This window comes from Arsukibacterium tuosuense, from assembly GCF_900215315.1.
Classification (GTDB): Bacteria; Pseudomonadota; Gammaproteobacteria; order Enterobacterales; family Alteromonadaceae; genus Alishewanella; species Alishewanella tuosuense.
In genome coordinates this window covers 113,759-170,001 of record NZ_OBEB01000009.1, presented here as the reverse complement: position 1 = coordinate 170,001, position 56,243 = coordinate 113,759, and the positions used below count along the sequence as shown (strand labels likewise).

Annotated in this window: 48 protein-coding genes and 2 rRNA genes (1 of these 50 cut by a window edge); 24 read left to right on the top strand and 26 right to left on the bottom strand. The window is 52.1% G+C overall.

Translation table 11 applies throughout. The features are described 5' to 3' along the window. Nucleotides 1–142 (top strand): 23S ribosomal RNA (locus tag CRO03_RS17160); the annotation flags it as partial. A 177-nt stretch (nt 143–319) separates the two neighbouring features. Further along, nucleotides 320–434, top strand: a 5S ribosomal RNA gene (gene rrf, locus CRO03_RS17155). Nucleotides 435–879: 445 nt separating this feature from the next. Here rrf and CRO03_RS17150 read toward each other — a convergent pair. The 10 genes from CRO03_RS17150 to lptM all read right to left on the bottom strand — a co-directional run bounded on the left by CRO03_RS17150 (nt 880) and on the right by lptM (nt 12,751). Continuing rightward, nucleotides 880–1,644 (bottom strand): hypothetical protein, encoded by a 765-nt coding sequence (locus CRO03_RS17150; protein ID WP_141397765.1) that lies wholly within the window; start codon nt 1,642–1,644, stop codon nt 880–882. 119 nt (nt 1,645–1,763) lie between these two features. After that, nucleotides 1,764–3,830 carry a tRNA(Met) cytidine acetyltransferase TmcA domain-containing protein gene (locus CRO03_RS17145; RefSeq protein ID WP_097112889.1) on the bottom strand — a complete coding sequence of 689 codons (2,067 nt, stop codon included), beginning with the start codon at nt 3,828–3,830 and terminating at the stop codon, nt 1,764–1,766. Next, nucleotides 3,831–6,002: a DNA helicase II gene (gene uvrD / locus CRO03_RS17140; RefSeq protein ID WP_097112888.1), complete on the bottom strand. Its 2,172-nt coding sequence runs from the start codon at nt 6,000–6,002 to the stop codon at nt 3,831–3,833. 93 nt (nt 6,003–6,095) lie between these two features. Continuing rightward, complete coding sequence (locus CRO03_RS17135) at nt 6,096–6,806, bottom strand: HAD-IA family hydrolase (protein WP_097112887.1); 711 nt, start codon at nt 6,804–6,806, stop codon at nt 6,096–6,098. Continuing rightward, on the bottom strand, nt 6,793–8,865 hold the full coding sequence (locus CRO03_RS17130; protein WP_097112886.1) for a M14 family zinc carboxypeptidase: 2,073 nt from the start codon (nt 8,863–8,865) through the stop codon (nt 6,793–6,795). The genes CRO03_RS17135 and CRO03_RS17130 overlap by 14 nt, the downstream gene beginning before the upstream one ends. Further along, nucleotides 8,865–9,812 carry a tyrosine recombinase XerC gene (locus CRO03_RS17125; protein ID WP_097112885.1) on the bottom strand — a complete coding sequence of 316 codons (948 nt, stop codon included), beginning with the start codon at nt 9,810–9,812 and terminating at the stop codon, nt 8,865–8,867. The genes CRO03_RS17130 and CRO03_RS17125 overlap by 1 nt, the downstream gene beginning before the upstream one ends. Continuing rightward, entirely contained in the window at nt 9,799–10,455 is a 657-nt protein-coding gene (locus CRO03_RS17120; RefSeq protein ID WP_097112884.1) for a DUF484 family protein, read from the bottom strand. Before CRO03_RS17120 ends, CRO03_RS17125 begins: the two co-directional genes overlap by 14 nt. Further along, entirely contained in the window at nt 10,452–11,282 is an 831-nt protein-coding gene (gene dapF, locus CRO03_RS17115) for a diaminopimelate epimerase (RefSeq protein ID WP_097112883.1), read from the bottom strand. Before dapF ends, CRO03_RS17120 begins: the two co-directional genes overlap by 4 nt. Nucleotides 11,283–11,292: 10 nt before the next feature. Further along, on the bottom strand, nt 11,293–12,552 hold the full coding sequence (gene lysA / locus CRO03_RS17110; protein ID WP_097112882.1) for a diaminopimelate decarboxylase: 1,260 nt from the start codon (nt 12,550–12,552) through the stop codon (nt 11,293–11,295). Next, nucleotides 12,539–12,751, bottom strand: coding sequence for an LPS translocon maturation chaperone LptM (lptM, locus tag CRO03_RS17105; RefSeq protein WP_097112881.1), 213 nt, complete (start codon nt 12,749–12,751; stop codon nt 12,539–12,541). The genes lysA and lptM overlap by 14 nt, the downstream gene beginning before the upstream one ends. 72 nt (nt 12,752–12,823) lie before the next feature. Here lptM and cyaY point away from each other — a divergent pair, with 72 nt between their 5' ends. The 10 genes from cyaY (at nt 12,824) to CRO03_RS17055 (ending at nt 21,961) form a co-directional block, all read left to right on the top strand. Further along, the gene (gene cyaY, locus CRO03_RS17100) at nt 12,824–13,159 is read left to right on the top strand and encodes an iron donor protein CyaY (RefSeq protein WP_097112880.1); all 336 of its coding nucleotides are present in this window, start codon (nt 12,824–12,826) and stop codon (nt 13,157–13,159) included. Beyond that, the gene (locus CRO03_RS17095) at nt 13,159–13,839 is read left to right on the top strand and encodes an alpha/beta hydrolase (protein WP_097112879.1); all 681 of its coding nucleotides are present in this window, start codon (nt 13,159–13,161) and stop codon (nt 13,837–13,839) included. Before cyaY ends, CRO03_RS17095 begins: the two co-directional genes overlap by 1 nt. A gap of 1 nt (nt 13,840) precedes the next feature. After that, the gene (gene hemC / locus CRO03_RS17090) at nt 13,841–14,773 is read left to right on the top strand and encodes a hydroxymethylbilane synthase (protein WP_097112878.1); all 933 of its coding nucleotides are present in this window, start codon (nt 13,841–13,843) and stop codon (nt 14,771–14,773) included. After that, nucleotides 14,770–15,522, top strand: a complete 753-nt coding sequence (locus tag CRO03_RS17085) for a uroporphyrinogen-III synthase (protein WP_097112877.1) — start codon at nt 14,770–14,772, stop codon at nt 15,520–15,522. The genes hemC and CRO03_RS17085 overlap by 4 nt, the downstream gene beginning before the upstream one ends. Beyond that, the gene (locus CRO03_RS17080) at nt 15,519–16,649 is read left to right on the top strand and encodes a uroporphyrinogen-III C-methyltransferase (protein WP_097112876.1); all 1,131 of its coding nucleotides are present in this window, start codon (nt 15,519–15,521) and stop codon (nt 16,647–16,649) included. Before CRO03_RS17085 ends, CRO03_RS17080 begins: the two co-directional genes overlap by 4 nt. Then, on the top strand, nt 16,646–17,725 hold the full coding sequence (locus CRO03_RS17075) for a heme biosynthesis HemY N-terminal domain-containing protein (protein WP_097112875.1): 1,080 nt from the start codon (nt 16,646–16,648) through the stop codon (nt 17,723–17,725). The genes CRO03_RS17080 and CRO03_RS17075 overlap by 4 nt, the downstream gene beginning before the upstream one ends. After that, nucleotides 17,725–18,237 (top strand): DNA-deoxyinosine glycosylase, encoded by a 513-nt coding sequence (locus CRO03_RS17070; RefSeq protein WP_097112874.1) that lies wholly within the window; start codon nt 17,725–17,727, stop codon nt 18,235–18,237. Before CRO03_RS17075 ends, CRO03_RS17070 begins: the two co-directional genes overlap by 1 nt. Before the next feature lie 386 nt (nt 18,238–18,623). Next, on the top strand, nt 18,624–20,021 hold the full coding sequence (locus CRO03_RS17065) for a Type 1 glutamine amidotransferase-like domain-containing protein (RefSeq protein WP_097112873.1): 1,398 nt from the start codon (nt 18,624–18,626) through the stop codon (nt 20,019–20,021). Nucleotides 20,022–20,089: 68 nt separating this feature from the next. Further along, nucleotides 20,090–21,148: a cyanophycinase gene (locus tag CRO03_RS17060; protein WP_097112872.1), complete on the top strand. Its 1,059-nt coding sequence runs from the start codon at nt 20,090–20,092 to the stop codon at nt 21,146–21,148. A 42-nt stretch (nt 21,149–21,190) separates the two neighbouring features. Next, nucleotides 21,191–21,961 carry a hypothetical protein gene (locus CRO03_RS17055; RefSeq protein WP_097112871.1) on the top strand — a complete coding sequence of 257 codons (771 nt, stop codon included), beginning with the start codon at nt 21,191–21,193 and terminating at the stop codon, nt 21,959–21,961. On the opposite strand, the gene CRO03_RS17050 is transcribed toward CRO03_RS17055, so the two are convergent. After that, nucleotides 21,962–22,372 (bottom strand): acyl-CoA thioesterase, encoded by a 411-nt coding sequence (locus CRO03_RS17050; RefSeq protein WP_097112870.1) that lies wholly within the window; start codon nt 22,370–22,372, stop codon nt 21,962–21,964. Nucleotides 22,373–22,528: 156 nt separating this feature from the next. On the opposite strand from CRO03_RS17050, the gene CRO03_RS17045 reads away from it, so the two are divergent. Continuing rightward, nucleotides 22,529–23,863, top strand: a complete 1,335-nt coding sequence (locus CRO03_RS17045; protein ID WP_097112869.1) for a TonB family protein — start codon at nt 22,529–22,531, stop codon at nt 23,861–23,863. 77 nt (nt 23,864–23,940) lie between these two features. Here CRO03_RS17045 and fre read toward each other — a convergent pair whose 3' ends face one another. The 3 genes from fre to ubiD are packed head-to-tail and all read right to left on the bottom strand — an operon-like array spanning nt 23,941 to nt 26,485. Beyond that, nucleotides 23,941–24,666, bottom strand: coding sequence for an NAD(P)H-flavin reductase (fre, locus tag CRO03_RS17040; RefSeq protein ID WP_097112868.1), 726 nt, complete (start codon nt 24,664–24,666; stop codon nt 23,941–23,943). 53 nt (nt 24,667–24,719) lie between these two features. Next, entirely contained in the window at nt 24,720–24,998 is a 279-nt protein-coding gene (locus CRO03_RS17035; RefSeq protein ID WP_097112867.1) for a 2Fe-2S iron-sulfur cluster-binding protein, read from the bottom strand. Further along, entirely contained in the window at nt 24,995–26,485 is a 1,491-nt protein-coding gene (gene ubiD / locus CRO03_RS17030) for a 4-hydroxy-3-polyprenylbenzoate decarboxylase (protein ID WP_097112903.1), read from the bottom strand. The genes CRO03_RS17035 and ubiD overlap by 4 nt, the downstream gene beginning before the upstream one ends. Before the next feature lie 139 nt (nt 26,486–26,624). Between ubiD and CRO03_RS17025 the strand changes: the two genes are divergently transcribed. Together CRO03_RS17025 and CRO03_RS17020 are read left to right on the top strand one after the other, a co-directional pair. After that, nucleotides 26,625–27,266, top strand: a complete 642-nt coding sequence (locus CRO03_RS17025; RefSeq protein WP_097112866.1) for a class II aldolase/adducin family protein — start codon at nt 26,625–26,627, stop codon at nt 27,264–27,266. A gap of 85 nt (nt 27,267–27,351) precedes the next feature. Continuing rightward, entirely contained in the window at nt 27,352–28,122 is a 771-nt protein-coding gene (locus CRO03_RS17020) for an EAL domain-containing protein (RefSeq protein ID WP_097112865.1), read from the top strand. Nucleotides 28,123–28,161: 39 nt separating this feature from the next. On the opposite strand, the gene CRO03_RS17015 is transcribed toward CRO03_RS17020, so the two are convergent. Next, nucleotides 28,162–30,663, bottom strand: coding sequence for a TonB-dependent receptor plug domain-containing protein (locus CRO03_RS17015; protein ID WP_097112864.1), 2,502 nt, complete (start codon nt 30,661–30,663; stop codon nt 28,162–28,164). Nucleotides 30,664–30,879: 216 nt separating this feature from the next. Between CRO03_RS17015 and CRO03_RS17010 the strand changes: the two genes are divergently transcribed. The 3 genes from CRO03_RS17010 (at nt 30,880) to CRO03_RS17000 (ending at nt 33,843) form a co-directional block, all read left to right on the top strand. Continuing rightward, nucleotides 30,880–32,052 carry a cystathionine beta-lyase gene (locus tag CRO03_RS17010; RefSeq protein ID WP_097112863.1) on the top strand — a complete coding sequence of 391 codons (1,173 nt, stop codon included), beginning with the start codon at nt 30,880–30,882 and terminating at the stop codon, nt 32,050–32,052. 306 nt (nt 32,053–32,358) lie between these two features. Further along, nucleotides 32,359–32,859, top strand: coding sequence for a hypothetical protein (locus CRO03_RS17005; RefSeq protein ID WP_212682447.1), 501 nt, complete (start codon nt 32,359–32,361; stop codon nt 32,857–32,859). A 147-nt stretch (nt 32,860–33,006) separates the two neighbouring features. Beyond that, on the top strand, nt 33,007–33,843 hold the full coding sequence (locus CRO03_RS17000; protein WP_097112861.1) for an ion transporter: 837 nt from the start codon (nt 33,007–33,009) through the stop codon (nt 33,841–33,843). On the opposite strand, the gene CRO03_RS16995 is transcribed toward CRO03_RS17000, so the two are convergent. Continuing rightward, nucleotides 33,830–34,546 carry a VC0807 family protein gene (locus CRO03_RS16995; RefSeq protein ID WP_097112860.1) on the bottom strand — a complete coding sequence of 239 codons (717 nt, stop codon included), beginning with the start codon at nt 34,544–34,546 and terminating at the stop codon, nt 33,830–33,832. The two genes, CRO03_RS17000 and CRO03_RS16995, sit on opposite strands and share 14 nt — an antisense overlap. Before the next feature lie 255 nt (nt 34,547–34,801). Between CRO03_RS16995 and ppc the strand changes: the two genes are divergently transcribed. Both ppc and CRO03_RS16985 read left to right on the top strand, forming a co-directional pair. Then, the gene (gene ppc, locus CRO03_RS16990) at nt 34,802–37,432 is read left to right on the top strand and encodes a phosphoenolpyruvate carboxylase (protein WP_097112859.1); all 2,631 of its coding nucleotides are present in this window, start codon (nt 34,802–34,804) and stop codon (nt 37,430–37,432) included. 90 nt (nt 37,433–37,522) lie between these two features. Continuing rightward, entirely contained in the window at nt 37,523–38,884 is a 1,362-nt protein-coding gene (locus CRO03_RS16985) for a mechanosensitive ion channel family protein (RefSeq protein WP_097112858.1), read from the top strand. 2 nt (nt 38,885–38,886) lie between these two features. On the opposite strand, the gene msrA is transcribed toward CRO03_RS16985, so the two are convergent. The 3 genes from msrA to CRO03_RS16970 form a co-directional block, all read right to left on the bottom strand. Beyond that, a complete protein-coding gene (msrA, locus tag CRO03_RS16980; RefSeq protein ID WP_097112857.1) occupies nt 38,887–40,179 on the bottom strand; it encodes a peptide-methionine (S)-S-oxide reductase MsrA in 1,293 nt (430 codons plus the stop codon). Nucleotides 40,180–40,281: 102 nt separating this feature from the next. Next, a complete protein-coding gene (gene ltaE / locus CRO03_RS16975) occupies nt 40,282–41,364 on the bottom strand; it encodes a low-specificity L-threonine aldolase (RefSeq protein WP_097112856.1) in 1,083 nt (360 codons plus the stop codon). 177 nt (nt 41,365–41,541) lie between these two features. Further along, on the bottom strand, nt 41,542–43,764 hold the full coding sequence (locus CRO03_RS16970; protein ID WP_245861711.1) for a TonB-dependent receptor: 2,223 nt from the start codon (nt 43,762–43,764) through the stop codon (nt 41,542–41,544). Nucleotides 43,765–43,980: 216 nt separating this feature from the next. Here CRO03_RS16970 and CRO03_RS16965 point away from each other — a divergent pair, with 216 nt between their 5' ends. Together CRO03_RS16965 and CRO03_RS16960 are read left to right on the top strand one after the other, a co-directional pair. Then, nucleotides 43,981–46,104: a protein-disulfide reductase DsbD family protein gene (locus CRO03_RS16965; RefSeq protein ID WP_097112854.1), complete on the top strand. Its 2,124-nt coding sequence runs from the start codon at nt 43,981–43,983 to the stop codon at nt 46,102–46,104. Nucleotides 46,105–46,152: 48 nt separating this feature from the next. Continuing rightward, nucleotides 46,153–46,752, top strand: a complete 600-nt coding sequence (locus CRO03_RS16960; protein WP_097112853.1) for a redoxin domain-containing protein — start codon at nt 46,153–46,155, stop codon at nt 46,750–46,752. A 69-nt stretch (nt 46,753–46,821) separates the two neighbouring features. Here the strand turns inward: CRO03_RS16960 and CRO03_RS16955 are convergent, their stop codons facing one another. The 7 genes from CRO03_RS16955 to mtnK form a co-directional block, all read right to left on the bottom strand. Beyond that, the gene (locus tag CRO03_RS16955) at nt 46,822–47,736 is read right to left on the bottom strand and encodes a sialidase family protein (RefSeq protein WP_097112852.1); all 915 of its coding nucleotides are present in this window, start codon (nt 47,734–47,736) and stop codon (nt 46,822–46,824) included. A gap of 59 nt (nt 47,737–47,795) precedes the next feature. Next, nucleotides 47,796–49,031, bottom strand: a complete 1,236-nt coding sequence (locus CRO03_RS16950) for an ABC transporter permease (protein WP_097112851.1) — start codon at nt 49,029–49,031, stop codon at nt 47,796–47,798. Nucleotides 49,032–49,035: 4 nt separating this feature from the next. After that, a complete protein-coding gene (locus CRO03_RS16945) occupies nt 49,036–50,241 on the bottom strand; it encodes an efflux RND transporter periplasmic adaptor subunit (protein ID WP_170949047.1) in 1,206 nt (401 codons plus the stop codon). Then, nucleotides 50,231–51,262, bottom strand: a complete 1,032-nt coding sequence (locus tag CRO03_RS16940; RefSeq protein ID WP_097112850.1) for an HlyD family secretion protein — start codon at nt 51,260–51,262, stop codon at nt 50,231–50,233. The genes CRO03_RS16945 and CRO03_RS16940 overlap by 11 nt, the downstream gene beginning before the upstream one ends. After that, the gene (locus tag CRO03_RS16935) at nt 51,259–52,242 is read right to left on the bottom strand and encodes an HlyD family secretion protein (RefSeq protein ID WP_170949046.1); all 984 of its coding nucleotides are present in this window, start codon (nt 52,240–52,242) and stop codon (nt 51,259–51,261) included. Before CRO03_RS16935 ends, CRO03_RS16940 begins: the two co-directional genes overlap by 4 nt. Next, the gene (locus CRO03_RS16930; protein ID WP_212682446.1) at nt 52,218–52,952 is read right to left on the bottom strand and encodes an ABC transporter ATP-binding protein; all 735 of its coding nucleotides are present in this window, start codon (nt 52,950–52,952) and stop codon (nt 52,218–52,220) included. The genes CRO03_RS16935 and CRO03_RS16930 overlap by 25 nt, the downstream gene beginning before the upstream one ends. 105 nt (nt 52,953–53,057) lie before the next feature. Next, on the bottom strand, nt 53,058–54,260 hold the full coding sequence (mtnK, locus tag CRO03_RS16925) for an S-methyl-5-thioribose kinase (protein ID WP_097112849.1): 1,203 nt from the start codon (nt 54,258–54,260) through the stop codon (nt 53,058–53,060). A gap of 114 nt (nt 54,261–54,374) precedes the next feature. Here mtnK and mtnA point away from each other — a divergent pair, with 114 nt between their 5' ends. Continuing rightward, on the top strand, nt 54,375–55,397 hold the full coding sequence (mtnA, locus tag CRO03_RS16920) for an S-methyl-5-thioribose-1-phosphate isomerase (RefSeq protein ID WP_097112848.1): 1,023 nt from the start codon (nt 54,375–54,377) through the stop codon (nt 55,395–55,397). Nucleotides 55,398–55,509: 112 nt separating this feature from the next. Further along, nucleotides 55,510–56,243 carry the 5' end (the start) of a S41 family peptidase gene (locus tag CRO03_RS16915; RefSeq protein WP_097112847.1) on the top strand. Its footprint extends 1,633 nt past the window's final position, so the window shows 734 of its 2,367 coding nt (coding positions 1–734); it begins with the start codon at nt 55,510–55,512; its stop codon lies beyond the right edge, outside the window.

Here is a 56,243-nt window from a genome sequence, read left to right as displayed (position 1 = left end):
GAAGCCGGCCACAAGATGAGTCATCCCTTAGACTTCGAGTCTACTAAAGGGTCGTTGGAGACCACAACGTTGATAGGTGAGGTGTGGAAGCGTGGCGACACGTTAAGCTAACTCATACTAATTGCCCGAGAGGCTTAACCATACAACGCCCAAGATGTTTTACGCACTCTAATAAAGAGTAGCGAGAAGAAAGTATAGTTGTGAGAAACTAACATCAGCCTGCTAAGTAATGGTAATGGTTTTTATAAATTCCTATCCTGGAATTTACCCTAACGGGCCGCACTGAAGTGCGTTAAAAACTGTTCCCGACAGTTTTTTGCCTGGTGGCAATAGCGCTGTGGACCCACCTGATCCCATTCCGAACTCAGAAGTGAAACGCAGCTGCGACGATGGTAGTGTGGCATTCGCCATGCGAGAGTAGTACACCGCCAGGCTCCCAATTCAAGCAAAAGGCCTACCCTAACGGGTGGGCCTTTTTGCATTGAAGCGCCTGCGGCGCACTACACTCCCACGCCGGCCACAGCACTTTGCTTGTGGCATTGCGAAACACTTCCCTGTGTTTCGCCCTTCGGGCCTGCCTGCGGCAGTCCAAAACTGCTCCCGGCAGTTTTGTCGCCATGCTATTTTCTAGCTCCGAACTTGTTAATAAGTTTATATCGCTACGCTACCTTTGAGGTCGCTAAATAAATATCGTGCAGTCCACAAAGCGGCAGGAAAGCCGTTTTGCACTACCACGCTGCCGTAGGTGAGCGACAAGGATGTTTCGAGTGAAAACGCTCCTGACGAATTTGTCGCCATGCTACTACTGCGCGTTGAATAACCTCCCCCTTTGTAAAAAGGGGATTGAGGGGGATTCGGGGATTTGGAGATGGAGGAGTTTTATCTACGCTGCAGGTTGCCCTGGTTATCAAAATGCCATTCCGGTTTACCTAACAGGTTCAGGTAAACTCTTGCCTCTGCTTCATCGAATACTTTGAGAAACTGATTATGCTGGTCCAGTAATAGCAGCCAGCTTTTGGGGCCTTTGCCATACTGTTGCTCGGTCAGATAACTTTGCATGCCCATATATCTGGAGGGAATGTTGCGCCAGCCCTGGTCAACTCTGTAAATATAACGGCCTTTATATTCGGGATGTAAAAAGTTACTTTGTTCCAGCGTACTAAGACTATTGCGGTCGATAATGCTGACTATTGCCACGGCTTTACTTCGCGCTAATAGCTCTGTTGCACTTTTGATTGCCAATTGCTGCTGTTGCTTACGATGGCTTGCCGCATCCTGCTTACTTACCTTAACCGGTGTGGCAATTTCCAGGGCAAACAGTTCAAGTTCATACCGGTCTAACACTTTCTGATAAGCAGCATGATCATTGCAATCAGTCAGCGAAATATCATCAGGCGCGCGTTGGCGTAACTTCGGGTTAGTGGCGACACTGCTGACGAATTGGTTTATCTCAAGTTGTAACTGTTGCTGTAGCAAGTTGTGAAAGCGAGTGTTATCTGGCTTTTTAACCATATACTGTTCTGGGTCGAGCTGAAGACAATTCTGGTAAAATTGCTCCAGAGCATTGCTGTAAGCATAACTATTTACCGCATACTGCAAAGTACGCAATTCACTCTGGCTGTAGCCGGCTGTGCTTATGGCCAAGCTTAATAGAAGAGGCGCTATCATTGTCATAGAGGTTGTGGTCAGTAAGATTCAAATAAAAACGCCGCACAGTAGCACTTTTCCAGTGTTTTAAACAGCATTTCTGCCGGCAGTTTCGTTCAGCAGCGGCTAATTTGCTGCTGGATCACTTTAATACAGGCGGCTTTCCCCGCCAGCTGAAAACGCTGGCTTATTGTCTGCCAGCTTTGTTTTTGCCATAACCGGGCCGCTATAACTGAAGCAGCAAAAGGCTCAAGCTGAAGATAGTGAAAATTAAACCAGTTCAGTAGCTGGTGAGCGACAAGCTGATAAGGTCGTTTCCCCTCTGCGAATAATTGCAGCTGTTCGATATCTGCTGCAGTTAGCGTTACTGTTGGTGGCCGGACCAATTTACGGATTACATCGAAACTCAGATTGGCCGGATATTCTTGCAGGCAATGGTACAGTTCATTAGCTAATTGCTGATTAAGCTGCTGCACTAATTCCTTACTGCCATTAATTGGCTTAAGCATTAGTACTGACGGCTCACTACTGGCATTGTCGGCAAAGTGGCTAAGCCGCACCGGAATATATCCAGCCGCTTGCCAGAATGCCAGTAGCGCCGGACTGACACCGAAACTTGTGCCTAACCAGTCAATATTTTGTTGTTGAAGCAAGTTATTGAGCTCAGTCAGTAAATGACTGCCCAGGCCTTGCCGTTGCAAAGGCTGGGCAACAGCAACCCGCATTACCCTTACCAGGCGCTGGCTTGCCAGTTGTGGCTCTGCCAGGTGAAATGCCAAACTTTGCGCCAGTAAATGGCCTTGTACCCGGCGCTTACCCTGATAAATTTGCTGGCAGAGTTCAGGCGCCAGCTCGCCTTCATAACTTAATAATGCACAAGCTAGTAGCTGATCCTGCTGATACAAGGCAATAACACTAAGCTGCGGGTTATCCAGCAGTGCGACGAGATCTTTCACCTGAGTCTGATAATGCGCCAGACTAAGTAAGTGAAATACAGCACTAAGTTGCTCCGGTGCAGCCAGCCAGTCCTTGTGCTGATGCTGGCGCAGCTGCATGGGTTGGCCGGGCTGGTATACTGGCTCAATTTCAGGTTGCTGCAGTAAGAAGCTATTAAAGATTAGCTGCTCTAAAGGGTCATGCTGCTGATAGCGCACCGGCTGTTTAATTTGCAGCCGCTTCCAGCCACTTTGGGTTTGTTCCAAATAGCGTTGAAAGCGCAGCTGAAAACCGCGACCTGTACCCTCATAACCATGTTCCGTAGTAGCAAAGACAATCCGGCTGTAGCGATCAGCCAGTTGCTTTAGTACCGTTGTTGGCAGGGCAGCGGCTTCATCAATTAATAATAAATCCAGCTCTGGTTGTTCCAGCAGTAGCTGGTCAACTGCGATAAAGCGCAGGCCCGGGGTATCTGACAATTGCTGTTGATAATGATTAATAGCGGTGGCCGCTGCATTAGGGCTGGCTGCGGTGATGATCAGATGTTTTTTACCCTGTTGCACTAACAATGCCGCTGCTAAGCCTAACGCAGCAGATTTACCACGACCGCGATCAGCCACCAGAACCAGCGGCCGTTTCCGATGGCCTGATACCACTTTTAAAATGGCTGCTACCGCTTGCTGTTGCTCAGCGCTGGCATAAGGGGGTGCTACAGTTGCAGGCGACTGATATTCCGGCAGGGTGAGTGTTCGGTTAATAGTGAGCTGATTATTGTTCAAGGTAAGCTTTAGCAGCTTACTCTCCGCTAGCCGGCTTAACCAGAAGCGAATAAACTGGCCCTGATGCTGTTGAGGATCCAGCGGATAGGGTAACAATGCACTATGCGCCGGGTTTGGCTGCTGGCACCAATGTTCATCGGATGGCGCCAGCAGCAGCCACACGCCGCCGGCCTTTAAACACCCGGCACTGGCAGCGACTAAATCGGCATTAAAACCAGAGAAGGCATTAACCACCAGCATATCGCATTCGCTACCCAGTAGCTGGTAGTTGTTGCCGGGTTTGAGCTGAGTGCTGGCGGCAGGCGCTTGTTCACCCAGCCAGTACAAGCTTTGTGGCTTAACGGTGGCAATCAGCTGCTGGCACTGGAGCAGCAGCTCAGCTTGCTGGCCTTGCAACAGCACCGGTAAACGGATCTGGCGCGCGGCGGCTTCTGCCAGCAGCGGTTGCAGGCAGGCTGTTAGCGGCATTTAGCCAGCGGCCTGCAGCCTGGCGTAGGCTGTCATCAGCCATTTGCTGCCAAGCTGGTCAAAGTTAACCTGAATGCGTGATTGCGGCCCTACGCCCTCGTAATTCAGCACGGTGCCTTCGCCAAATTTGTCATGCAGCACTCGCTGGCCTAGCTTAAAGCCGGTATTTTCGAAAGCGACATGGCTTGCAGCACTGCCGAAACGGCCAGCCTGAGAGGGGCGGCTCACCTGCGTAGTTAAACGAATTTCTTCCAGGTATTCTGCCGGGATCTCCCGAATAAAACGCGAAGCTTTATGATATTGCTCCTGGCCATATAAGCGGCGGCTTTCAGCATGGCATAAATACAGTTTCTGCATGGCGCGGGTCATGCCGACGTAACACAGCCGGCGTTCTTCCTCCAACCGGGTCGGGTCGTCGCCGCTTTGCTGGCTGGGAAACATGCCCTCCTCCAGGCCACAAATAAAGACCAGCGGAAACTCCAGGCCTTTAGCGCTGTGCAGGGTCATCAGCTGCACTGCATCAGAATGCTCTTCGGCCTGATAATCACCAGCCTCCAGTGCGGCCTGCGATAAAAATGCTGCCAGTGGCGTCATATCTTCAACGGTGCTGCTATTAAAGTTCTGACAGGCTGTGACCAGCTCGTTTAAGTTTTCAATCCGGGTCTGGGCTTTCTCGCCCTTTTCTGCCTGATACATCGCATATAAGCCCGACTGTTTAATTATATGCTCAGCTTGTTCAAACAACGGTAAATCGGTCAGCTCCTGCTCCAGAGTGTCAATTAACTGCATAAACTGCTCAATGGCATTGGCAGCACGGCCACTCAGTTGTTTTTGCTGTAACATCTGCTGCAGCGCCTGCCACAGTGTCTGTTGCTCGCTGCGGGCGTGTACACGCACCTTATTCATGGTGGTATCGCCAATACCGCGGGCCGGCGTATTAATAATCCGCTCCATTGCCGCATCATCCTGGCGATTACTGATCAGTCTTAAGTAAGCCAGGGCGTCTTTAATCTCCTGCCGCTCATAAAAGCGCAAGCCGCCATAAATGCGATAGTGCAGGCCTTCCTGAATAAGTGCTTCTTCCAATACACGTGACTGGGCATTGTTACGATACAAAATGGCACTTTCGGTCAGGCTGCCGCCCTGGTTATGCCAGCTGCGAATACGCGATACGATAAAGCGCGCTTCATCCAGCTCGTTGAAAGCGGTATACAGCGAAATGGTTTCGCCGTCGCTGCCGTCAGTCCATAAATCCTTACCCAGCCGGCCACTGTTATTGGCAATCACGGCATTGGCTGCTTTTAGAATAGTGGCAGTAGAGCGGTAGTTTTGCTCCAGCCGAATGGTCTCAGCGCCATCAAAATCACGCAGAAACTGCTGAATATTTTCAACCCGGGCACCGCGCCAGCCGTAAATTGACTGATCGTCATCACCAACAATCATCACCTTGGCCGCAGTGCCGGCCAGTAACCTCAGCCAGTTATATTGAATAGCATTGGTATCCTGAAACTCGTCTACCAGAATATGGCGGAACCGTTGCTGGTAATGGCCACGTACATCGGCATGGTTTTTTAACAACTCAAAGCTGCGTAGCAGAATTTCAGCGAAATCGACTAAACCCGCCCGGTCACACATTTCCTGATAGGCAGCATAAATTTTTACCATCTGCTGCAGGCTGAAATCGCCGCCGGCGTCAATCATGCCCGGGCGCTGACCGTCGTCTTTGCGGCCATTAATAAACCACTGAATTTGCTTAGCCGGCCAGTGTTTTTCATCCAGATTCAGCGCCTTAAGTACCCGCTTGACCAAACGGTACTGATCATCAGAATCAATGATCTGAAAGCCTTGTGGCAAGCCGGCCTGCTGATAATGGGCCCGCAGCATCCGGTGCGATAAACCATGAAAGGTACCCATCCACAGGTTATTTAAGCTGACGCCAATAGTGCTTTCTATCCGGCTGCGCATTTCCTGTGCCGCTTTATTGGTAAAAGTCACCGCCAGTAAGCTATAGGGCGCGACGGTTTCCACCTGCATTAACCAGGCTAAACGATGCACCAGAACCCGGGTTTTACCACTGCCAGCACCAGCTAAAATCAGCATATGCTGCGCCGGTGCTGCCACCGCGTCACGTTGTTTATCGTTTAAGCCATCCAGCAGGTTGGATACATCCATCAGCACATCTCAGTAAACCATTTGCGGCCATTATAACAGCCCTGCCGTAAGCGCCAAGTAAAGCAACAGAATTTAGTGGATAAATAACCAGTATCAGCTGGTTGGCAGCAGTAAAGCGTTTAACTGCTGCACGTCCGTTAGCCGGATATGTGGCAAAGTACTTACCTGTTGCTGATGATGATCCAGCCAGGCGGCCTGGCAGCCAGCTGCTAAGGCACCCATTACATCGGCGCGGTGGCTATCGCCTATATGCAGAATTTGCGCAGGATTAAGCTGCAGCCGCTCTGCCGCCAGCTGAAACATATCCGGGTAAGGTTTCATTTTGCCGTCGGGCCCGGCTTGCAGGCTGAACTCAAACAACCCGCCTATGCCCATCTTCTGAATACAGGCATTGCCATTGGTTATGGCAATTAACCGGTACTGTTTGGCCAGTTTGGTTAACAGGCCGGTGATCTCAGGGGTAACACTAATCCGGGTGCGGGCGTCGAGAAAAGCATCATACCCCTGCTGCGCTACTTTTTTAGCTTCTGCTTGCGCTATGCCAAGCTCAAGCAGCCCAGCCTCAATACCTAACAGACGCCAGCGGCCAATATCGTGGCGAATTTCCGGCGTTACTTTTGCCAGTTTCAAACGGTGTTGCCACCAGAAGTCACTGTCGGTCTGGTTACTCTGTGGTGCATGCTCTGCCAGCGCACTCAGCATAGCCTGTTCTGCGGCAGCAATAACCGGTGAGTTGTCGTATAAAGTGTCATCTAAATCAAATGACAATGCTTGCAATGGCGCCAGGGCTTTATAAATTTGCATTGGTTTTCTCAAAAAAACGACGGACAAACAGCAGCAATAGCAAGCCGCTATAAACGTACACACTGCTGCTGCCACCACTGCCTTCTGCCGCGGCAGGCGGTGGTGGCGGAGTGGGTGGGGCACTGACGGTAACGGTTTTTCTGGTGCTGGCGCTTAACTCATCGCTGTCGGTAATGGTTAGCGTCACCTGATAACTGGCCGCACTGGCAAACTGATGGTTTACTGTGGCACCGCTGAAGCTGCTGCCATCAGACAGCTGCCACTGGTAAGCGGTTATGGCTGAATCTGCGCTGCTGGCACTGGCGTCAAAGGTGCAGCTAAGTGCAGTACACTGGCCGCTGAAATCAGCGACCGGGCTGCGTAAATCACCAACAGTAACAAAAACTGCGCTGACAGCGCCGACGTTGCCATCGCTGTCTTCAGCCTGCACATACAATAGCTGCCTGCCCGCTGGCCAGTCACTGCTCAGCAGCTGAGCCCGCATATTGGCCACTGTGCCATTATCATTGCTATTAAAGATGTCAGCGGTGCCGAGTTCGACGCTGCTATTGTGCCAGGGCGGTGCATCCTGGTAAATCCTGGCGGCGACAACGGTTTGAGCCGGCTCACGGCCATTGCTTTGACTAAAGCGCTGGTCGTCGGCGGTAAGGCTTAGGGTTACCTCGTCCCCGGCCTGAATATAAGCATGGCTGGCACCGTTAACGTTAACAGAGCTAATGTCGGGCCCGGCGGGCAGCTGGTAGGGCGCCTTGCTGATTTTAGCGGCATAATTCAGCAGCGGTAAGTTGGCCGGTAACAGTGAGTTGCTAAAAAACGGACAGCCCTGAAAAAAACCGGTACCCAGTTCCAGGGTAATGGCCGCCACACCGAGTTCACCGTAACTGACACTGTCACTGGTACCGTCGGTCGGGTATAAACCGATGCTCTGACTGGGGTAGTAATTATTAAACCAGGCCAGTTTGCGGCCCAGCGTTTGCAGCTGGCTGGCATTCGGTGCCGGGGCAGTAGTATGGCCCCAGGGCCAGAGCACCAGCTCGCCGGCACTATGCAAGTCGAGATGCAAACCCGCGGTGTCGGCTGGCGCCGGATCCTGAAAACTGCTGCCACGGCGATCGCTATATAATTGGCGAATGTAGTTCTCGACAGCCTGGGTTTCTGGCTCAGAGCCTGCCTGCGGGCCGCGGTAGACGGTAGAGCAGGCATCGGAGCTGGAACCATTGCTGCTGATATTCCAGCTGTAGCTGAAGTTGCGGTTTAAATCGACCCCGGGTTCATCCTGCGGACAATGGTTAAGGTTGGCATTTTTGCGCCACAACTGCCCTTGTTCGGCATATTTGCGGCCATCGGGGTTCATCTGAAACAGTAAATGAATCTCGGTAAAATTCAGCAACCAATGGGCATCGGCTTGCTGCTGATAATTCTGCAGCAATTGCCGGGCAAATTGCAGGTTCAGCTCAGCAGTAACATATTCGCGGGCATGCATGGCGCTTTGCACAAATAAGATGGGCCTTTCATCGGCCGGGTTGGCGACCGGTTCGCGCCGGCCCAGTCGCAATACCATCAGCGGGTAACCGCCTTCGCCCTGCAGCTGCTGCCAGGAGCTGCCAATACTGGACCACTGGGCAATTTCGGGGTAATCGGCAGCCAGTTGTGCTGCCTGCTGATAGGTGCCCTCTACTGTGTGGTAACAAGGGTAGCCGGCTATGGTGTCAGCAGCGGTATCAAAAGTTGTCTCGCTGGCTGCAGCGGTTTGGCGTGCGGCATCCAGATTAGGGTAGGCATTAGCGGGCAGTGGCTGCCAGCTGATACCAAAGTCTGCGAGTGCTGTCAGTTCAGCGGCGGGTAGCCGCACATCTAAGGTTAACGCCGTGCGGTCGGTTGCCAGAATATAAGGGTGCAGGCTAATGCTGGCCTGAGCATATTGCGCCATATCGGTGGCCTGCAGCCGCACCTGCTGATAAGTCGTTGCTGATGCTGTTGGTGTTGTCAGTTCAGCTGCATCGGCACCGCTTAGCGGCAACACTAACATAAGCAACATGAAACGTACTGGCATTGGCATTAGGTTTTTTTCCGGGCCCTCGGGTGGGCATTGTCGTACACCGCAGCTAGATGCTGAAAATCGAGGTGGGTGTAAACCTGGGTAGTACTAAGATTAGCATGGCCCAGTAAGTCCTGCACCGCGCGCAAGTCACCGCTGGATTGCAGCACGTGGCTGGCAAAAGAGTGGCGCAGCATATGCGGATGCAGCTGCTGGCCCAGGCCCTGCACTTTAGCCCAGTGTTCAACCCGTTGCCGTACCTGGCGCGCCGAAATCCGCTGCTGTTGTTTACTTAAAAACAGCGCGTTTTGATCCGCCTCCGGGGTGGCGTCGCCCAATAACAGATGGCGCTGACTGAGCCAGTGCTGCAGCGCTTTTAATGCCACTGAGCCTATTGGTATTTGCCGCTCTTTACTGCCCTTGCCGCGCACCCGGATTAACTGTTCGCGCCAGTCGATATCATTGATATTGCAGCCCACCAGCTCTGCCAGGCGCAAGCCGGACGAGTAAAATAACTCCAGCATGGCTTTATCCCGGCACGCCAATACATCGCTTTTGCTATCGAAGCTGAGTAAATGCTGCAGGGCATCAATATCAAGATTTTTTGGCAGTTTGGCCTTGGGTTTGGGTACTGTCAGGTATTGGGCCGGGTTGTCGCTCACCTGCTGCTGTTGCTGCAGGTAACGGTACAGGCCGCGCAATGAGGCAACCGTTAACGCCAGGCTGCGGGCACTAAGGCCGCGGCGCCGGCCATTAGCCAGATAGGTTTGCAGCGTGGTTTCTGTTTGCTGGTGCCAGCTGAATTCGGCTGGCTCTGTACCTGCCGTCTGGGCACTCTGGTTGGAGGCAAACAGGCTAAGCTGCTGGCGGTAAGTTTGTAAGGTGCGGCTGGCATAGCCACGCTCAAAGCACAGATAGCTAAGATATTGTTCTAAATCACGTTGCCAGCGCGGCTCAGCTGTCGTCATGGCCGGGCAATACCAGCAATAGCAGTTTGGCCAGGTGGCGGATAAACAGCCGGTCCATGGCCGGCTGAAAGTGATCATCCTGCTCGCTGCCAAAGGCCAGCAATGCCAAACCGGGGCCGCTGCCAATTTGCAGTAAGGCAACTGAATGAATGGACTCGCCAAATAACGGCTGCTGTTCTTCCTTGTTTAACCGGCCCAGATACACATTGTCGCTGCTTAAGCGGCGAGATAATAACAACTGGTACTGGCTGATGGCACTGCTGTCAGGTTGCAGACATACCAGCCGGCAGGCATGCACCTGCGGCATACTTTTAGCAAACTGCTGCAGCGCCTGCTCGGCATCGGCCAGCGACGGGTGTTGCAGCAAACTTAAGTGCAGGGTGTTCAGCGCATGAAAAATATGTTCGTTCTGGCGGGCAACAGACATTAAGCGGGTAATATCATCTTCCAGCGCGGCAATTTTAGTCCGTTGCATTTCCAGCTGGCGTTCGACCAGCGACACGCTACCGCGTTGTTGATGTGGCAGGCGCATATGTTGTAACAGCTGCGGATACTGCTGAAAAAACTCCGGGTGGTCCTGCAAATAATCCAGTACCACGCTGGCGGCGATTGCCTCTTTATTCTGAGCCAGGGTGTCGTTCATAACGAAAGTTGTCCATCAAATACGTGTTCAGCCGGGCCGGTCATTTTCACAACCTGGCCCGGTCCATTCCAGCGAATATGTAAGGTACCACCGGGCAAATCTACCTGCACCTGTGGCCCGAGTTTTTTCTGCAGCTGGCCTATCACTGCGGCGGCGCAGGCGCCGGTACCACAGGCCAGGGTTTCACCGGCGCCGCGCTCCCATACCCGCAGTTTAATATGCTGTGGCGACAGCACCTGCATAAAACCAATGTTGGCTTTTTGCGGAAAACGTTCATGCACTTCCAGCAGCGGGCCCAGCTCTGCCACATTGGCGCTGGCAATATCTTCAACTTCCAGCACGGCGTGTGGGTTGCCCATCGAGGCTACGCCACAAAGCACGGTATGCTCGTCGGCGCGCATAATGTAGGTAGCTTCCTGCTTCTGTGCTTTAAAAGGTACCAGTGCCGGGTCCAGCTGCGGGATGCCCATATTAACTGTTACCTGGCCGTCCTGTTCTACATACAGAGTAATTTTGCCCGACTTGGTACTAACCTGAATTTTATTTTTATTGGTCAGGCCGCGGTGCCGAACAAATTTGGCAAAACAACGGGCGCCATTGCCGCATTGTTCTACCTCACTGCCATCGGCGTTAAAAATCCGGTAGTGAAAATCCAGTTCCGGGTCATAAGGCGGCTCAACCATCAGCAACTGGTCGAAACCAATGCCGAAATTACGGTCCGCCAGCTGGCGAATTTGCTCTTTGGTCAGAAACAGATTCTGGCTGACGCTGTCGACCATTACGAAATCGTTGCCCAGGCCATGCATTTTTGAAAAGTTAATTATCATCAAAGCCTTATCACTGTTCGCTTAGCAGCTGTTCACCGCGCCATAAATCCTGCCACTGTTCGCGTGCCCGGATTAAGTGGCAGCGGTCGCCCGCTACCATCACTTCGGCTACCCGCGGCCGGCTGTTGTAATTAGAACTCATGGTAAAGCCATAAGCCCCGGCCGAACGCACGGCCAGTAAATCGTCCTGAGCAATAGCCAGCATCCGGTCTTTGCCAAGGAAATCGCCGGTTTCACACACCGGGCCTACTACATCATACAGCTGGGCAGTTGCGCTGCTTTGCTGGCTTACCGGCACAATATTCTGCCAGGCACTGTACAGCGCCGGTCGGATTAAGTCGTTCATCGCGGCATCGACAATGGCGAAGTTCTTTTCCTGACCTGGCTTCAGAAACTCCACCTTGGTCAGCAAAATACCGGCATTGGCCATAATGGCCCGGCCAGGCTCCATAATCAGTTCCAGCTCCGGATACTGTTGCAGTCGCTCAACCACCTTGCTGATATAAGCATAAGGTTCGGGCGGTGTTTCTTTATCATACGTCACCCCCAGGCCACCACCGATATCAATATGGCTAAGCTGAATGCCATCTTGTTTCAGCGCGTCAATTAATTGCAGCAGCTTTTCCAGTGCTTCTAAAAACGGCTGGGTTTCGGTGAGCTGCGAGCCAATATGGCAATCTACCCCTACCAGCTGCAGGTGGCTCATCTGGCTTGCGGCACGATAAATGTCTGGTGCCTTTAAAATATCAACACCAAACTTATTGGCTTTTAAGCCGGTAGAAATATAAGGATGGGTTTTGGCGTCAATATCGGGGTTCACCCTAAGAGATACCGGCGCCATGATATTCAGGCTGCTGGCCACCTGTTGCAGGCGTTCCAGTTCTGCCTCTGACTCGACGTTGAAACATTTAATACCCAGCTGCAGCGCAAAACGCATATCGTCGGCGGTTTTAGCCACCCCGGAAAACACCACTTTTGCCGGATCGCCACCAGCGGCTATAACCCGGCGCAGTTCACCACCTGAGACAATATCAAAACCACTGCCCAGCTTACTCAGTACATTTAACACTGCCAGATTACTGTTGGCTTTTACCGCGTAGCATACCAGGCTGTGTGGATGCGCGGCCGCCGCACTGGCAAAGGCCTGATAATGGCGCTCAATGGTTGCCTTAGAATACACATAGCAAGGGGTGCCGAATTCAGCCGCCAGTTTATGCAAGTCCACCTGTTCGGCGTGCAAAGTATTGTGCTGATAATTAAAGTGGTCCACGGCTTGGCTCCTCACTGGCGCTTGGTTGTTCTTCATTGACACCGGGCTGTGCCGGCTTTTCTTCGGCCGGCTCTGCCACTTCTGGTGTTGCTTGTGGTAAGGTAAGAGGCCCTTTTTGACCACAGGCGGCTAGCATAATGCTGCCCAGCAATAAGCAGGCAGGCAAAAGAAACTGGGATGAAATGCGCTTCGTTTGCATGGTTTCTATTTCTTTAACGGCTTGACGCTCTATAATCGCATCCTTAGCGATAAAAGCAAACAGGTGACGCAGATGAATGACTTAGAATATGACGAATTAACCGACAATACCCTGTTAGCGGTAGAAGAGGCGATTGAGCAACTTGAGCTTGATTTAGACTACGAATCGCATGGTGGCTTATTGTCGATAACCTTTCCTGATCAAAGCAAAATTATTATTAACAAACAACCGCCACTGCAACAGTTGTGGGTGGCCACTAAATTCAATGGCCATCATTTTGAATGGCGCAATCAGCAGTGGATTGATAACCGCAGCGGCAGCGAATTCTGGCAACTGCTGTCAGATGCGGCCTCAAAACAGGCTGGTAGCCCGGTGGAGTTGGCTCCGCAGCAAGCTGGAACAGAATAATGGCGTTACTCCCTTTTGTTGATGTAAAACCAAATGGCCCAATCAAGGCTGCAGTAATATGGTTACATGGCCTGGGTGATTCCGGCCATGGCTTTGCGCCAATAGTGCCGGAGTTGCGTTTACCTGCTGATGCCGGAATCCGGTTTTTGTTCCCACATGCACCCGAGCGGCCGGTGACAGTCAATGGCGGCATGCGGATGCGTGCCTGGTATGATATTAAAACCATGGATTTAGCGCACCGGGCCGACGAACCCGGTGTGCGTGAATCGGCCAGCGCAGTGCAGCAGTTGCTGGATAAACTGATTGCTGATGGTCTGAGTAGCGAGCAAATCGTGCTGGCAGGGTTCAGTCAGGGCGGAGTGATAGCGTTGCATCTACTTGCTCGCTTACCATATAAGCTGGCCGGGGTGATGGCGTTATCAACCTATATGTGCGCGCCGGAAAAACTGGCTGCAGAGGCAACATCTGCTAATAAGGCAACTCCGGTGTTTATCGGCCATGGTAGCCAGGACCCGGTAGTACCGATGGCTGCCGGCCAGCAGGCGTTTCATGCTTTAAAAAGCATCGGCTTTAATGTCAGCTGGCAGGATTACCGGATGCAACACAGCGTTTGCGCGCAGGAAGTGGCCGATATCAGCAGCTTTTTGCAACGCCGCTTAATGACCGTAAAGGAAAGCTAACATGAGCCAGATTGTACGTATTGCTACCCGCAAAAGCGCGCTGGCCTTGTGGCAGGCTGAATTTGTTAAAGCAGAGTTGCAGCGGCACCACCCGGCTTTGCAGGTAGAGCTGGTGCCGATGTCGACCCAGGGCGATAAAATTCTTGATACACCGCTGGCGAAAATTGGTGGCAAAGGCTTATTTGTGAAAGAGCTGGAAACCGCCATGCTCGATGGCCGGGCCGATATCGCTGTGCACAGTATTAAAGATGTCCCCGTAGCTTTTCCGGACGGCCTGGTGCTGCAAACCATTTGCCAGCGTGAAGATCCACGGGATGCCTTTGTGTCAAACCAGTTTCAGGATCTTTCGCAGTTGCCGCAGGGCGCCGTGGTCGGTACCTCCAGCCTGCGCCGGCAATGTCAGCTGAAAGCGTTGCGGCCAGATTTAACGGTGCGCGACTTGCGCGGCAACGTGAACACCCGGCTGGCTAAGCTCGACAACGGCGAGTTTGCCGCCATTATTCTGGCCTCGGCCGGCTTAATCAGGCTTGGTTTTGCCGCAAGGATTGCCAGTTACCTTGAGCCTGAGCAAAGCTTGCCGGCCAATGGCCAGGGCGCGGTGGGTATTGAGTGTCGCAGTGACGATAAAACCATTCAGCAATTGCTGGCGCCGCTCGAGCACCAACCAACCCGGCTATGTGTGCTGGCCGAGCGGGCGATGAACCGGCGTTTACAGGGCGGTTGTCAGGTGCCGATAGGTGCTTTTGCTACGCTTAGCGGGGATCAGCTGCAGTTACGGGGCCTGGTGGGGTCGCTTGATGGCAGCCAGATTATCCGCGCCGAGCAAACCGGCAATGCCGAGCATGCTGAGCAGATTGGTCTGGCCGTTGCCGAGCAGTTATTAGCTCAGGGCGCCGGTGCTATTTTGCAACAGGTTTATCAGGCAAACGCATGAGCATAGCCACGCCTTTTCTGATCACCCGGCCAGCCGGTAAGGCAGACAATTTGCTGGCCAGCCTGGATGAGCTGGGTGTGGCCTATAGTTATCAGCCGCTGATCACCACGCAGCAGGTGACATTGAAGGCGAAAGACATCAGCTTGCTGCAGCAGGCTGAACTGGTTATTTTTGTCAGTGTCAGTGCGGTTCATGCGCTGGAGCAGCAAATTAGCCCGCAGCAGTTGCCGGGGCATTTGTTTGCGGTCGGCAGCACTACCGCAGGGCTGTTACAACGCTGGACGAGCCGCGAAGTAATAGTACCGCAGGACCAGCGTAGCGAAGGCCTGCTGGCGTTACCACAGTTGCAACAGGTTAGTGGTAAGCAGGTGGTGGTGGTCCGCGGCAACAGTGGCCGTGAACTGATTAAGCAGCAATTAATTGCCCGTGGTGCTACCGTTAAGTATGTGCAAAGTTACAACCGGTTGCCACTGCCACTGGATGGTGCTCAGCTATGGCGGTTGTGGCAGCAACAGCAGGTACGTTGTATTGTAGCGACCAGTAACGAAATTTTGCAGCAGCTGTTTGCGTTAATGCCCGAGGCCGGTCTGGCCTGGCTACAGCAGCGGCACTGGCTGCTGGTAAGCCCGCGCATGCAGGAGCAGGCATTGGCGCTTGGTATAAGTCAGCAGCACATCAGCCTGGCAGAGAATGCCAATGATCAGGCGTTGCTGCAGCAAATTATTCAGCTTAACAAGGAAATATTATGAGTGAGCAGGCAGAGTTGACCCCGGCTGAAGAATCGGCAGCACCACTGGAGCAATTGAAACAGCAAATTGCTGAACAGGAACAACGCCCTGCCGGTGCTGGCCGCGCCATAGCTGTGCTGGCATTACTTTGCTCACTGTTGTTAGCGGCTGCGGCGGCTGCGGCAGCGTATTGGTTGTGGCCGCAATGGCAGCAAATGCAAAACCAGCAGCAACAATTGCAACAAGCCCAGCAGGACGTTAACCGGCAAAGTGCTGAGTTGCTAAGTAGCAGCCAGAGCCAGCTGCAGCAAAGTCTGAACAGCCAGCAACAGAGCCTGAGTGCCTTTGAGCAACAGTTATCCGCCGAGCAGCAGCGCCAGCAACAACAATTACAGCAGCAAATGCAGGCCGTGCGCGAGCTGGTACAGCAAAGCGATGGCGCGCCACCACGGCACTGGGCACTGGCCGAAATTCAGTTTCTGTTAAAACGGGCTGATGACAGCCTGTGGTTAAATCAGGATATCAATAGTGCGCGCCTGTTATTACAACGGGCGCAGCAGCAACTCTCAGAGCTGGATGATGCCTCGTTAATTAACGTGCGTCAGGCGATCGCCGCTGATCTAACCGCGCTGGCTGCGTTAAAAACCCCCGATCTGAGCGCAATACATATTGAACTGGCCCAGATGCGCAAAAGCAGTATGGGCTTAGCGCTGAAGCAGCAGCAATCAGAGCTCAGCGTTACCGTGGCAGAGCCGCAGGGCGAACTGAAAAACTGGCGCAGTACCTTAAAATATTACTGGGACAGCAGTTTGCAGCAGTTGTTTTCGGCCCGGGTGGCGATGCCGGAAGATTACTTCAGCCTGACTGAAGAGCAACAACTGATGGTACGGATTGCTCTGAACCAGCAGTTATTGCTGGCACAGCTGGCCGTATTATCGGCTGAGCCTACGGTGTATCGTAGCGCCTTGCAGCAAGCCAGTGATCAGCTGCAGCGTCATTTTCAGGCGACTGAGCCGGCTGTGCGGCAACTCAGTGAAAAACTACTGGCACTGGCCGCCATTGATATCAGCGAACAACAGCTGCCAGCATTGCAAAGTGGCCCGCAATTGCAGGATTATCTGCAAAGCATGGCGGAGACAGAATTATGATCAAGGCCATTCTGCTAATAGCAATACTGGCCCTGGCGATGTTATTAGGGCCGGTGTTAACTAATAACCCTGGCTATATCAAACTGGTACTGGCCGGCTACGTTATTGAAATGACGGCACTGGGTTTTGCAATTGTGCTGATAGCGGCGTTGCTGGTGCTGTATTTGCTGGTCAAAGTAGTGCGCCACTTGCTACGAATTCAACATTTTTCCCTGAATTTTTTCAATTCCCGCCGCGAGCGTAAAGCCAACCGGGCGTTTGCCAGTGGACTGCATGCCTATGCCAGGCGGCAGTGGCCGCAAGCAGCCAGTCAGTTGCAGCAGTCGCTGACGGGCGGTGATTTTCGCCATGAAAAACGTTTTCTGGCAGCGTATGCCGCGTTTTATGCCGGGGAATATGAACAAGCGAAAAGTCTGGTGGCAGAGTTAGCGGAGGACGACCCGAGTCGCCAGTATCTGGAAGCCGAGATGCTATTGCATCAGGGCCATGCCAGCCAGGCTGTGTTGATTCTGGAAGCATTATTGCAGCAACCGCCAGTGGACGCTGCGCTGGGCCAATTGTACCTGCGCGCTTTGCAGCAAGCTGGCCAATGGCAGCAGCTGTTAGTGGCGGCAGGTCGTGCGGCAACCGGGCATTGGTTTGATAAAATGAGCTGGCGGCAACAACGCTTTGCGCTCTATCCCCAGGCGATTCGTCATTTAAGCAGTGAAACCGGCTTTGATCAGCAACAGGATTACTGGCAGGCGTTACCCGCCAAAGAACGTAAATCAGCTGCTGCAGCGCTGGGCCTGGCCTGGGCTGAAGCTAATGCCGGCCAGGCAGATGCAGCAGAAAAGCGGCTGGTGGCCGCATTGTCGCTGGCTGATGTAGCGCCGGCCTGGCCACATTTGAGGCAGATCCCGCTCGGCCATTCAGTGTTAAGGCTACGGAAACAAATTCAGCACTGGCTACGTGATAACCCAAGTAATGGTTATTTGTATGCGGTGCTGGCGTATCTGGCTGAACAGGAAGGTGAGCAGCAACAGGCGCAGCAAGCCTGGCAAAAAGCCCGGCAGTACCAACCAGAGCTGCGCTAATGTTACCTTTGCTTAGTGGTCTGGCTGCGGTAGCGCAGCCAGATGCACGGTTGTTAATTCTGGGAAGTATGCCGGGTGCAAAGTCGCTGCAACAGCAACAATACTACGCCCACCCCCGTAATGCCTTCTGGCCAATAATGGCCAGCATTCTTAATTTTGATCCGACCTTAAGTTATCCCGGGCGGCTGCAGGCGTTAATGGCAAAGCAGGTAGCGCTGTGGGACGTGATTGGTTACTGCCAGCGGCAGGGTAGCCTGGATAGTGCGATAAGTGCGGAGCAGCCTAATGATTTTACCCGCTTTATGCAGCAGCATAATAAAATCACTGCTATCGCCTTTAACGGTGGCAAAGCCTGGCAAAGTTTCCGGCGACAGGTTATTGGTAAACAGCATTTACCTGACGGGTTGCAACTACTGCAACTGCCTTCCACCAGCCCGGCGCATGCCAGCCTGCGCTTTGCCGATAAGCTTCAGCATTGGCAAAAACTGGCGCCGTTGCTGCCTGGTAACTGACATTATCACTTTTCTGGTAAATTTTTCCTGCATCAGGTACCTGTCGGTTTTTTTTACAACTGCATCAGTTTTCTGCTTGACAGCATGCTTATTCAGGTCAATATTGAGTAGTAATTAAACAGTCATCAAATTATGGTACGAACCCTAACTTATGCAAAAACTGTTGTTATGCGGAGCCAGTAAATTACTGCGGTCGGTTGCCAAACCGGCTAATCTGCATAACTATTTGCATGAGTGCGCCACAGACTATCACTTGTCTGAGTGGTTCGACGAATAGCCCCCTCCCTCTGAGTTAGCTTCAAAATCTTTTGCCTGGCGTTTTGCCGTGCAAAGAAACCTGGCCTGTTGGCCATTTCCTATAACAAAACTATATGCAGGAAGTAAAAATGAAAGCACTAAGTCTGTTAGGCGTGGTTGCGCTATTGCTTTGTGGCAATGCGCAGGCCTGTTTATTACAAGAAAGCGAAAACAATAATAGCGAAAGTGGCGCCGATGGCCCGCTGTGCAGTGGGGTAGCGGTGCAAGCCAGTATTGGCAGCCGCAACGATCAGGACTGGTTCTATTTTGATACCAGCGCTACCGGCGATATTGACGTAAGCCTTAGTCATGACAACAACGATGACTTTGACTGGTTCTTATACCGTGCCAGCGGCAGTTACATTGCCTCAGGCCAGAGCAGTGCCAACCCGGAAACCGGCAGTTATGCCGCCTCGCCGGCCGGACCACATTTTATAAAAGTGACCCGTTACAGCGGCACCGGCAATTATCAGTTAACGGTAAACTTTAGCGGTGAAAGTGGTGGCGGTGGTACCGACCCTGAGCCGGAACCAGAACCAGAGAACTGTAACTATGGTAACCGGCCCTCGAAACCGGGTGGCTTAAGCGCAACGCTGCTGGGTAGCAGTAGTGATGTCTGTGTCAGCCTGGACACCCCGGCATTACTGCTGATGGGCGGTGGAGCGGATGTTGATGCAGCCTTTGCTAACCGGATCAAGCCGCATATCAAAGGGGGTAATGTGGTGGTGCTGCGCACCTCTGGCACCGCAGCATATAACGATTATTTGCAGGGTTTGACCGATGCCGCCTCGGTAGAAACCTTAATTGTAAATACCCGGACCAAGGCCAATAGTGACTACGTTGACTGGGCAATTCGCAGTGCCGAGTTCGTGTTTATTGCCGGTGGTGATCAATCTGACTATCTGAACCAATGGCAGGGTACCAGGGTACAGGACGCATTAATGCATGTTTATAACAAAGGCGGGGCGCTGGGCGGTACCTCGGCGGGTAATCATGTCTTAGGCGAATTCATCTATGATCCGGATGGGGTGCTGGGTGCTATCAGCTCGGAAGCGGTAACCGATTTCTGTCATGAAACGATTAACATCAGCAGCAACTTTCTGGGGCTGCCGCTGTTAGATGGCATTATTACCGACACCCACTTTAAACAACGCGACCGGATGGGCCGTTCGGTGGTGTTTCAGGCCAGGCTGGGCAGCAGTGGCCGGGTAGTGGCGGTATCAGAGGCAACATCATTATTTGTAACTGCAGACGGTAACGGTGTGGTAGATGGGAGCCACGAGGTTTACGTGTTGCGTGCTGATGGCCAAACCCAGTATCAGCAAACCAACTGTGGCCAGCCGGTAATCATCAACGATTTACTGCGCTATAAAGTGTTGCCAGGCCAGAGCTACAACCTACTGAACAATAGCAGCAGTGTCAGCCCATCGCGGCTAAGCATAGATGGCCGTAGTGGTAGTTTCTATAATCCGGCTAATCCCTATTAAGCCCGGTTTGGTGAGGTAAAAGTAGTCTGCCACCGCGAGGTGGCAGACTTGTTTAAGGTAAAGTGAAGATGAAATTATGTTTATTATTGCTGGTTGCGCTGCTGGCAGGTTGCAGTCAGCAGGGATTGGAGCCAGATACCAAAACTGCCTTGGATGTGCTGGCTAATGCTGAACAGTGTGGCTTCGGGCCACGGCCAATGAAACCTGGCTCTCTGCAGCGTTATGCTGTTGGTTATAACGAAGATGTTTGCGTGCCGCTGTCGCCGGAGCAAGCAGGCATTATCCTGATGGGCGGCAGTACAGATGTAGACAGCATTTTTGCCGACAAAGTGCGGCCTTATATTCAAGGCGGCAACGTGTTGGTCTTGCGGACCCAGGGTGCAGCCGGCTACAACGATTATTTACTGAATTTATTACAGGCCGCATCGGTTGAAACCTTGTTGGTTGATAGCAGGGATAAAGCAAACAGCGATTATGTCAGCTGGGCAGTACGCAGTGCCGAGTTTATCTGGTTTGCCGGGGGTGATCAGTCAACTTATATTGCAAACTGGCAAGACACGACATTGCAACAGTCATTACATGAGGCTTATCAGCGTGGCGCCATTATTGGCGGCACTTCGGCTGGCAATGCCATTCTCAGCAGTATTATTTATAATCCTGCTGGTGTGGGCAGTGCAGTGTCAAAAGAAGTGGTACAAGATTTCTGTGATACTAATATCGCTTTCAGCCCGGACTTTTTAGAAGCGCCAATGCTGGGCAATACCCTTAGCGATACCCATTTTAAACAACGCGACAGAATGGGCCGGCTTATGGTGTTTCTTGCTCACCACCAGCAACAGCAAATTACCGGTATCGGCGTATCAGAGCGCACCGCCCTATGGGTCGATCGCAGCGGTAATACCGAGGTTTTCGGCGAGCATGAAGTTTACCTGCTGCGTGCTGATCAGCAAACGACCTTCCGGCAAACGGAGTGTGGTAAGCCGGTAATTATCGATGACCTGCTGTATTACAAACTGCAGGCAGGCCAGCGCTATCATTTACTCAACCATACCAGTTCAGTACCAGCCAGCCGGTTAAGTATTAATGGTAATAACAGTAACTTCTATACCCCGACAAACCCTTACTAAACTTAAAGAGTTGTTGCTAAGTTTATGCGACAGCGGAATTAATTGCTGCGACAAGAGTCTGATGCTGATAAAACAATATCAGGCTCGGGGCAGCAAATATTGTCGGCTGTTACACACCCTCTAACGCGCTTTATCAGTGAATATGGCAATGCTGTTCTGCTGGCATTGCTGATCCACGGCCTGATATTTGCCCTGCTGCTGAGTCTGCCGGTTAGTCAGCATGCAGTGCTGCCTCCAGCTGAACCCATTGCCTCATTTTTATACCAACCACCACCGCCCAGCCCGCCAAGCGTTACTGAACAGGCACCAGAAAAGGCTATGACTGCGGGTTCAGTAGCCAGTGAGCAAAAGCTAACTGAGAATGCCGGTATGGCAACCCCACAACCTGACGTGTCCCCGGCTACACCTCCGGCAATTGATCAGGCACCACCTGCAATGGCAGTAAGTCAGACCCGGCCGGCACAGCAGAGCAACCTGGCACAACGCGCCCTAAACCGGGTTGCTGAACCTGATCAGGCAGCCATTGACCGCGCAGCAACTGCCAGCTACCAGCAATTTATCCAACAGCAGCAACAGCCAAAACTAACGGTGGATAAACAGCACTGGCCGATAAGTCAGGACCCAAAAGCACAAGTTGTGGCGCAATTAGATGATGGCCTGCAAATTATAAGGACGAAAGACGGGTGTCGTATTGGTGACCCGTCAAAAGACGGCTTTGCAGCGCTAATGGCAGCAAAGCGGGTACCCTGCGGCGATGAAATCAGCACCCGAGAGCTGTTAAAGCAGGCGCTGGATAAGCATATTAAGCGCTAATCAGCTTTCAGCAATATGCTGCTCGAGCCGGCTTTTCAGTTCTCCCTCAATCACGACGGGTTTACCAGTTTTCTGATCAAGACACACAATGGTCACTTCGGCATCAGCGGCGATAGCATCTTTGCCGGCAATCCGTACTTCCTGTTTAACCACGGCACTTTTACCGCCAATTTTGCTAAAGCGGGTAAATATTTCCAGGGTATCGCCCATAGTCGCCGCTACCCGATAGTTAATATTAATGTTCACTATAATCCAGGCCAGCTTATGTCTGGCAAACCACTCGATATCGCCGCTGTCTTCCAGATAGCCCCAGCGGGCTTCCTCCAGAAACTCCAGGTAGCGGGCATTATTGACGTGCTGATAAATATCCAGATGATAACCACGAACTTTGATCAGGGTTTTATGTTGCATAAGCCAGATTCCGTTGTTTCAAAGGCCGTAATTGTGGCACAGTTTAACTGGCCATACCAGACGGCCAATGGCTTTGCTGTTACCAAAAAAGATACTGCAACCTATGAAACCATCTGTTACTCTATATTGAAATAAAAAAATTAACAGGGAGTCGTCATGCGTTTTGTAATTTTAACATTCTTGTTGCTTTGGTCTGGTGCGGGCCTGGCTGCAAACTGGCTGGATGCAATGTTGGCTTATGATGCTAAAGACTACAAATCAGCGCGTGAAGGTTTTACTGAGCTGTTAGAAGTAGGTAATGACATGGCAGCCTATAATCTTGCTGCCATGGCGTATCACGGCGAGGGAGAAGATGTTGACCTGGTCAAAGCCGTTTCACTATTTGAATTAGCTGGCGTGCTGGGGCACCCTAGCGCCGGCCAATTGGCAAGCCAGCTCAAAGCTAAGCTGACCCCAGAGCAGAGCCAGTCGATACAACACATTCTGGCGTCATTGCAGGAGCAGGTTTTCATCCCCAAGATTGAGCCGCAAACCACAAAACATGCTGAACATGAAATGCCAACAGCGATAAAACGTGCGCATCCGCGCTACCCCAGAAACGCTGCTATTAATGGCCAGTTTGGCTATGTGAATTTAAGATTTCTGGTGGATGAGTCTGGTTCAGTGACATCAGTTGATACCCTGGATGCTTTCCCGCAAGGGGTGTTTGAAAAGTCAGCGATAAATGCGGTAAAACGCTGGAAGTATCAGCCTGGTGATAAAAAACATCTGGTTCGGGTTAAGCTCGACTACACTCTGGGTGATGGTTACATTGATGCTCCGCAACTAACCAAACTGATTAAGAAAGAAAACTTGTGGCACTATGCGGTGGCTGGAGTGCCTAACTATCAGGAAGTGCTCGGCACGCTTTTGTCACTGGCCTCATCCTACAGTCAGCATTATTTTGTAGAAGATGAAACAGCAAAGGTATCAGCAGAGTTGCCTGATCTATCTTTTTTTGCCAGTAAAAAAACACCCAACGTAAAAATTGAACAGTTTAGTGGCTGGGCTACGATCACGCTCAATGAGCGGGGAATTATTACCGAAGTGAGCAACCGCCACTTTTATCCCGATAGCCAAAATATTGACCTTCTTGGTCTGCAGGTAAGCAAAGGAGGCTCCGCCGGTGAATATCGGATTAACCGCTTGTCTGACAAATTATCAGCAGATATTAATGTAAGACACGTAATAAAGGTGGTGCCGTCACTCACCCCTTATTTCTGGTGGGAGTTGGCTGCGCGCAATGGAGACCAGCGGGCGCAGCAAATTATGGCGGCAAACGACCCTCGCTGGGAGCGCTATCTGCTATCGAAGAAAGATCCGGTGGTGATGGCGTGGGCGGGCAGCAGGATGATTTTAGAGGGTGACCGGCAGCAGGGTATGGATCTGTTAGAGCATGCTATTGCACTTCGCTACCCGCAAGCGAAAGAGCTGAAAAAACAGCTAATGTAATGAGCAGGAGTAAACTAGTGGCTTGCCAGCGGTCATATCAAACTGCTGGCACCGTTGTTTAAAGGTGTAAACTAACCTCAGATATAAGCAAACGCATCGGCAAACATATGCTCGCGGTGGGCGCCTTGTTCGGCAAAGGCTTCACGGGCTACCCCAGCCATGGCGAAGGGGCCGGCGATATAAATATCGTAGGCTTCCAGCGAAACAAAATCGGCTAACACTGCCTCGTGTACCAGCCCCGTGCGGCCTTGCCAATCTGCGCCGGGTTGCTGCACTACCGGGATAAAGCGGAACTGCTTATGCTGGCTGACCCATTGCTGTAATTCAGTTTGATAATACAACGCTTCTTCGTGGCGCACCCCCCAATATAAAAATACCGGTTGGCTGGCGTTAGCAGCGCTGAGCGCTTGTGCTATGGCATAGACATACGAAAAACCGGTGCCACCGGCCAGTAAAATCACCGGCCTTTTACTGTCCTGGCGCAGCTGCGCCTGGCCCAGGCCAATTTCTGCCATCACTGGTAAGCCAGCGCGGAATTGCTGTTCAATATGGGTTAGGGCCGCACTGGACCAGGTATCGCCGGCCGGTGTGCCAATATGCAGCTCCAGCAGCTTGCTACTGGCAATACTGGCGATGGAGAATGGGCGTTTATCGTCCGCGCTTAACACCAGTTGCAGATACTGACCGGCCTGGTAACCCGAGGCTTGCTCCGGGCTTAGTATCACTCTGCTGATCCCTGGCGTCAGCGCTTCCACAGAATTTACGTTGCAGGCAATAGCAGTGGTGTTGGCAGTGTTGGTCATAACGATGTTGTTCTCCGATGGCTCATTCGCTGGTGGTTGGTCACGGCTTGCTGTTAGCCACTGATAAAAGGGTGGTGTAATACCAGATCGCTGACCGGATACGCCAGGCAACAATAAGTAAACTGCTGTTGTTTGTCCACTTCGGTTAGTGGCTGCGGTTCGGCATAACGTACTTCACCGCTTTTAAGCTTGCAGACGCAGCTGGTACAAACGCCCTGGCTGCAACGGTTAGGGAAATCGATACCACTGCGCAGGGCGGCAGTAAGAATGGTTTCCCCGTCCTGCACCGTAAAACTGAGTTGGGCCGGGGCTATGGTAACGTTAAAGCTCAAAGCCTGGGCTCCTTCACCGGCAGTATGATACCGAGGCTGTCCCAGATAGCGTCTACCCGCTGTTTCGTCGCCTGATCCATGACGATCGGCTCGCCCCATTCGCGGCTGGTTTCGCCTGGCCATTTGTTGGTGGCGTCCATACCCATTTTCGAGCCTAGGCCCGATACCGGCGAGGCAAAATCGAGGTAATCTATCGGGGTGTTTTCAACCAGAGTAGTATCGCGCGCCGGGTCCATCCGGGTGGTAATGGCCCAGATCACATCCTGCCAGTCACGGGCATTAATATCATCATCACAGACAATCACAAATTTGGTATACATAAACTGGCGTAAATAAGACCAGACTCCCATCATTACCCGCTTGGCATGGCCCGGGTACTGTTTTTTCATGGTAACAACCGCCAGCCGATACGAACAGCCCTCCGGCGGTAGGTAAAAGTCGGTAATTTCCGGAAACTGCTTTTGCAGGATCGGCACAAATACTTCATTCAGCGCCACACCAAGAATTGCTGGTTCATCTGGTGGCCGGCCGGTATAAGTACTGTGGTAAATCGGGTCTTTGCGCATGGTAATATGGGTAACGGTAAATACCGGAAAGTTATCCACTTCGTTGTAATAACCGGTATGGTCACCGTAAGGCCCTTCCGCTGCCATTTCTCCTGGCGCAATATAGCCTTCCAGCACAATCTCGGCACTGGCCGGTACCTGTAAATCATTACTGATACATTTCACTACTTCGGTGTTATCACCGCGCAGCAAGCCGGCAAAGCCGTATTCAGATAAAGTATCCGGCACCGGGGTTACCGCACCTAATATAGTAGCCGGATCGGCACCTAACGCCACCGACACCGGGTAATTCTGGCCCGGGTTGGCTTTTTGAAACTCATAAAAATCCAGGGCACCGCCGCGGTGGGATAACCAGCGCATAATCAGTTTATTTTTACTAAGCACTTGCTGGCGGTAAATGCCCAGGTTCTGCCGCTCTTTATGCGGCCCTTTGGTGACGGTTAAACCCCAGGTAATTAAAGGGGCCGCATCGCCTGGCCAGCAGGTCATGACCGGCAGTTGCGTCAAATCAACCTGCTCATCCGTCAGCACAATTTGCTGACATGGTGCTTTTTTTACCTGCTTAGGGGACATGTTCAACACCTGCTTAAACAGCGGCAGTTTGCTAAACGCATCTTTCAGGCCTTTTGGCGGCTCGGGTTCTTTTAAAAAAGCCAGCAGCTTACCGACTTCACGCAGCGCCGATACTTCTTCCTGGCCCATGCCCAGCGCCACCCGTTGTGGCGTGCCAAACAGGTTGGCTAGCACCGGCATGTTATAGCCTTTCGGGTTTTCAAACAAAATGGCCGGGCCCCCGGCCCGCAGGGTGCGGTCGGCAATTTCGGTCATTTCCAGCACCGGGTCTACTTCTGCGGTTACCCGCACCAGCTCGCCCCGCTGTTCCAGCTGGCTGATAAAATCGCGTAGGTCTTTGTATTTCATACTTGGCATCGGGCCCTGTAAGTTATTGCGGCCATTATACAGCTCTGGCCGGTGCTTGCCAGTTTGGCCTGCTAAGCGGCTGGTCTGCGGCTTCACCGGCTCTATAATAGTCGCTGAGTATAGTTAGCAGAGTAGTACGATGGCAGAGCAGGAAGGGGTTATAAAATATCAGTTAAATTATCAGCAAAAAGCGGTATTAACTGCGACTGATATCGTGCAGCTAAATAGCTGGCGTCAGATCATGATGCAACTGGGCATGCTGGGTCAGTGCCCACAGCGTTACGACAACTACGGTTTTGGTAATATTAGCCAGCGCTATCGCAATACTAACCAGTTTATGATTAGCGGCAGTCAGACCGGTGGTATCAGCAAAATGACAGCTGCTGATTATGCTTTGGTCAGCGAATGTGTCCCTGAGCAAAACCAGATCACAGCACTGGGCCAAACCAGACCGTCCTCTGAGGCAATGACCCATGGCCAGTTGTATCAGTTAAGCGACGACATTAACTTTGTTATTCATGCTCATTGTCCGCAAATCTGGCAGCAGGCCAGCGCCCTGGGCCTGCCACAAACCCGGGCCGAGGTACCTTACGGCACCGTCGCCATGGCCGACGAAGTGGCGCGGCTATTCCGTGATACCGATGTATTGCAGCACGGCGTATTTAGCATGGCTGGCCATGAAGATGGCGTAGTAGCTGTTGGCAGCAGTGCAGCAGAGGCTGGGCAGCGCCTGATAAGCTGTTACGCTGCGGCACTTGAATGCGCTACGGCCCTTTGTTAACCAGAATTTCCGATTTATAGTTGGTAAAAGTGACTGATAATCGCTAAAGTTAAACGTGTTCTTATTTTGAAAAATATGGTTGTTGATGGATTTTCCTGCACAAATTAAACAGCAAACTTGCAGTGACTGCTTAAGCGGTAAATCTTTAGGTTTTCAGATCCGAATGGCATTTCAGCCAATAATTGACTGGAAATATCAGGTGATTTGCGGCTATGAAGCGCTGGTGCGTGGCCCCGAGGGCCAGGGGGCAGGCTGGGTGTTTGAGCATATCAACGACGACAATAAATATTATTTTGACCAGGCCTGCCGGGTTAAAGCGATAGAAACGGCAGCCAGGCTCGGCTGTAGTACCTATCTGAATATTAATTTTTTGCCCAATGCCGTCTACAACCCTGAAACCTGCATCAAAGCCACTATTGAGGCGGCCGATTTATACGGTTTTGACTTAACTAAGCTGGTGTTTGAAGTTACCGAAGGTGAGCAAATTCCGGATAAAGACCATTTAAACCGGATTTTCCGCAGCTATGCTAAGCGTGGCTTTAAAACCGCGATTGATGATTACGGCGCGGGCTATGCCACCCTCGACTGGCTAGTTGAACTAAAGCCACATATCTTAAAGCTGGATATGCAGCTGATCCGCAATATTGATACCAACCCGGCCAAGCAGTTTATTATTGAGGAAACCATTACCCAGTGTGAGCTGCAAGGCACTCTGGTATTGGCCGAGGGCGTGGAAACCAAAGCAGAGCTGGACTGCCTGTTAGGCCTGGGTATTCGTTATTATCAGGGCTATTATTTTGCCCGGCCTGAGCTGGAGCGGTTAATTACCACAGCCGAGTTAAACGGTATGTTATAAAAAAGGCGCCGAAGCGCCTTTTTTACTATTTGTTGCTGATTAGAAATCGTAACTGACTCTGCCATACACCAGGCGGCCTGAACGGCCATAGGGCGAATAGTTGGAGAACGGCGTATTGCCGGTACCATTTAAATTAATCGGAAAGGCATCCGGGTATTCATCCAGCAGGTTGTCGGCGCCAAAGGCCAGCTTCATGTTGTCGGTCAGCTGATAACGTGCCTCAATATCAATCAGGGTTGTGGCGTCCAGGGTGAAATCGTTAGCCGGGTTAGCATTGGGAGCTAACACTTCGCCGTAACGGGTAGCACGGAAGGTGGCACCAAAGCGGTCTAAACTCCAGTTAACATGGGCACCTAACTTGTTTTTCGGGTTACCTTTTTCAAAAGTCAGGACATTTACCCGGCCAAACAATTCCGGAGCCGGATCCAGCGCTGCCAGTTCAGCTGTTTCCGGCGTCCGGGTGACATCGGTGCTGTTAAAGTTAGCCACCAGTGTCAGATCGAAGCGGCCTTTATCGGCAGTGTAAACCGGATAATTGGCCACAATATCCACGCCCTGAGTTTCGGTATCAACCCCGTTGATAAAGAACCGACCGCCACCAATGCCAATTAAACCCAAAGATTCCAGGTAAGCCCGCACATTAGGCTGGGTCAGGTTTTCTGACAAAACGATTCTGTCGTCAATATCTATCCGGTAGCCATCTATGGTGAGGGTTAAATCACCGACCCGGAACACTGCGCCCAACGAGAAGTTAACGGACTCCTCTGCATCCAGAGGCGACGAGCCCAGAGCAATGGCAGCCGGATTATTGACCGGGAAGGTAGTGATATCAAACGGAATGCCGTCAATAAAGTTAGTGGAGGTACTGGTAAAATATTGTTGTTGCAGCGATGGCGCGCGGAAACCATTTTGGACGCTGCCCCGCAAACCAACTCTGTCACTGACATCATAGCGCAGCGCCAGTTTGCCGGTAACATTATTGCCAAAGTCTGAATAATCCTCTGCCCGCAGCGCGACTGAACCCAGCAGGTTGTCGGTGATATTGGCTTCCAGGTCGACATAAACCCCTACTGCCCGCCGGCTTTCATCTACCTCGTTGGCTGGCCGGAAGCCCGGGAACACCTGCGAACCCGATTGAGTGGGATTACCGTTAGGCAATAACACGCCGCCATTGCGGTAAGAGTCGGGTTCACCGGCAAAAATTGAGTACCCTTCCCGGCGCACCTCAACACCGGTTGCCAGGTTTACCGGAGAGGCGAAGCTGGCTATATCAAAAGAAGTCACAGCTGATAAATTAAATACCCACTGATCATAGTCAAAACCACCGGCATCAAATTCTGTTTTGCTGCTGGGGCCAATCGAGCGGTTAACAGTATTTTCGATGGTAAAGGCCATTTCATTCATACCATACACTACCGAGGCATCCATGCTCCAGTCGGCAATATCCCATTCGTAACCCACAGCAAAGCTGGTATCCGTTACATCAGGGGCAATAATGGGTAAAAAGCCATCCGGGTGCACTTCAATAACATTGCGGTCGTCCAGGGCCCGTCGGTAAAAGCCGCCAGAGCGGGCCGATCTATCCTGAAAGCTGGCCCAGCCATACAGCTTGCCACTGTCTAACAGCATGCCGGCATTGGCAAACAGGGTAAATTGCTGTAGTTCCGGCTCGCCATACCAGGCGTTAAAACGCTCAATGCTCTGCTCGCGTGGGTCATACTCACCGTCGACTAGCGGATATTGCTGACGATAGTCGTAACCGCCCCGTTCGGTGCGTTCAGCATCTTTAAATTCAGCGGCCAGCGTCAGATAGCCGTTACTGGGCAGGGCAAACCCTTTCCAGCCAGATAAGTTAATGGTTTCGCCATCATTAACGCTGCGCTTAATCTCGCCCGGCGCACTCCAGGTGGCATTAGCCGGTGGCGGCGTAGTTGGTACGGTATAGGCAGAATCGCGATAGCCGTAAGATAAGGTAACGTTGCCCCCTTCACTGGCATCACGCAACCGGACGTTAATTACTCCGGCTATGGCATCAGAGCCATACTGGGCTGAGGCGCCATCACGCAGTACTTCGACACTACGAATAGCTGCGGTAGGTATCGTATTTAAGTCTACTGCAGAACTGCCACGGCCAACGGTGCCATTAACATTTACCAGTGACGCGGCATGGCGCCGCTTTGAATTCACCAGTACCAAAGACTGATCCGGGCCTAAACCGCGCAAGGTAGCCGGGCGAATGGTATCAGTACCATCGGCCAGGCCCGGGCGCGGGAAGTTAAAAGATGGCAACGCCACTGATAACACCTGATTGAGCTCGGTCGAGCCTGAGCGTTCCAGGGCTTCAACGCCTATTATGTCGATCGGTACCGCCGTATCATCCACTGACCGGCCGGCAACCCGGGTACCGGTAACAATAATCTGTTCAATTTTTTGCTCATCGGCTTGTTGGTTATTATTACTTTGCGCCTGCACAACAAAAGCCGGGCTAAGCAACGCGGCACTGATCGCCAGTACCAGAGGGTGTAAAGCTGCACTGCGCATAGTAAGCTCCTTGTTGTTATCATTAAAACGTAGGCGGCCGCATCGGGCTTGTCAAACTTCAGTAATCTTTGTATCTCTAATGCAATACTGCTGTTAACTGTGGCAGGATCATTAACCTGATATTTAGTAAGGTGATCTTTCGCTAGAAACAGGTTAGCATGTTACAGACATCCAGATGGCTTATATATTCGACCAAGGTCGCAGTGGGGCATATCCATGCATAAAAATACCAAACTTATCGATGCCGGGCGGGCAAAAAAATACACGGGTTATGCGGTTAATCCACCGGTGGTGCGGGCATCTACCATCGTATTTGATACCTTTAGTGAACTGAAGCAGGCCACCTTGCAACGCGGCAACCGGGTACCATTTTACGGCCGGCGGGGTACTGACACCCATTTTGCGTTACAAGAAGCCATTTGTGAGTTAGAAGGCGGCGCCGGTTGTGCCTTGTATCCTTGCGGAGCAGCCGCAGTAAGTGGCGCCCTGCTGGCATTTTTACAAAGTGGTGATCACCTGCTGATGGTCGACAGTGTATACGAGCCTACCCGGGCTTTGTGTGACAAACTATTAAAGGGCTTTGGTATTGAAACCAGCTATTATGACCCGCAAATTGGCGCTGGTATTGCCGGATTAATTAAGGCGAATACCAGGGTTATATTTATGGAGTCGCCCGGCTCGCTGACCTTTGAAATGCAGGATATTCCGGCTATTTGCGCCGTAGCAAAGCAGCATAATATTGTCACCATACTAGATAACACCTGGGCATCGCCCATTTTATGCCAGCCGTTTGCGCTGGGGGTGGATATTTCCATTCAGGCCGCTACCAAATACATTGTCGGCCACTCAGATGTGATGCTGGGCACCGCCAGTGCTAACGAAAAACACTGGCCAGCACTTCGCGAACACAGTTATTTAATGGGTTACTGTACCTCTGCCGACGACGCCTATACTGCGTTGCGTGGTTTGCGTACCTTAGCAGTGCGGATGCAACAGCATGAACAAAGTGCGCTTACCGTTGCCAACTGGTTGCAGCAGCGGCCAGAGGTCGAAACCGTGCTGCACCCTGCATTGCCGTCTCATCCGGGCCACGCCATTTTTCAGCGTGATTTTTCTGGCAGCAATGGCTTATTATCGTTTGTGTTAAAGCAGGGTAGTCAACAGCAGGTAGCAGCCTTTATCGAAGGCATGGCACATTTTAAAATGGGCTTTTCCTGGGGCGGTTATGAAAGCCTGGTTACGGCCACGATGCAGCTGCAAAAACTGCGCACTGCCAGCAGCTGGCCATATAGCGGGCCGCTAATCCGGCTGCATATCGGCCTGGAGCATGTCGACGATTTACTAGCAGATTTAACCGCGGCTTTTGAGCGGTTTACCCAAGCAAGCTGAGGCTGCATTGTTGATCAAATAACTAAGATTATCGCCGTTATGTTGATATTCAGAGCGGTCTACTCAATACTTTTAGTGCGCAGTCCGTCGGGATAATTTCGCTATCCACCTGAGCTGGAGGTTTTTATCCGCCCTTACTATATCGCCTGGAGCATTTGTTTAATCCCCGTTATTGCCGCACACGGGGCATTTTTAGTTGGCCTTTGGGAAGGTGTGGCGCGGGAGTGTGTACCGTATATTGAAGGCTGCACATCAATCAGCCGGGCAGCCCGTGAAGGAAATGCAATATTTCTATTCCGGGGCCTTATGATGCCAACAGCGGCGTTACTGATTATTTTCTGGTATTTACAAGCTGTCTGGTTAGAAAAAATTACTCAACAATCTCAAAGAACTATTTTTATTTTAGGTGCGACAGGCGCTATTTTTTTAGTCTTATATATAGATTTTCTGGGTACCAGCGGCGACATTTACCGACTTTTACGCCGCTACGGCACCACGTTGTACTTTGGCTTAACGATTCTGGCGCAAATGTTAAGCATCCGAAGCGTTAAACTGAAAGGGAAGATACTGGATAGTAAAGTTCGCTTTTATTTAACGCTGCAATTCCTGCTAATGGTGCTTTACTGGTGCCTCGGTAATGCCAATATTGTTATTAAAGCCAGCGGCGTCAGCTGGGCTGACGCCGCGGAGAATGTTATCGAATGGCATTTTGCGCTATATATGTCGCTTTACTTTGGTTTAACCGCCATGATGTGGCAACGAACAGGTTTTAACTTGTGCTTTACGGTAGATAAAAAAAACGGCTAGTTTAATGACACCGTCAGGCCAGATTAAGCTTTCAATGCCTGGATTACTTTGTTATCAGAAAGATATTTTAACGGGATGGGCCGTCAAGCTGATTGATCTGCCAACTGGCTGACATACAATAGCGCCAGTTTAATTCTGAGGTGCAGTATGAGTAGTAACAGCTTCCCCGGCGTCAGCCCTTTGCGGCATAAAGTCGGCCATTTTCTGCAGCGTAGCAGCGTGCAACGTAGTTTACTGACTCTTATTTTAATTAATGCCGTCATACTGGGGTTGGAAACCTCAGTTGCAGTGATGCAGGCTGTTGGCCCTTCGTTGTTAATGCTTGATAAAATTATTCTGGCCATCTTCGTGGTGGAAATTTCCCTGCGAATTTATGTCCACCGGCTGGCCTTTTTTAAAGATGGCTGGAGTATTTTCGATTTTATTGTGGTGGGCATAGCCCTGGTGCCGGCCAGTGGGCCATTCGCGGTATTGCGGGCGCTGCGGGTATTGCGGGTGTTACGGGTACTGACCTTTGTACCGTCAATGCGCAAAATTGTTGGCGCATTAATTAAATCACTGAACGGCATGCTGTCGATTGCTATGGTGCTGGCGCTAATCTATTACGTCGCGGCAGTGATGGTTACTAAACTATTTGGTGAAGCTTTTCCCGACTGGTTTGGCAGCTTAGGAGCGTCGTTGTATACCCTGTTCCAGATCATGACCCTGGAAAGCTGGTCAATGGGCATAGCCCGGCCGGTTATTGCGGAGTTCCCTTACGCCTGGGCGTTCTTTGTGCCCTTTATTCTGATCGCCACCTTTACCATGCTTAATCTGTTTATTGCCGTTATTGTCAATGCCGTACAAAGCATGCACGACGAAGAACATCAGCAAGAGCACGATGCTGAGCAGGCTACCCAGCAGCAGCTGTTATTGCAAATGCAGCAATTACAACAAGAGCTGCAGATGCTTCGCAGCGAGTTAAAAAAACCTACTGCAGAATAAACTCTTCCAGCGGCTGGTTGGTCAGTTTCCCAATCTGGGCAAACATATAAATAATGGCGCCCATCAGCAGCACCATTACCGGCAACACTATTACCGGATAGCTGAGCCAGGTCATCCGGCCCAGCTCTTCGGCGTAGGCGGTGGTGCCCGGTTGGCTGACTACGATGGCTTTGGCCAGCACATAATTCAGCACGGCTGACACAAAAAACGCCGATGCGACGATATAGCCTGCGCGAGCTACCCGTTGCTCGAATAATTCGCGGTTCGCCTGCTCTGCCAGCGCCTGATACAATTTATCGGTATCCAGTAAATCAGGGTTAATCAGCAGTTTTTTCACCAGCGGAAACGGGGTGTACTGGCTTATCAGCACGATGATGCCGATTATCGCCGGGATCATCGCTTCTTTAATCGCAATATAGGCCGGGTCAAGCTGCAGCAGGCTGATGCCGCCGGTCAGCAGCACACTGATAATACCGAGAATGGAGTAAAAATTAACTTTACCCGATTGCAGCAGCTCCCACAGGCCAAACAGCAATGGAAAGGCCAGTGCGACCACCACCCCCCACACCGGGCCTAAGGTGTCTTCACCACTAAAGCGGCTGAGAATAACGGCCGGGATCACAATATTAAAAATCATATTGCTTAAAAAACCGGATTTTTTCTGTTTAACCGGACGGACCGGGGTGCTGGCTGGTGTGGACATCAGGCGATCTACCGCTAAAAAAATAATGATGAACTATAGCATGGCTGCAGCCAGTTATTTTAGTCAATACTATTGTCGATGAATAACGTTTTGTCTGAACGTGCTGATCCCAAATTTGCTAGTTTGGTAATTTGGTCTTACCAATTGTGTTGCTGCTTTTGTAACCTGTCATAGTTGAGTACCAATTGATTACAGGCTAGGGTGAGTTTATCCGCGATGTTTAGTTAAACCAGAAAATAAAACAGAGATACTGAAATGGACCATTATGCTGCACTAAAAACCAATGTTGGCCTGCTGGGTACTCAACTGGGCGAGACGATCCGGCAGCAACTGGGCGACGCCGTGCTGGAACGGGTAGAGCAAATTCGGGCGCTGGCCAAAGCGGCGCGTCAGGGCGAAGAGCTACAGGCTGATAAGTTGAAACAAGTACTGCGTGGTTTAAGCGATGATGAATTGCTGCCGGTAGCCCGCGCCTTTGCCCAGTTTCTCAACCTGGCCAATTTAGCCGAGCAACATCACACTATCAGCCGGATTGGCCACGCCAGTATTGAAAAGCCTGAACCGCTGCACGAGCTGTTTAGCCTGTTGCAGGATAAAAAGCTGGATGACAGCAAGGTCAAACAAGCGGTGGCCAATTTATCGATAGAGCTGGTACTAACAGCCCACCCGACCGAAGTATCGCGCCGCACCCTTATTCATAAGCTGACCGAAATTGCCGCCTGCCTCACTGAACTGGAACAGGACTTAACTGTCGCGCAGCAACAGAAAGTTGAACTCAGGCTCAGTGAGCTGATTGCTCAGGCCTGGCATACCAACGAAATTCGTGAGCAGCGGCCAACGCCGGTTGATGAGGCGAAATCGGGCTTTGCGGTAATTGAAAGCTCGTTGTGGCAGGCTATTCCGGATTTTCTGCGCGAGCTGGATAACAAGCTGCAAAGCGCCACCGGCAATGGCCTGGCACTCGATGCTGCGCCAGTAAAGTTTTCTTCCTGGATGGGCGGTGATCGCGATGGCAACCCTTTTGTTACGGCTAAAGTAACCCGTCAGGTGCTGCTACTGAGCCGCTGGAAGGCCGCCGACTTATTTGCTGCCGATTTAGATTTTCTGAGCAGTGAATTATCAATGTATCAGGCGAATGACGCACTGCAGGCCGCCGCAGGCGAGGCCAGCGAGCCGTACCGTTTGGTACTGAACCAGTTGCGCGCTGGTCTGCTGCGCAGCCGCGACTGGCTGACCGAAGCGCTGAAACATGAGCGGCTGCAACGGCCGCAGGATTTAGTCTGGCACAATCAGCAATTACTTGACCCTTTACTGCTGTGTTATCAGTCGCTGCTGGACTGCGGCATGACAGTCATTGCCAATGGCCGGCTGCTGGATACCATTCGCCGTGCCTATGCCTTTGGTTTAACCCTGTTAAAGCTCGATATCCGCCAGGATGCGGCGCGCCATGCCCAGGTATTTGCCGAACTAACCCAACATCTGGGCCTGGGCGATTACAGTGCCTGGGACGAGGGCGCCCGTCAGGCCTTTTTACTGGCCGAACTGGCCAATCTGCGGCCGTTATTCCCGAAAAACTGGCAGCCGTCTGACGAGGTACAGGAAGTACTGGATACCTGTGACATTGTCGCCCGCCACGGCAGCGAAGCGCTTAGCACCTATGTTATTTCAATGGCAGGTAAACCGTCGGACGTGTTAGCGGTGCAACTACTGCTTAAAGAAGCCGGCAGCAGTTTCCCGATGCCGGTGGCGCCACTGTTTGAAACCTTAAGTGACTTACAAAATGCGCCGGATTGCATGCAGCGGTTGCTGAGCATTGACTGGTACCGTGGCTATATTAACGGTAAACAGGAAGTGATGATTGGTTACTCCGATTCAGCCAAAGATGCCGGCGTATTTGCTGCAGCCTGGGCCCAGTACAGCGCGCAGGAAGCCCTGGTAGCTATTTGCCAGCAAGCCAAGGTGCAACTGACCTTGTTCCATGGCCGTGGCGGTACAATTGGCCGTGGTGGTGGCCCGGCCCATGCGGCTATTTTATCGCAGCCACCGGGCTCCCTGGCCGGCGGTTTACGGGTAACTGAGCAGGGCGAGATGATTCGCTTTAAATTTGGCCTGCCCAAATTAGCCGAGCGCAGCCTGGCACTGTATGCCAGTGCGGTACTGGAAGGTTTATTGCTACCGCCGCCGGTACCCAAGCAAAGCTGGCGCGAGCTGATGCAGCAACTGGCTGACGACTCGTGCGAGGCATATCGGGCGGTGGTACGGCACAATAAAGATTTTGTCGCTTATTTCCGGGCGGCCACTCCCGAGCAGGAGCTGGGCCAGTTACCGCTTGGCAGCCGGCCGGCCAAACGTAACCCGACCGGCGGCGTTGAAAGCCTGCGGGCAATACCCTGGATATTCGCCTGGTCGCAAAACCGCTTAATGTTACCCGCCTGGCTGGGTGCGGGTTCAGCACTGGCCAAGGCTGCCGAGCAGGATAAAGCCGCACTGCTTGACGAAATGCAGCAGCAATGGCCGTTCTTCGCCACCCGGATGTCGATGCTGGAAATGGTATTTTTAAAAGCCGACAGCGACATTGCCGCTTATTACGACAAAGTGCTGGTGCCGGATGAGTTAAAGCATTTAGGTCAAAGCCTGCGCCAGCAGCTAACAGCCGATCGTGACTTGCTACTAAAACTGATCCACAGCGATACCCTGATGGCGAAAGAAAGCTGGATTAGAGAGTCGATAATGCTGCGTAACACCTACGTCGACCCGCTGCATATTCTGCAGGCCGAGCTGTTGCACCGGGTACGCCATCAGCCCGAGCGGGTCAACCCGATGATCAGCCGCGCGCTGATGGTCAGTATCGCCGGTATTGCCGCCGGCATGCGTAACTCGGGGTAACCAAGCTGCTGTAGGAAGCTGCTATAGTTAGTTACATAAGTTAGTGACACAAGTTAGCTTACTGATAAATAGCATAAAGCCGGAGGGATAATGCGGCAATGGATACAGCTGGTACTGGCAGTGGGGGTGTTTTATTGCGCTGGCGCCTGGGCGCAGCAGGCTGGCAGTGAACAGCCTGACACTGAAATAAAGGTGGTTAATGCGCCGCAGGATCAGGCAATTGCCAGGCGGCTTACAGATATTACCGACTCTATTTCCGGCCTGGAGAATGTGGAAATCAGTGTTAATTCCGGGGTTATTACCTTGCGGGGCGAGGTGGCCAACGATCAGCTAAAAGACGACATAACCGTGATTGCCAGCCGGCTGGAAGGGGTGGTGCATGTGCAGAACCAGTTGCAGGAGCAGCTGGCGGTGCGTTCACGGTTAGCCCCTGCCACGGAGAAATTCCGGGAAATGCTCGGTACTACAATTCAAATGTTGCCGTTGTTGCTGCTGGCTGTATTGGCGGTGGTGCTGTTTTCAATGCTGGGCAGCTGGCTGGCCAGGCGCAATGCCTTATTGCGTCGGCTGGGGCTGAGCGAGCTGGCCACTAACCTCGGTATGCGGTTTGTGCGGTTGATTGTGACCAGCATTGGTATTCTGATCGCGCTGGAATTACTTGACGCTACTGCTCTGGTCAGTGCCATGCTGGGGGTGGCCGGGGTTATTGGTATTGCCCTGGGCTTTGCCTTTCGCAATATTGTCGAAAATTACCTGGCAGGGGTACTGCTGAGTACCCGTAATCCATTCGCTATTGGTGATTTTATTCAGGTTGATGATATGACGGGCAAAGTGATGCGTTTAACCTCGCGCGATACCGTGCTGATGACCTTGGATGGTAATCACTTACGGATACCGAACAGCCAGATAATTACCTCGCCGATGACCAACTTTACCCGCAATCCGTTACGGCGCTTTGAATTCAATGTCGGGGTGTCGGTAGAGCTGGATTTGGTGCGGGTGCGGGAGCTGGCAATCAGCACCTTACATAGCATGCCCGGCATTTTAGCTGAGCCCAGGCCACGGGTGCTGGTGCAGGAGCTGGGTGACAGTACGGTTACCATCAGAATATTTGCCTGGCTTGACCAGCGTGACACCGATTTTTTAAAAGCCCGCAGTGAAGCGATTCGGCTGGTGAAATCAGCCTTCGACCAGGCCGGCATTGAAATGCCAGAGCCAATCTATCGTATTCATATGGCTAACAGGGCAGAGAAGACGGATGAGCAACAGCCGTCACCGCTGCAAGCCGCGACCACGCCTCCTGAGTTCAGGGCAGCTACCGCCGACGCCGCTGCGGTCGATGTCAGTACTGACACCACTATTGAGCAGCAGCTGAATGCTGAGTTAAATCAGTCAGATGAACAGAACCTGTTGCCAGCAGCTACTGACAAAGCGGCCGGCAAAGCAGGCTGATATCAGCCTGCGGCAGGCCGTGGCACAAAGTCCAATACTGTGGCATTAATGCAGTAGCGTGGCTGGCCGTTTGGGCCATCAGGGAACACATGGCCCAGATGAATACCCGATACTTTGGCCCGAATTTCAGTACGGCGCATGCCATAACGGTTATCGGGTTTTTCGATAACCGAACCGGCAACGGCTTTGGTAAACGATAACCAACCGGTGCCGGAGTTAAAACGGTCACGGGTATCAAATAATGGCGCACCACTTAATTTATCAACGAAAATGCCGTCCGGGGTGTTTTTAAAAATCTGATATTCTTTGCAAAACCGCTGATCGGTGGCTTTATCAAACGCAACATCGAATGCTTCGCTGTCGCCCAGTTTAAATTTACCTAACAGCAAATAAAATTCGTCTGGTGCCAGATAACCTTTGAAAGCGAATACCTCGCGACCATCCTGCAGCAGGATAATGGTCGGGGTTGCTGTGGCTTCGGTTTTAATGCTCAGGCCCTGTAACTGGCGGGCAAACCGGAAATGCAGCGGAATATCGCCCTGATAACTGCTGGCCACGTCGGCTTTAAACTTTTCACAATACGGACAGTAACTTTCTGAATCAATTACCAGAATATGTTTCCCCGTTAACATTGCCCGGTTATCAACTTCTGCTGTCAGTGCTGCTTCATCACGGTTAAAGCGCACCCCGGTGGAGTGATCAGGGCAGTAGCCATTAGGGTTTTTGGCAATGTAATCCTGATGGTATTGCTCGGCCGGGAAAAATTCTGTCAGTGGTTTCAGCTGGGTCACAATCTGGCCATAACCGGCAGCGGTAAGTAAAGGCTGATATTGCTGCAATACCGCCTCAGCCCGGGCTTGTTGCTCAGGACTGTTGCTCAGAATAATTGAGCGGTACTGGGTACCAATATCATTGCCCTGGCGGTTAAGCTGGGTCGGGTCGTGGCTTTCAAAGTAGTGCTGCAACAGTGCTTCGAGGCTTATCTGCGCAGGGTCAAAGGTAACCTGCACCACCTCGGCATGATTATTCGGGTTGTTTTTATTACTGCGTTTGGTAATGGCGCGGTACGTGGGCTTCACGCCCTTGCCATCGGCGTAGCCTGATACCGCATCAATTACTCCGGGAAGTTTTTCATAGCGCATTTCTGCGCCCCAGAAGCAGCCCGAGCCCAGCACTATACTGTCCAGCTGAGTGCTGGCCGGTTTTACCGCCGGTGTTTCCTGTGCCGGGGCATTCAGAGAGGAAAACACTAGCAACGATAGTAGTAAAACGACGCTAAAACTCAGGTATTTCATGTCATAGTCCTGTGATTGCTCTGGTTAGTTAAACAGACCGCTTACTTTAAAGACCGGGCAACTGGCTGCGGGCTTTCACAGGCTTAGCTTTTTAGCACCGCCCTAATTGAGCTCCTCAGCAAACTGCCTGATTAATGCCAGGGCTTCTGTTATCTGGTTGCGGCTGATATCCAGATGACACACCCAGCGCAAGCGCATTAATGCCCCTTGTTTTGCCTGGTAGCGGCTGGCGGTGACTTTTACGCCATACTCTGCCAGATAGGGCAGTAAGCGGTCGGCCAATGCCGGACTGATATCAGTGAATACGATATTGGTCTGCGGAGCGATCACTGTCAGCGCTTGCAGCGCGGGCCACTGGCTGGCCAGCTCAGTTAAGCCCGCGGCCAGATAACTGGCATTGGCATGGTCATCGGCCAGTCGCGCTATGTTGTGCTTAAGGGCATACAGGCCGGCGGCAGTCAGCACGCCGGTCTGGCGCATACCGCCACCGAGCATTTTTCTGACGCGCTTAGCCTGTTGGATAAAATCTGCTGAGCCCAGCAATAATGAGCCGACCGGGCAGCCCAGGCCCTTGGATAAACATAAAGACACTGAATCATAGCCCTGACATAGCTCGCGCGCCATGTGCTGTGGGCTAAGCTGGTGCTCGTCAGCCAGGGCAACGGCGGCATTCATCAAACGGGCGCCGTCGATATGACACTTTAGGCCTTTGTCCTTCGCCAGCGCTGCCACATCGCGCATGTAGCGAAGTGGCAGCACTTTACCGCCGACGGTATTTTCAATCACAATCAGCCGGGTGCGGGCAAAGTGCGGGTCGTCCGGTTTTATGGCGCCGGTAATATCGCTCAGGGCCAGGGTGCCGTCACTTTGCAGCTCCAGCGGTTGCGGCTGCACCGAGCCCAGCACCGCCATGCCGCCACCCTCCCATTTGTAGGTATGCCACTGTTGGCCAACAATGGCTTCATCGCCACGCTGGCAATGGCTCATCATCGCAATCAAATTAGTCTGGGTGCCGCTGGGTGCAAATAAGGCAGCTTCAAACCCCAACAACTCAGCGGCATAGCGCTGCAACTCAAGGGTGGTGGGGTCATCGTTAAACACATCATCGCCAAGTAAGGCATTATGCATTGCCTGGCGCATGGCGGCACAGGGCTGGGTTACGGTATCACTGCGAAAATCGGCCATAGGGTTCTCTGCTGGGTCAGTTCAGACGTTTTGCTTAGTTAACTGCAGGCTAAATCGGCAGCCGGGTAAAAAGCAAGGTCGATACGGCCAATAGCATGCTGGCTGGGAAATAAAAAAAACGCCTGATTTGACCCAGGCGGTTTTTGTTACGCTAATGGCTCTTTAACGGCTGCAGCGTTAGTAGAAGTTGATCCGGAAATCGACGCCTAATACCCGTGGTTCATTGACAAAGCCGGTCAGGTTATTGAAGTCGATAGCCCCTTTCAGGTTGTCTTCATCGGTAATGTTGCGGCCAAAGAAGCCCACTTCATAGTTATGCTCGTAATTGATATAAGCCACCCGTAAGCCGGCTTCAAAGTTATTATCAGAGCTGAACTCGGCTGACTCATACAAAAACAGGTTAGTCTCTCCCTGTAACTGGTAATCAGCGTAAACATAAATTTCACCGCTTTCAATCGGGAAATCGTAGCGGCCATTTAAGGTTAAGATGGTTTCCGGTGCCTGTGGGAACGGATTGCCATCAATAAATGCCTGGCCGTCACCGTTCACAGGGTCCAGCACAGTACACATACCGGAACCACAAGGGGCAACAGTCAGGTTGTCGTCTTGTAATTCTGTGTCGTTGTAGCTAAAACCGCCGCCAAGGGTGAAGTAGGGTGTGGCGCGCCAGTCAAAGTCGATTTCAAAACCGTAACCAACACCCTTATTCGCGTTGATCAGCTGGTTGCCCTGGGTTTGACCACCAATTGCCGACAACTGAATGTCATCAATGGTGTAGTAAAACAGCGCGCCGTTTAAGCGCAGGGTGTTATCCAGTAAGTCTGATTTGGCACCCACTTCAAACGAGGTAATGGTTTCAGAGTCGGCAACAGATGGCGGCGCTTCAAATGCTACATCACGGCCCTGAATAGACTGGGCGCGGAAACCTTCGGCAGCCCGGGCAAACAGGCTGGTGGTTGCGGTCAGGCGATAGTTAGCACTTAGCTCCCAGCTGATATTGTCGTCCGATACCCGAATTGGCGCATAGTACTGCTCTTCGGCGGCACCTATTACCAGGGCAAAACCATTGACGTTTTGCTGGCCAACATAGAAGGTTTTTTCATCGTCGGTGTAACGGATGCCGGCAGTGATATCCAGCTTGTCGTCCACTTTGTAAGAACTCTGGCCAAACAGCGCCCAGCTGGTATTGCCATGGAATACTTCAGTGGCGCCAAAAAAGCCGTCAATACTGTTTACTGAGAAGCTTGAATCAAAGTAAAACGCACCGGTCTGCCAGCTCAGGGCATTGTCGGTGTCACTGGCAAGCCTGATTTCCTGCGTAACCTGCTTTAAGCCGCGCAGCTGATCTTCAGTAACCGCCTGAAAGGGCACCACGCCGGGACCAGTCTCGTTGCCGCCGTCAATATCACCAATGCCGCCGCCATCGGCTTTTTCAATGGCTGATATACTGGTTAAGGTCATATCCTGCAGCGCGAAATCCATTTTCAGCGAGCCGCCCCAGGCGTCATAGCTTTGCGGGTTATTACGACCTTCGTTATATGCCACAGTGTCGCGGTCGTAGTTTTCATTCAGCTCATTGCTGCCCGGGGTTAAAATATTGGCCCGGAATAAACTTGAGGTGCCGTCATAATTACGGGTGTGCAAGTTTAACAAGGCGTCGAAATCATTGCCCTCGTATAAAAACTGCAGCCGGCCGGCTTGCTCTTCGTAGCCACCCATTACGTCGCTTTCGCCAGAAAAACTGTTGCTTACCCAGTCGTCACGATGATTCGACATTAACGATACCCGGGCCGACAATTCATCTGTTAAGCCGCCACCAATGGCGCCTTCGACGTTACGCATGCCAAGGCTACCGGCACCAGCCTTAAAATAGCCATCGAAGTCCTGGCGGGGCTTTACACTGTCAAACTTAATAATGCCGGCGGTGGTGTTGCGGCCAAATAGCGTGCCTTGTGGGCCACGGATAACTTCAACAGCTTGCATATCAAACAATGGAAAGCTTTTTAAAATCACGTTTTCCATTACCACTTCGTCCATTACAATGGACACTGGCTGTGAGGCGGCTAAGTCAAAATCGGTATTGCCTAAACCGCGAATATAAAAGCGTGGTGCTGCCCGGCCGTTGGACGTTTCTGCATATAAACCCGGTACTTTCACTGCCAGGGCGGTAATATCATCGCCACTGGAGAAAATAGCGTTAAAGCGTTCCTGGCTGATAGTGGCTACCGAAATAGGCACTTCCTGAATACTCTGAGTACGTTTTTGGGCTGTGACTGTGATCGTTTCCAGCTTGTTTTCTTGTTGTTCGCTATCGCTTTCCTGAGTTTGCGCCGCTGCAGCAAAACTAACAGCGCCAAACAAACCGGCGCAAATCGCCAGATTCAGAGCAGACTTTTTCATGCCTTTCATTAAGTTTAACCTTCATATCATCACTGGGGTGGGTTCAGGCTAGCCGGAGTGACCACGACTAACCACAGAATAAAGCGGTGTTAATATAGCATTTTGTCGTGAATTTTGCTGTATTTGGCGTAATAAAACCGCAATTATCGCAGTTGTTTTGAACATTTTTTTCAACTGAAGTAGCTTAATAGCGTATGCAGACAACGAGGTAAAATAATGTCGCGACTAAGCAGATGGCTGACAATCCGGGTGTTGCTGTTGTTAAGCAGTTTGCTGGCAGGTTTTGCGGTGCAGGCCAGCAGCAGCGGCTGGCAGCAGGCGAAGCATATAAAAGCCGAACTGGTTAGCGAATACCGTACCGTTGCTGCAGGCCAGCAGTTTGCAGTATTGCTGCATTTTGAACCGGACCCAGGCTGGCATACTTACTGGCAAAACCCCGGCGATTCCGGCCTGGCCACTAGTATCAGCTGGCAGTTACCTGCTGGTGTGCAAACAGGAAATATAAGCTGGCCAACGCCTCAGTCTTTTCTGATCCCACCACTGGTTAATTACGGCTATGCCGGTCAAACCTTACTGTTAACTGAGCTGACAGTGCCGGCAGACTATGCTGCAGACAGCCTGACCATTAATGCCGACGTTGACTGGCTGGTGTGTGAAGAAATCTGCATTCCGGCCGATGCCAGCTTCGAATTAACCCTGAACGTTGCCGGGCAATCAGAGCCGGCCGCCAGCCAGCAACCGTTGTTTGCAAAAGCTCGGCAGGCCTTGCCGCTCGCCACCGGCGCAGTGGGTGACTACGCCATCAGTGGCGGGGCATTTTCTGCAGAACTCCATGAGCAATTACCCGAGCCACCGGTTGCGTTCTTTGTCGCCAGCACTGAACTGGTCGACCATGCTGCTGCCCAGCAACTGGTGCCGCAACAAAATGGTTGGCTATTACAACAGGCCATCAATACCTATTTCAGCAGCGCGCCGCAGCAGGTAGAAGTGGTGCTGGTTGATGCCGCAGGGCAGGGCTACAGCGTCAACTTACAATATCGTCAGCAGCCCGCTGAGCAGGGTGGCAGTACTGAAATTCTGCTAACTGGCGGTATCCTTAACAACAGCAATAACAACAGCAATTTGTGGCTTATTTTACTGATGGCCGCCGGCGGTGGCCTTATTCTGAATTTAATGCCCTGTGTGTTCCCTGTGTTGTCATTAAAGGCGCTAAGCATCGCTGGCAACAGTCAGCAGCGGCAACAGCAACGCCATGACGCCCTGTTTTATACCGCCGGAGTAGTACTGAGCTTTCTGGCACTGGCTGGCTTACTTATTGCACTGCGTGCGGCTGGTAATGCTATTGGCTGGGGCTTTCATTTGCAAAGCACGCTGTTGGTAGGCCTGCTGGCATATTTGCTGTTGGCGCTGGGCTTAAGCTTATCCGGGCTGGTGCAGTTTGGTCTGGGCTTAATGAACGCCGGTGGCGATCTGACGGTCAAAAGTGGCGGCAAAGGTTCTTTTTTTACCGGGGTGCTGGCGGTGATCGTGGCAAGTCCCTGTACCGCGCCTTTTATGGGCACGGCGCTCGGTTATGCCGTAACCCAGAGCCCCCAGGTGGCGTTGCTGGTATTTGCTGCGCTGGGCCTGGGGATGGCGTTGCCATTCTTATTACTCGCTTACATACCGGCGCTGGCCCGGTTGCTGCCTAAGCCCGGTGCCTGGATGGAGACTTTAAAACAACTGTTAGCCTGGCCATTGTATCTAAGCGCAGTCTGGCTGGTCTGGGTATTTGGCCGCCAGACCGGTATCGACGCTATGGCATTGTTGTTAGTTGGGATGGTGGCGCTCTCTGCTGCACTATGGCTGTGGGGCCGGGTGCAGCTGGGTGCCGGCTGGTTTAACCGGCTGGCGGCACTGGGGTTAGTGCTGCTGGCTGTTATTACTCTGTGGCAGGTCTCCAGCCAGCAAGCGGCGCTAAGCAGCAACCCACAGCCTGGCCAAAGCACGGCGCAGCACTGGCAAAGCTGGTCAGCGGAAAAGCTCAGCGAGCTGCGCCGGCAAGGTAAACCGGTACTGGTCAATATGACAGCTGACTGGTGTATCACCTGTCTGGTCAATGAGCAGGTGGCCCTGAATACCGAGCGCAGCAAGGCTGCGTTAACAGAATACGATGTCAGTTATTTAAAGGGAGACTGGACCCGGCGCGACAGTGCCATAACCGCTTATCTGCAGCAGTATCAGCGCGATGGCGTGCCGCTATATGTGTTGTACTGGCCGGGGCAGCCGCCACAAGTGCTGCCGCAAATTTTAACGCCTGATACCCTTAGGCAAACGTTTGAATCGTTAAGTCAGCAGTAAGCTGCCAACAATCAAGTTGTAATTAATTACGCAACAGGAGCGATACATATGAAATTAGCAAAACTCGTTGTTTCCGTTGGTGCCATGCTATTTGCAGCCACCCTTGCTGCCGCGCCCCAGGTTGGCCAGCCAGCACCGGATTTTACGGTACAGGATGCCAATGGCCAGCGCCACAGCCTGCAGGATTTTGCCGGCAAAAACGTGGTGCTGGAGTGGACTAACCACGACTGCCCGTTTGTGGTGAAGCATTACAGCGGTAATATGCAGCAACTGCAGCAAGACATGCAGGCCAAAGACGTGGTGTGGCTAAGTGTTATATCTTCTGCGTCGGGCAAGCAGGGCCATATCGATAGTGCCAAAGCGGCAGAACTGACCAGCAGCCGCAATGCCAGTCCCACGGCCATCTTATTTGATGAAAGCGGCGCCATGGGCAAAGCTTATGATGCCAAAACCACGCCGCATATGTATGTCATTGATGAAGAGGGTGTATTGCAGTATATGGGTGGTATCGACAGCATCCCGTCAGCCAAGGTGGACGATATAGCCAAAGCCACCCCGTACTTTGCCAACGCAGCTAAAGCGGTGCTGGCCGGCAATACGCCAGACCCTGCAGTAACCCGGCCGTATGGTTGTAGTGTCAAGTACTGAGGGTGCTGAAGTTTCTGAAAACACCGACAGACACCTGCTCAGCCGGTACAAACTGGCTGAGCAATATTGTTAACCGAGTAAGCTTATTTCAGTAAAATAAATGCTGGTTTTACCCTCGTGCGAGGAGTAGTAGCTGACATACAGCGTATTATCGCGCAGTACCATGCCGGCATAGCTGCAATCGCCGCTTGATGGCAGAGTTTGCCACTCGGTTAATTTGCCAGTTTGGCGGTTAATCCAGCAGAGACTGGTGCGCACTTTTTCGTCATATAACCTGACACAGGCCAGCAGCCTGCCATCGGGGAGTTGCAGCCACTGCGGCCCGCCAATCCGGCAGCCGACATCCTGCCATTGCCAATCGGTGTAGGGTGGTTTGCTTACGCCAAATAAGCCATGTTCAGGATCGCGGCGCAATAAACATAATGCTGTACCGTCGGCCTCGAATAGCAGACCGCTTTCATTGGCATAGCTGCCACTGTATAAATCGGCTAACGGTGCTAACTGCAACGGACTGTCGCCCTGATACAACCGCACCAGTTTATCCGGGCCGACCCGGTAACCCGCAGCATAACACTGGGCTGACTGCTGAGGTTGCTGCTGCCAAGCCATGCGCCACAGCCAGATATTGGGCTCACCAATTGGCGTAGCCGCTGACCAGTTGTAACCATCATCCGACTGCCAGATATAAGACTGATGGCTTTGCTCTGCGCGGTTATGCAGGGCGCCGGCGCCTAATATCAGCAGCTTACCATTGGGATCAATGCTTAGCTTGGCATCGCGTAAATCGGCGTCACTGGCACTAATCAGCGCTATATTGTGCCAACTCTGGCCCAGATCCGCCGAGCGCAGCAGCCGGAAGGCGCCATCTGGCGAGACATGCTCACTGCCTTCGCGAAACACGCACCACAATGCCTGCTTAACCCAGATAAGGTCAGTAAAGGCATTGTGCTCAGCCTGTTGCCAGATACAGCGTGCAGTTAACATCGTCGCTCCTAAGCGGCCTCTGTTTGTTATAACACCCAGATTATAGTCCGCCAGGTAAATTATTCACTTTGCAGGGCGGTTATGGGATCCAGCTCTGACGCTTTAATCGCCGGATATACGCCAAAGGCCACGCCGATTAGGGCACAAATGCTGAACGATAAACCAATGGCCAGCAGCGACCAGCTGACGGCCCAGTCCGAGTAAAAGGCGATAAGCTCTGACAGTAAAATACCGAATACAATGCCCAGTAAACCGCCAAGAATAGCAATAGCAAAGCTCTCGGCGACAAACTGAATTTTAATATCGCGCCGGGTGGCGCCGACAGCCCGCAGCAGGCCAATTTCTTTGGTGCGCTCGAGCACCGTGGCCAGCATAATATTCATAATGCCAATACCACCGACCAATAATGAAATACCGGCGACGCACGACATAACAATATTAAAGATTTGCTGGGTTTGTTTTTGCTGCGCCAGTAACGCTGCCGGCACAATGATATTGTAATCATCAATGTCGTTATGACGTTGTTTTAACAGGTAATCCAGCGCCCTGGCACTTAAGGCATTGTTGGCATCTTCACTTAGCTGCAAGCGGAACGAGGTCAGCTCGGCACTTAATGGTTCGGCTTTAAAGCGGGTTTGTGCGGTGTTCAGTGGCATAAATAACTGGTTTTGTTCGCCCCCGAGTTTAATACCCTGAAATTCGTTACTGCCGGCATAGGGCTCGGCCAGCACACCCACTACTTGCAGCCAGACATGGTTTACTTTTACCGGTTTACCTAAGGCATCGCCGTTGGGGAATAAGCTTTGCGCAACCCGGGCACCTAAAATGGCGACCTGCGCCGCGTAACGGTTTTCCTGCTCAGTGAAATTGCGGCCACTGACAAACTGCAGTTTGCTCAGTTCCATGTAGCTGGGCGAAACGCCAATTGCCACGCCATCACTTTTGCCATCGTGGCTGTATATGCCGTGGGTGTCCAGGGTACGTTCGGCGCTGTATGAGGTAACACCGGGAATAGTGGCCACTGCGGCATCAATGTCGCTCTGGTTCAGCCCCAGTGAGTGCTTGCGCTGCTCCTGCAGGGTTTTCTCATCGAACTTGCGACCTTCAACTATCAGGTTGCGCAGGCCCATGGTTTCAATGGTTTTTAACGCTTCACGCTCGGCACCTTCGCCGATATTCAGCATGGCGATAACCGCGCCCACGCCGAAAATCATCCCCAGCAGCGTTAAAAATGTACGCAGTTTATGCTGAGCCAGTTCGGCCAGGGTATCTTTAATTAAGGGCGTATGTTTCATGGGATCAGCTTTCCGGATTAATAAGAGCAATCTCATCACCGGCATTCAGGCCGGTGCTGATTTCTGCATGGCTCAGGCTTTTGCTGCCGAGGCTGACAGGCTGTTTTACAAAACCACTGCCATTACGTTTATAGACATACAATTGCTGTTGTTCGCTGAAAATGGCTTGCAGCGGTACTTTTAATATTCCGGGCTTTTCATTTACCCATAAGGTCGCAATCGCTTTAATGCCCGGCATAAAATTCGGGTCTTGTTGTTCGGGCGCGACGATAACTTCAATGTATTTGCGCGGGTCGCGCCGCTCCCGCGACTGGGCCACTGCAGCCACTGACACTATACTGCCGCTGAGCACTTTTTCAGGCCAGGCCGCCAGGTGAAAGGTGACCCGCTGGCCGGCTTTCAGCCCGATTGCTTCTTGTTCAATCACCTGTAACTTCAGGTGCTGCAGCGCGAGATCGGGAATGCTGCCAATTTTTGAACCAGGAAACACCATACCGCCCACTTCAGGCTTTTCGCCCCGCCAGTTGCTCTCGAACAATAAAATACCGGCATGCGGTGCTTTAACTTCCAGCCCGGCCAGGCCACTTTCAGCTTGTTGCAGCAAATTCTGCTGCTGGCCGCGTTGCAGTTGTAACAGCTCCAGCTCGCCGCTGCTGCGCTGGCTGAAACTTTGCTCCTGCCAGCCCAGATACTCCTTTTTTTCGCCGAGGTATTCTTTATTCTGCATTGAATCAAGAATTTCCAGCTTGGAGCGAATTTGCACATCATCAATGCTGAAACGGTCAGCAAAATTAAATTCCTGAGCAATCAGGGTTTGATCTAAGCCCAGGGCTTTTTGCTCATTTTGCTGCTCGGCCAGTTTTTGTTGCTCATCGGCCAGCACGCTGCTCAGGCTGGTATTGGCCTGGCGTTGTGACCGTTCTAACTGGGTAGCATCAAACGTAACGACCACATCACCGGGTTCTACCCGGCTGTATTCTCTGGCCAGGCTGGCAATAAAGCGCGGCCCCTGCACATTGCGTGGCGCGCTGATGGTAACCGAGTTAACGGCAAACAATTCGCCTTCGGTATGCACCTTATGCACCAGGGTGTCGGGCGCTACCTTATACACTGGAACCTGCTGCAGTGCGGGCTCAGTACAGCCGGCCAAAGTAAGCAGGCTCAGCGTGCCAGTCGCTGCCAGCAGCGAGCGAAGTAGCTTAATTTGCATGGTCCGCTCCTTGTTTGGTGTTCAGGCTGATATTCAGGCGGGCGGTCATGCCGGGCCGCATCAGTTCGGTATCCAGGTCGGTCAGGCTGACACTGGCATCTACCACCCGGCGCAGGTTGTCATTTGATTTATCCCGCACCGCATTGCCCAGGCTTTGCAGCACACCGTTAAAGCGTCGCTCCGGGTAGGCATCCAGGGTAACCTCTACGGCCAGTCCCGGCTGCAGTTGCTTTAAATCGATTTCATCAATTTCAGCTTTAACATACAAGCTGTCGAGCTGGCTGACTTCAGCCACCGGCTGACCAAACTGGGCGGTATCGCCAACCGAGAATTTCTCCCCGTCAAAACCGATGGTGTACACCATAACGCCGGCGAACGGCGCTTTTACCTGCATGCTGGCGATATTACGCTGTAACTGGCTGACTTCAGACTGCAAGCGGCTGACTTTGGCCACCAGCATCTGCTCTTCCGCCAGCCGCTGCTGCTGATGGCTGGCCAACCTCGCCTGAGCCAGCTGGTATTGGTTGTCGGCAATGGTAAAGTCAATTTGCGCTTTGCGCCGGTCATTGGCAGAGCGCGACTGATCGACAATTTCGGCTTTACGCTGCTCACGGTCGTACTCCATTTTCCGCTCAGCCAGGGTCAGTTTCAGCTCTTCAAAAGTTTGCTCGTCAGTACGTAAGCGGTTGGCCAGCTCCTGCTCGGCGCTGCGCAGTTCTATTGTTTTATTATTCAGCTCGTCCACCAGCCGCTGGCCATCAAACGCCGCCACCACAGCGCCCTCGGTTAACATACTGCTTTCCGGTGCTAACTGTTTGATATTGTACTGCCACATGTTGCTGACAGACGGTGGTGAAGCTTTAAATGAATTGGCGGCAGTCAGTTCACCGGTCGCCCGGACATGGCTGGCGACCACGCTGACAGGGCCGGAAGCCGCTTCCTGCTGACAGGCGCTGAGCAACAGGCTGCTTAAGCCTAAACTAACGCCATATAATAAGGGTTTAATTCTGTTTAAGGTCATTCGGCTGCCACCTCAATTAACATCCCCATGCCCAGCATTGGCCTGGCTACCGGTAAACTGGCCGCACTAAAGGAGGCTTTGTAATATAAGGCGGTGCCCCAGCTCTGACGCTTTTCGCCCTGCTGCGCCAGCTCGCTTAGCGCGACAGTAAAAGGCTGGTCGGGGGCGATATCAAAGCGGGCCTGCAGCGCCCTGGCTTGCTGCAGCCGCGGCAAATCGGTTTCATGCACCCAGGCTTCAATATATAAGTTTTCTTTACGGTTCAGCTCGGCAATTATCCAGCCTGGCTGGGCGGTAACACCGGCATAAATTTTGGTGCCATACCACGGATGGTTGCCATAGCTGATATTGCCATCCTGCAACGCATACACGCTCATCCGGCTTAGCAGGGTTTCGGCATCGGCCAGTTCAGCCTGAGTCTGGTCTATTTGCAGCTGTTGCTTGGTTAAGGCGGCGTCGGCCGTTATTCTGGCAACCGCCAGCTGTTCAGCAGCTTTGCTGGCTTCAGTGCGGGCGCGTTTTTGCTCCAGCTGGTATTGCTCGTAATCGTACTGGCTTAAATTGGCCAGTGGCACACCGGCATCAATGCCGGCTTTTTCCAGCAGTAACTGACGTCGGTTCAGCTCAAATTCGGCTTCCATTACAGCTTGTTTATGTTCACTTTTCAGCTGATTAAGCCGCTCCTGGTGGTTAATCAGGCTGCTTTTCAGTTGTTCTATCTGGGCCTGGGTATTTCCGGCATCAAATACGGCAATTAAGTCGCCGGTTTTAACCGGCTCGCTTTCACTATGTAACCACTGCACCTGCACCCGCCAGCTGTCGGACATCGGGGCGACAATGCTTTGCCGGTCGGCTGACTGCAGGGTGCCGGTCAGTAATAGCGGTAGTTCGCTGTCTGGCCCGGTTGTCGCCAGGGTGGCGGCACTGAAGCTCAGCTGGCTGGCAGCCAGCAACATTACGCTGAACGTGCTTTTGAACATGCACTGTCCTCCATGATCTGGCCATCACGCATCCGGATCACCCGGCCGGCGTAAGCCGCAATTTCGTCTTCGTGGGTTACCATTACTATGGTATTGCCCTGCTGGTGCAAATCGCACAGCAACTGCATAATTTCCTTAGAGGTTTTGCTATCCAGGTTGCCGGTTGGCTCATCAGCAAAAATCACTTTCGGCCGGTTTATCAGCGCCCGGGCAATGGCTACCCGCTGGCGCTGGCCGCCGGACATTTCGTGTGGTTTATGATCTTTACGATGGCCCAGCCCCACCTGATCCAGCAGCGCATTGGCCCGGGCAATAGCTTGCTCGGGGTCGGTATCGGTATAACGCAGCGGTAGCGCCACATTCTGGGCGGCGGTTAAACGGGGTAGCAGATGAAAAGACTGAAAAATAAAGCCGATATGCTGGTTGCGCATTGCCGACAGGCTGACATCGTCCAACTGACCGATAACCTGACCCGCCAACTGATACTGGCCGGCGCTTGGAGTATCGAGACAACCGAGAATATTCATCAGAGTCGATTTGCCTGAACCGGAGCTGCCCATAATGGCCACAAATTCGTTTTCAGCAATGCTCAGGCTGACATCGCGCAGCGCCTGGACCTGACTGTCACCGCTGCCAAAGTTTTTACAGAGGCCGTTTGCTGTAATCATCCGCTTAATCTGTTTGTAGTTAGAATCGCTCCAGTTTGCCATAAGCTAAACTACGCTGATAGCCAGTTTTGGCTAACCAGGTTGATTAATTGTAAGCGGATGTAATAAACGTCAGGCCAGCTTTACTTAGTTGCTAAAAGTGCCGGCTCAGTCAGTTTGTTGATAACGCACTACATTAAGTAACTGGCTGATATTATTTAAGTCATTCCGCTGCATTATCAGCTCCCGCCCCAGTTTTAACGCATTACGCTGACACTGCGCCCGTTTGCCAGCATCGCTGATGCTGTCAAAATCAGCCACATGCGCCAGACCAACAGTGCGGCGGATCAGCTCACAGCCGGCATAGCCTGCGGCATCACTGAATACCTGTCGCAAAAACCGCTGTTGATACAAGCTGTTTTCCAGCGCCGGATCCTGGGTTTCGCGGGCCATCAGTTCCGCAAAAATCTCGCTGAATTGTTGCCATAGCTGCTCGGCTTGTTCCAGTAAAAAGCTTTGCTGCTCGCTGCAATCATCAAAGTCATGCAAGCCGGGGCAGGCCAGGTAGTTCAGCAGTAAATTACCCAGTAAGCTGCCGACATCAAAACCCATCGGCCCGAAAAAGCCGAATTCAGCGTCGATAACTTTGCACGTTTCACTGTCGATAAAAATACTGCCACTGTGCAAATCGCCATGCAGTAACGCCTGTGGCTTGCTGAGAAAATCGGCCTTCAGTGCCGCCACTTCCGCTTTTAAGGCGTCGTCGTGCCACAGGGTTTTGGCTTTTTCCAGTATCGACGGCTCAATATTGTTGCGTTCGTGGTTGCAGTACGGGTCGGTAAAAAATAAATCTTCAGTGATCAGGCACAGTTCCGGGTTTAAAAAGCGCGCGACTTCGGCTTTTTTGTTTTCGCTGCTCATTATAAAGTCGCTGGTATAGAACAGGGTATTCGCCAGATATTTCGCCATTTGTGGCGCCAGATGATTAAACTTTTTACCGGCATTCAGTTCGCTGCGTAAAATTCGGAAGGCTTTTAAATCTTCCATTAATATAGCGCAGGCAACCGGGTCAAAATAGCGTACTTCTACCGTATGCTCGGGGCAGAAGCGGCGGTGCATTTTTAATACTTCAGCTTCAATCCGCGCCCGGTCGGTGGTTAACGGCCAGCTTTCGCCGACGCAGCGGGCATATGGCAGTGCCTGTTTGACAATCAGCGAGGTGCCTTTATCGTTTTCTACCCGGAACACCAGGTTAAGGTTGCCGTCGCCAAACTCTTCGGCAGTTAATTTGCTGTGGTCGCCAAACAGTTCGCTATGCTCATCAGCAAAGGCCATGGCATCGTCGGCATTAAAGGTTTTGTACTCACTCATCTTTATACTCATTCATCAAGGACACCGTTACTTGTAAAGACAAAAGCAGGGCTGCATAATCGCAAACCCGATAGCCGTCTGCAATATCCAGCAAAAGTTAAGCAGGAATAAGTTATGCAAAATTTAACTGCACTCAGCCTGAAAACCGAACAAGGTCAGTTATTTGTGCTGGACCAGACCTTATTGCCCCACCGCCAGCAGTGGCTTAGTTGCAGCACGGTAACGCAAATGGTTAGCATGATTAAAAACCTGCAGCTACGCGGCGCGCCGGCCATTGGCATTGGCGCCTGTCTGCTGCTGGCCGTGCGGGCAGAGCAGGGCGCAAGCTGCGAGCAACTGCGCCAGGACGCTGAAATACTGCGCGCCGCCAGGCCAACTGCAGTAAACCTGATGAACAATATCGACAGCATGCTTAAGGTGCTAAACGGGCCAGATTATGCCACCGCGGCGGTAGCCTGCGCCGAAGCGTTATTTGCTGAAGATGTCGCGTTGTGCCAGCAAATGGCCGCCCATGGTGCAGCACTGGTTCAACCCGACGAGCAACTGCTAACCCATTGCAATACCGGCGGCCTGGCGACAGTCGGGGTAGGTACTGCACTGGGGGTAATTAACCTGGCGCATCAGCAGGGTAAAAATATCCGGCTGTGGGTAGATGAAACCCGGCCTTTGTTGCAAGGTGGCCGCTTAACCGCCTGGGAGTGCGAGCAGCTGGCTATTCCGTATCAACTTATCTGCGACAATATGGCCGCCATGTTAATGGCCCGGGGCCAGGTCGACCGCATTTTCGTCGGCTCTGATCGTATTGCCGCCAATGGTGACTTTGCCAATAAAGTGGGCACTTACTCACTGGCCGTGCTGGCGCAGTATCATCAGGTACCTTTCTATGTGGTCGCCCCACACACCACCGTCGATTTAAACTGCGCCGATGGCAGTGTTATTCCGATAGAACAGCGCGATGGCAATGAGGTACGCGGCGTTAGCGGCGCCTTCGGCCAGACGCTATGGGCCCCGGAAACCGCCCCGGTATTTAACCCGGCGTTCGACGTTACCCCGGCCAGTTTAGTCACCGGCTGGGTATTGGATACCGGTGTTTATAGTCAGGCAGATATTGCCAAGGGTGCATTGCAGTCTAAGTAACGACTGGCGGGGTGCAATCTATTTGCTTTAAATTAGCGTTAAAATTCAATTTGTTGCAAACCTGTAAGTGGGCTGGTATGGTTGTACCTAAATGGTATTTATTGGTTAAATCATGGAAAGCAATAATAAAAATAATATTTTAAAACCTTACTTCTTATTCTTTATGGTTGGGCTATTAGTTTTGGCGCTAATTGACTTGCCGCCTCAACTTGCCGCCGCCAGTCCGGATAAGCAGCATGGCAATTCCGCTGAGAATGTCGCGGACATATCAAAAACTGATTCGCAGCAACTCGAGAATCTCCGGGCATTCGCAAAACTTTACGGTTATGTCAGATATTTTCATCCAAGTGATGAAGCAGCCGCCATCGATTGGGAGCGGTTTGCTGTGTATGGGGTTAGCCAGGTACTTAAAGCGCAAAACCGTGATGAACTGCAGCAACAGCTAACTGAACTGTTTGCGGCTATCGCCCCGACAGTTCAAATTTATCCGCAGGGCAGCAACCCACCAGCGCCAGAAGCAAGTATTCAGCCTGAGGATATTACGGGCTTAGAGTTGGTCGCCTGGCAACATCAAGGCGTGGGATTAGGCAACTCCAACATGCCGTTTTATCAGAGTGCCCGCTTAAATCGCTTAAATGATATTTCACCCGCAGCAACTGTTGCAACGACAGTACAATTTGTAGATGCCACTGCCTATCGGGGTATGGAAATAAAATTAGTCGCTGCTCTCAAGGCTGAAGGTGGTAAGGCCAACAATAATGCGCATTTATTGTTACGGGTTGACCGGCCAAATAACCAGTTTGGCGCCATGAATTATATGGCTGATCGCCCGGTTACCTCAGCGCA

What these genes read in the sequence shown, in the direction of transcription:
- CRO03_RS17145 (WP_097112889.1), bottom strand. Translation starts at nt 3,830, where the DNA reads ATGCCGCTAACAGCCTGCCTGCAACCGCTGCTGGCAGAAGCCGCCGCG.
- uvrD (WP_097112888.1), bottom strand. Translation starts at nt 6,002, where the DNA reads ATGGATGTATCCAACCTGCTGGATGGCTTAAACGATAAACAACGTGAC.
- CRO03_RS17135 (WP_097112887.1), bottom strand. Translation starts at nt 6,806, where the DNA reads ATGCAAATTTATAAAGCCCTGGCGCCATTGCAAGCATTGTCATTTGAT.
- CRO03_RS17130 (WP_097112886.1), bottom strand. Translation starts at nt 8,865, where the DNA reads ATGCCAATGCCAGTACGTTTCATGTTGCTTATGTTAGTGTTGCCGCTA.
- CRO03_RS17125 (WP_097112885.1), bottom strand. Translation starts at nt 9,812, where the DNA reads ATGACGACAGCTGAGCCGCGCTGGCAACGTGATTTAGAACAATATCTT.
- CRO03_RS17120 (WP_097112884.1), bottom strand. Translation starts at nt 10,455, where the DNA reads ATGAACGACACCCTGGCTCAGAATAAAGAGGCAATCGCCGCCAGCGTG.
- dapF (WP_097112883.1), bottom strand. Translation starts at nt 11,282, where the DNA reads ATGATAATTAACTTTTCAAAAATGCATGGCCTGGGCAACGATTTCGTA.
- lptM (WP_097112881.1), bottom strand. Translation starts at nt 12,751, where the DNA reads ATGCAAACGAAGCGCATTTCATCCCAGTTTCTTTTGCCTGCCTGCTTA.
- cyaY (WP_097112880.1), top strand. Translation starts at nt 12,824, where the DNA reads ATGAATGACTTAGAATATGACGAATTAACCGACAATACCCTGTTAGCG.
- CRO03_RS17095 (WP_097112879.1), top strand. Translation starts at nt 13,159, where the DNA reads ATGGCGTTACTCCCTTTTGTTGATGTAAAACCAAATGGCCCAATCAAG.
- hemC (WP_097112878.1), top strand. Translation starts at nt 13,841, where the DNA reads ATGAGCCAGATTGTACGTATTGCTACCCGCAAAAGCGCGCTGGCCTTG.
- CRO03_RS17085 (WP_097112877.1), top strand. Translation starts at nt 14,770, where the DNA reads ATGAGCATAGCCACGCCTTTTCTGATCACCCGGCCAGCCGGTAAGGCA.
- CRO03_RS17080 (WP_097112876.1), top strand. Translation starts at nt 15,519, where the DNA reads ATGAGTGAGCAGGCAGAGTTGACCCCGGCTGAAGAATCGGCAGCACCA.
- CRO03_RS17075 (WP_097112875.1), top strand. Translation starts at nt 16,646, where the DNA reads ATGATCAAGGCCATTCTGCTAATAGCAATACTGGCCCTGGCGATGTTA.
- CRO03_RS17070 (WP_097112874.1), top strand. Translation starts at nt 17,725, where the DNA reads ATGTTACCTTTGCTTAGTGGTCTGGCTGCGGTAGCGCAGCCAGATGCA.
- CRO03_RS17065 (WP_097112873.1), top strand. Translation starts at nt 18,624, where the DNA reads ATGAAAGCACTAAGTCTGTTAGGCGTGGTTGCGCTATTGCTTTGTGGC.
- CRO03_RS17060 (WP_097112872.1), top strand. Translation starts at nt 20,090, where the DNA reads ATGAAATTATGTTTATTATTGCTGGTTGCGCTGCTGGCAGGTTGCAGT.
- CRO03_RS17050 (WP_097112870.1), bottom strand. Translation starts at nt 22,372, where the DNA reads ATGCAACATAAAACCCTGATCAAAGTTCGTGGTTATCATCTGGATATT.
- CRO03_RS17045 (WP_097112869.1), top strand. Translation starts at nt 22,529, where the DNA reads ATGCGTTTTGTAATTTTAACATTCTTGTTGCTTTGGTCTGGTGCGGGC.
- fre (WP_097112868.1), bottom strand. Translation starts at nt 24,666, where the DNA reads ATGACCAACACTGCCAACACCACTGCTATTGCCTGCAACGTAAATTCT.
- ubiD (WP_097112903.1), bottom strand. Translation starts at nt 26,485, where the DNA reads ATGAAATACAAAGACCTACGCGATTTTATCAGCCAGCTGGAACAGCGG.
- CRO03_RS17025 (WP_097112866.1), top strand. Translation starts at nt 26,625, where the DNA reads ATGGCAGAGCAGGAAGGGGTTATAAAATATCAGTTAAATTATCAGCAA.
- CRO03_RS17020 (WP_097112865.1), top strand. Translation starts at nt 27,352, where the DNA reads ATGGATTTTCCTGCACAAATTAAACAGCAAACTTGCAGTGACTGCTTA.
- CRO03_RS17015 (WP_097112864.1), bottom strand. Translation starts at nt 30,663, where the DNA reads ATGCGCAGTGCAGCTTTACACCCTCTGGTACTGGCGATCAGTGCCGCG.
- CRO03_RS17010 (WP_097112863.1), top strand. Translation starts at nt 30,880, where the DNA reads ATGCATAAAAATACCAAACTTATCGATGCCGGGCGGGCAAAAAAATAC.
- CRO03_RS17005 (WP_212682447.1), top strand. Translation starts at nt 32,359, where the DNA reads ATGATGCCAACAGCGGCGTTACTGATTATTTTCTGGTATTTACAAGCT.
- CRO03_RS17000 (WP_097112861.1), top strand. Translation starts at nt 33,007, where the DNA reads ATGAGTAGTAACAGCTTCCCCGGCGTCAGCCCTTTGCGGCATAAAGTC.
- CRO03_RS16995 (WP_097112860.1), bottom strand. Translation starts at nt 34,546, where the DNA reads ATGTCCACACCAGCCAGCACCCCGGTCCGTCCGGTTAAACAGAAAAAA.
- ppc (WP_097112859.1), top strand. Translation starts at nt 34,802, where the DNA reads ATGGACCATTATGCTGCACTAAAAACCAATGTTGGCCTGCTGGGTACT.
- CRO03_RS16985 (WP_097112858.1), top strand. Translation starts at nt 37,523, where the DNA reads ATGCGGCAATGGATACAGCTGGTACTGGCAGTGGGGGTGTTTTATTGC.
- msrA (WP_097112857.1), bottom strand. Translation starts at nt 40,179, where the DNA reads ATGAAATACCTGAGTTTTAGCGTCGTTTTACTACTATCGTTGCTAGTG.
- ltaE (WP_097112856.1), bottom strand. Translation starts at nt 41,364, where the DNA reads ATGGCCGATTTTCGCAGTGATACCGTAACCCAGCCCTGTGCCGCCATG.
- CRO03_RS16970 (WP_245861711.1), bottom strand. Translation starts at nt 43,764, where the DNA reads ATGAAAAAGTCTGCTCTGAATCTGGCGATTTGCGCCGGTTTGTTTGGC.
- CRO03_RS16965 (WP_097112854.1), top strand. Translation starts at nt 43,981, where the DNA reads ATGTCGCGACTAAGCAGATGGCTGACAATCCGGGTGTTGCTGTTGTTA.
- CRO03_RS16960 (WP_097112853.1), top strand. Translation starts at nt 46,153, where the DNA reads ATGAAATTAGCAAAACTCGTTGTTTCCGTTGGTGCCATGCTATTTGCA.
- CRO03_RS16955 (WP_097112852.1), bottom strand. Translation starts at nt 47,736, where the DNA reads ATGTTAACTGCACGCTGTATCTGGCAACAGGCTGAGCACAATGCCTTT.
- CRO03_RS16950 (WP_097112851.1), bottom strand. Translation starts at nt 49,031, where the DNA reads ATGAAACATACGCCCTTAATTAAAGATACCCTGGCCGAACTGGCTCAG.
- CRO03_RS16945 (WP_170949047.1), bottom strand. Translation starts at nt 50,241, where the DNA reads ATGCAAATTAAGCTACTTCGCTCGCTGCTGGCAGCGACTGGCACGCTG.
- CRO03_RS16940 (WP_097112850.1), bottom strand. Translation starts at nt 51,262, where the DNA reads ATGACCTTAAACAGAATTAAACCCTTATTATATGGCGTTAGTTTAGGC.
- CRO03_RS16935 (WP_170949046.1), bottom strand. Translation starts at nt 52,242, where the DNA reads ATGTTCAAAAGCACGTTCAGCGTAATGTTGCTGGCTGCCAGCCAGCTG.
- CRO03_RS16930 (WP_212682446.1), bottom strand. Translation starts at nt 52,952, where the DNA reads ATGGCAAACTGGAGCGATTCTAACTACAAACAGATTAAGCGGATGATT.
- mtnK (WP_097112849.1), bottom strand. Translation starts at nt 54,260, where the DNA reads ATGAGTGAGTACAAAACCTTTAATGCCGACGATGCCATGGCCTTTGCT.
- mtnA (WP_097112848.1), top strand. Translation starts at nt 54,375, where the DNA reads ATGCAAAATTTAACTGCACTCAGCCTGAAAACCGAACAAGGTCAGTTA.